49 protein-coding genes, 3 tRNA genes and 3 rRNA genes (1 of these 55 running past the window's edge) are annotated in these 56,147 nt (G+C 65.5%); 28 read left to right on the plus strand and 27 right to left on the minus strand.

All coding sequences use genetic code 11. The annotated features are described in order from the left end of the window. Positions 1 to 42 precede the first annotated feature (42 nt). From rrf to AB4851_RS15260, 6 genes are all read right to left on the minus strand, one after another. Positions 43 to 156: ribosomal RNA gene (gene rrf, locus AB4851_RS15235) — 5S ribosomal RNA — on the minus strand. A 193-nt stretch (positions 157 to 349) separates the two neighbouring features. Continuing rightward, positions 350 to 3,229 (minus strand): 23S ribosomal RNA (locus tag AB4851_RS15240). A 307-nt stretch (positions 3,230 to 3,536) separates the two neighbouring features. Then, a tRNA-Ala gene (locus AB4851_RS15245) sits at positions 3,537 to 3,612 on the minus strand. Between the two features lie 36 nt (positions 3,613 to 3,648). Continuing rightward, a tRNA-Ile gene (locus AB4851_RS15250) sits at positions 3,649 to 3,725 on the minus strand. A gap of 64 nt (positions 3,726 to 3,789) precedes the next feature. Then, a 16S ribosomal RNA gene (locus tag AB4851_RS15255) occupies positions 3,790 to 5,320 on the minus strand. The 16S, 23S and 5S rRNA genes sit together here with 2 tRNA genes alongside, the layout of an rRNA operon. 509 nt (positions 5,321 to 5,829) lie before the next feature. After that, on the minus strand, positions 5,830 to 7,110 hold the full coding sequence (locus AB4851_RS15260) for an SGNH/GDSL hydrolase family protein (protein WP_414450524.1): 1,281 nt from the start codon (positions 7,108 to 7,110) through the stop codon (positions 5,830 to 5,832). 167 nt (positions 7,111 to 7,277) lie between these two features. Here AB4851_RS15260 and paaA point away from each other — a divergent pair, with 167 nt between their 5' ends. The 8 genes from paaA (at position 7,278) to AB4851_RS15300 (ending at position 13,637) form a co-directional block, all read left to right on the plus strand. Next, on the plus strand, positions 7,278 to 8,282 hold the full coding sequence (paaA, locus tag AB4851_RS15265; protein WP_414450525.1) for a 1,2-phenylacetyl-CoA epoxidase subunit PaaA: 1,005 nt from the start codon (positions 7,278 to 7,280) through the stop codon (positions 8,280 to 8,282). A 37-nt stretch (positions 8,283 to 8,319) separates the two neighbouring features. Beyond that, the gene (paaB, locus tag AB4851_RS15270) at positions 8,320 to 8,604 is read left to right on the plus strand and encodes a 1,2-phenylacetyl-CoA epoxidase subunit PaaB (RefSeq protein ID WP_414450526.1); all 285 of its coding nucleotides are present in this window, start codon (positions 8,320 to 8,322) and stop codon (positions 8,602 to 8,604) included. Positions 8,605 to 8,609: 5 nt separating this feature from the next. Then, positions 8,610 to 9,416, plus strand: coding sequence for a 1,2-phenylacetyl-CoA epoxidase subunit PaaC (paaC, locus tag AB4851_RS15275; protein ID WP_414450527.1), 807 nt, complete (start codon positions 8,610 to 8,612; stop codon positions 9,414 to 9,416). 2 nt (positions 9,417 to 9,418) lie between these two features. Beyond that, complete coding sequence (paaD, locus tag AB4851_RS15280) at positions 9,419 to 9,982, plus strand: 1,2-phenylacetyl-CoA epoxidase subunit PaaD (RefSeq protein WP_414450528.1); 564 nt, start codon at positions 9,419 to 9,421, stop codon at positions 9,980 to 9,982. Between the two features lie 2 nt (positions 9,983 to 9,984). After that, positions 9,985 to 11,073 carry a 1,2-phenylacetyl-CoA epoxidase subunit PaaE gene (paaE, locus tag AB4851_RS15285; RefSeq protein WP_414450529.1) on the plus strand — a complete coding sequence of 363 codons (1,089 nt, stop codon included), beginning with the start codon at positions 9,985 to 9,987 and terminating at the stop codon, positions 11,071 to 11,073. 155 nt (positions 11,074 to 11,228) lie between these two features. Beyond that, positions 11,229 to 12,083 carry a DUF1835 domain-containing protein gene (locus tag AB4851_RS15290; RefSeq protein WP_414450530.1) on the plus strand — a complete coding sequence of 285 codons (855 nt, stop codon included), beginning with the start codon at positions 11,229 to 11,231 and terminating at the stop codon, positions 12,081 to 12,083. 82 nt (positions 12,084 to 12,165) lie between these two features. Continuing rightward, a complete protein-coding gene (locus AB4851_RS15295; RefSeq protein WP_414450531.1) occupies positions 12,166 to 12,771 on the plus strand; it encodes a TetR/AcrR family transcriptional regulator in 606 nt (201 codons plus the stop codon). Positions 12,772 to 12,989: 218 nt separating this feature from the next. Beyond that, positions 12,990 to 13,637 (plus strand): GNAT family N-acetyltransferase, encoded by a 648-nt coding sequence (locus AB4851_RS15300; protein ID WP_414450532.1) that lies wholly within the window; start codon positions 12,990 to 12,992, stop codon positions 13,635 to 13,637. Positions 13,638 to 13,729: 92 nt separating this feature from the next. On the opposite strand, the gene AB4851_RS15305 is transcribed toward AB4851_RS15300, so the two are convergent. Beyond that, positions 13,730 to 14,227 (minus strand): Lrp/AsnC family transcriptional regulator, encoded by a 498-nt coding sequence (locus AB4851_RS15305; protein ID WP_414443655.1) that lies wholly within the window; start codon positions 14,225 to 14,227, stop codon positions 13,730 to 13,732. Positions 14,228 to 14,387: 160 nt separating this feature from the next. Between AB4851_RS15305 and hppD the strand changes: the two genes are divergently transcribed. Further along, positions 14,388 to 15,485 carry a 4-hydroxyphenylpyruvate dioxygenase gene (gene hppD / locus AB4851_RS15310; RefSeq protein WP_414450533.1) on the plus strand — a complete coding sequence of 366 codons (1,098 nt, stop codon included), beginning with the start codon at positions 14,388 to 14,390 and terminating at the stop codon, positions 15,483 to 15,485. Between the two features lie 138 nt (positions 15,486 to 15,623). On the opposite strand, the gene AB4851_RS15315 is transcribed toward hppD, so the two are convergent. Then, complete coding sequence (locus AB4851_RS15315) at positions 15,624 to 15,821, minus strand: hypothetical protein (RefSeq protein WP_414450534.1); 198 nt, start codon at positions 15,819 to 15,821, stop codon at positions 15,624 to 15,626. Between the two features lie 313 nt (positions 15,822 to 16,134). On the opposite strand from AB4851_RS15315, the gene AB4851_RS15320 reads away from it, so the two are divergent. After that, entirely contained in the window at positions 16,135 to 19,722 is a 3,588-nt protein-coding gene (locus tag AB4851_RS15320; protein ID WP_414450535.1) for an indolepyruvate ferredoxin oxidoreductase family protein, read from the plus strand. Positions 19,723 to 19,948: 226 nt separating this feature from the next. On the opposite strand, the gene AB4851_RS15325 is transcribed toward AB4851_RS15320, so the two are convergent. Then, entirely contained in the window at positions 19,949 to 22,225 is a 2,277-nt protein-coding gene (locus tag AB4851_RS15325) for an NADP-dependent malic enzyme (protein WP_414450536.1), read from the minus strand. Positions 22,226 to 22,729: 504 nt separating this feature from the next. On the opposite strand from AB4851_RS15325, the gene AB4851_RS15330 reads away from it, so the two are divergent. The 6 genes from AB4851_RS15330 (at position 22,730) to AB4851_RS15355 (ending at position 28,465) form a co-directional block, all read left to right on the plus strand. After that, the gene (locus tag AB4851_RS15330; protein WP_206126309.1) at positions 22,730 to 23,416 is read left to right on the plus strand and encodes an orotate phosphoribosyltransferase; all 687 of its coding nucleotides are present in this window, start codon (positions 22,730 to 22,732) and stop codon (positions 23,414 to 23,416) included. 186 nt (positions 23,417 to 23,602) lie between these two features. Continuing rightward, positions 23,603 to 24,214, plus strand: coding sequence for a YbhB/YbcL family Raf kinase inhibitor-like protein (locus AB4851_RS15335; RefSeq protein ID WP_414450537.1), 612 nt, complete (start codon positions 23,603 to 23,605; stop codon positions 24,212 to 24,214). Between the two features lie 180 nt (positions 24,215 to 24,394). Next, entirely contained in the window at positions 24,395 to 25,342 is a 948-nt protein-coding gene (gene argC, locus AB4851_RS15340) for an N-acetyl-gamma-glutamyl-phosphate reductase (RefSeq protein WP_414450538.1), read from the plus strand. An 8-nt stretch (positions 25,343 to 25,350) separates the two neighbouring features. Further along, on the plus strand, positions 25,351 to 25,611 hold the full coding sequence (locus AB4851_RS15345; protein ID WP_414450539.1) for a hypothetical protein: 261 nt from the start codon (positions 25,351 to 25,353) through the stop codon (positions 25,609 to 25,611). A gap of 744 nt (positions 25,612 to 26,355) precedes the next feature. Further along, positions 26,356 to 27,612 (plus strand): DUF2957 domain-containing protein, encoded by a 1,257-nt coding sequence (locus AB4851_RS15350; RefSeq protein ID WP_414443648.1) that lies wholly within the window; start codon positions 26,356 to 26,358, stop codon positions 27,610 to 27,612. A 16-nt stretch (positions 27,613 to 27,628) separates the two neighbouring features. Beyond that, entirely contained in the window at positions 27,629 to 28,465 is an 837-nt protein-coding gene (locus AB4851_RS15355; RefSeq protein WP_414443647.1) for an OmpW/AlkL family protein, read from the plus strand. 434 nt (positions 28,466 to 28,899) lie between these two features. Here AB4851_RS15355 and AB4851_RS15360 read toward each other — a convergent pair whose 3' ends face one another. The 5 genes from AB4851_RS15360 to AB4851_RS15380 form a co-directional block, all read right to left on the minus strand. Further along, the gene (locus AB4851_RS15360) at positions 28,900 to 29,544 is read right to left on the minus strand and encodes a LysE family translocator (protein WP_414450540.1); all 645 of its coding nucleotides are present in this window, start codon (positions 29,542 to 29,544) and stop codon (positions 28,900 to 28,902) included. A gap of 98 nt (positions 29,545 to 29,642) precedes the next feature. Further along, the gene (locus AB4851_RS15365; protein ID WP_414450541.1) at positions 29,643 to 30,512 is read right to left on the minus strand and encodes an NAD(P)-dependent oxidoreductase; all 870 of its coding nucleotides are present in this window, start codon (positions 30,510 to 30,512) and stop codon (positions 29,643 to 29,645) included. Positions 30,513 to 30,660: 148 nt separating this feature from the next. After that, positions 30,661 to 30,876 (minus strand): hypothetical protein, encoded by a 216-nt coding sequence (locus AB4851_RS15370; protein ID WP_414450542.1) that lies wholly within the window; start codon positions 30,874 to 30,876, stop codon positions 30,661 to 30,663. Positions 30,877 to 31,025: 149 nt separating this feature from the next. Further along, positions 31,026 to 31,166 carry an MFS transporter small subunit gene (locus tag AB4851_RS15375; protein ID WP_414450543.1) on the minus strand — a complete coding sequence of 47 codons (141 nt, stop codon included), beginning with the start codon at positions 31,164 to 31,166 and terminating at the stop codon, positions 31,026 to 31,028. Positions 31,167 to 31,179: 13 nt separating this feature from the next. Beyond that, positions 31,180 to 32,583, minus strand: coding sequence for an OFA family MFS transporter (locus AB4851_RS15380; protein ID WP_414443642.1), 1,404 nt, complete (start codon positions 32,581 to 32,583; stop codon positions 31,180 to 31,182). 481 nt (positions 32,584 to 33,064) lie between these two features. On the opposite strand from AB4851_RS15380, the gene AB4851_RS15385 reads away from it, so the two are divergent. Together AB4851_RS15385 and AB4851_RS15390 are read left to right on the plus strand one after the other, a co-directional pair. Continuing rightward, positions 33,065 to 33,463 (plus strand): hypothetical protein, encoded by a 399-nt coding sequence (locus tag AB4851_RS15385; protein WP_414450544.1) that lies wholly within the window; start codon positions 33,065 to 33,067, stop codon positions 33,461 to 33,463. A gap of 403 nt (positions 33,464 to 33,866) precedes the next feature. Next, entirely contained in the window at positions 33,867 to 34,955 is a 1,089-nt protein-coding gene (locus AB4851_RS15390) for a diguanylate cyclase domain-containing protein (protein WP_414450545.1), read from the plus strand. Between the two features lie 220 nt (positions 34,956 to 35,175). On the opposite strand, the gene AB4851_RS15395 is transcribed toward AB4851_RS15390, so the two are convergent. Genes AB4851_RS15395 through AB4851_RS15405 form a run of 3 tightly spaced genes read right to left on the minus strand, consistent with a single transcriptional unit; the run spans position 35,176 to position 39,613 of the window. Beyond that, positions 35,176 to 36,108, minus strand: a complete 933-nt coding sequence (locus tag AB4851_RS15395; RefSeq protein ID WP_414450546.1) for a heme/hemin ABC transporter substrate-binding protein — start codon at positions 36,106 to 36,108, stop codon at positions 35,176 to 35,178. Then, on the minus strand, positions 36,105 to 37,226 hold the full coding sequence (locus tag AB4851_RS15400; RefSeq protein ID WP_414450547.1) for a hemin-degrading factor: 1,122 nt from the start codon (positions 37,224 to 37,226) through the stop codon (positions 36,105 to 36,107). Before AB4851_RS15400 ends, AB4851_RS15395 begins: the two co-directional genes overlap by 4 nt. Before the next feature lie 47 nt (positions 37,227 to 37,273). Next, positions 37,274 to 39,613 (minus strand): TonB-dependent hemoglobin/transferrin/lactoferrin family receptor, encoded by a 2,340-nt coding sequence (locus tag AB4851_RS15405; protein WP_414450548.1) that lies wholly within the window; start codon positions 39,611 to 39,613, stop codon positions 37,274 to 37,276. Positions 39,614 to 39,897: 284 nt separating this feature from the next. Here AB4851_RS15405 and AB4851_RS15410 point away from each other — a divergent pair, with 284 nt between their 5' ends. After that, positions 39,898 to 40,689, plus strand: a complete 792-nt coding sequence (locus tag AB4851_RS15410; protein WP_414450549.1) for an AraC family transcriptional regulator — start codon at positions 39,898 to 39,900, stop codon at positions 40,687 to 40,689. Between the two features lie 116 nt (positions 40,690 to 40,805). Continuing rightward, entirely contained in the window at positions 40,806 to 41,216 is a 411-nt protein-coding gene (locus tag AB4851_RS15415) for a cupin domain-containing protein (RefSeq protein WP_414450550.1), read from the plus strand. A gap of 88 nt (positions 41,217 to 41,304) precedes the next feature. On the opposite strand, the gene AB4851_RS15420 is transcribed toward AB4851_RS15415, so the two are convergent. The 5 genes from AB4851_RS15420 to AB4851_RS15440 form a co-directional block, all read right to left on the minus strand. Next, positions 41,305 to 41,380, minus strand: a tRNA-Ala gene (locus AB4851_RS15420). 63 nt (positions 41,381 to 41,443) lie between these two features. After that, on the minus strand, positions 41,444 to 41,803 hold the full coding sequence (locus AB4851_RS15425; RefSeq protein ID WP_414450551.1) for a c-type cytochrome: 360 nt from the start codon (positions 41,801 to 41,803) through the stop codon (positions 41,444 to 41,446). After that, positions 41,800 to 42,612 (minus strand): BON domain-containing protein, encoded by an 813-nt coding sequence (locus AB4851_RS15430; RefSeq protein ID WP_414450552.1) that lies wholly within the window; start codon positions 42,610 to 42,612, stop codon positions 41,800 to 41,802. Before AB4851_RS15430 ends, AB4851_RS15425 begins: the two co-directional genes overlap by 4 nt. 19 nt (positions 42,613 to 42,631) lie before the next feature. After that, the gene (locus tag AB4851_RS15435; RefSeq protein ID WP_414450553.1) at positions 42,632 to 43,216 is read right to left on the minus strand and encodes an SIS domain-containing protein; all 585 of its coding nucleotides are present in this window, start codon (positions 43,214 to 43,216) and stop codon (positions 42,632 to 42,634) included. Positions 43,217 to 43,375: 159 nt separating this feature from the next. Further along, positions 43,376 to 43,777, minus strand: coding sequence for a YraN family protein (locus tag AB4851_RS15440; protein WP_414451865.1), 402 nt, complete (start codon positions 43,775 to 43,777; stop codon positions 43,376 to 43,378). 310 nt (positions 43,778 to 44,087) lie between these two features. Here AB4851_RS15440 and rsmI point away from each other — a divergent pair, with 310 nt between their 5' ends. Then, on the plus strand, positions 44,088 to 44,966 hold the full coding sequence (rsmI, locus tag AB4851_RS15445) for a 16S rRNA (cytidine(1402)-2'-O)-methyltransferase (protein WP_414450554.1): 879 nt from the start codon (positions 44,088 to 44,090) through the stop codon (positions 44,964 to 44,966). 127 nt (positions 44,967 to 45,093) lie between these two features. Here rsmI and AB4851_RS15450 read toward each other — a convergent pair whose 3' ends face one another. Then, positions 45,094 to 45,711: a septal ring lytic transglycosylase RlpA family protein gene (locus AB4851_RS15450; protein ID WP_414450555.1), complete on the minus strand. Its 618-nt coding sequence runs from the start codon at positions 45,709 to 45,711 to the stop codon at positions 45,094 to 45,096. A 652-nt stretch (positions 45,712 to 46,363) separates the two neighbouring features. Here AB4851_RS15450 and AB4851_RS15455 point away from each other — a divergent pair. The 3 genes from AB4851_RS15455 to AB4851_RS15465 all read left to right on the plus strand — a co-directional run bounded on the left by AB4851_RS15455 (position 46,364) and on the right by AB4851_RS15465 (position 48,253). Then, entirely contained in the window at positions 46,364 to 47,011 is a 648-nt protein-coding gene (locus AB4851_RS15455) for an MBL fold metallo-hydrolase (RefSeq protein ID WP_414443629.1), read from the plus strand. Further along, positions 47,008 to 47,637 carry an exonuclease gene (locus AB4851_RS15460; RefSeq protein ID WP_414450556.1) on the plus strand — a complete coding sequence of 210 codons (630 nt, stop codon included), beginning with the start codon at positions 47,008 to 47,010 and terminating at the stop codon, positions 47,635 to 47,637. The genes AB4851_RS15455 and AB4851_RS15460 overlap by 4 nt, the downstream gene beginning before the upstream one ends. A gap of 157 nt (positions 47,638 to 47,794) precedes the next feature. Further along, positions 47,795 to 48,253, plus strand: coding sequence for an Lrp/AsnC family transcriptional regulator (locus AB4851_RS15465; protein ID WP_414443627.1), 459 nt, complete (start codon positions 47,795 to 47,797; stop codon positions 48,251 to 48,253). 56 nt (positions 48,254 to 48,309) lie between these two features. On the opposite strand, the gene AB4851_RS15470 is transcribed toward AB4851_RS15465, so the two are convergent. The 3 genes from AB4851_RS15470 to AB4851_RS15480 all read right to left on the minus strand — a co-directional run bounded on the left by AB4851_RS15470 (position 48,310) and on the right by AB4851_RS15480 (position 51,124). Continuing rightward, positions 48,310 to 49,455 (minus strand): cation diffusion facilitator family transporter, encoded by a 1,146-nt coding sequence (locus AB4851_RS15470; protein WP_414450557.1) that lies wholly within the window; start codon positions 49,453 to 49,455, stop codon positions 48,310 to 48,312. Positions 49,456 to 49,743: 288 nt separating this feature from the next. Then, a complete protein-coding gene (locus tag AB4851_RS15475) occupies positions 49,744 to 50,037 on the minus strand; it encodes an H-NS family nucleoid-associated regulatory protein (protein WP_414450558.1) in 294 nt (97 codons plus the stop codon). Positions 50,038 to 50,467: 430 nt separating this feature from the next. Further along, positions 50,468 to 51,124 (minus strand): HugZ family protein, encoded by a 657-nt coding sequence (locus tag AB4851_RS15480; protein WP_414450559.1) that lies wholly within the window; start codon positions 51,122 to 51,124, stop codon positions 50,468 to 50,470. Between the two features lie 179 nt (positions 51,125 to 51,303). Between AB4851_RS15480 and AB4851_RS15485 the strand changes: the two genes are divergently transcribed. Then, the gene (locus AB4851_RS15485) at positions 51,304 to 52,509 is read left to right on the plus strand and encodes an MFS transporter (RefSeq protein WP_414450560.1); all 1,206 of its coding nucleotides are present in this window, start codon (positions 51,304 to 51,306) and stop codon (positions 52,507 to 52,509) included. 103 nt (positions 52,510 to 52,612) lie between these two features. Here the strand turns inward: AB4851_RS15485 and AB4851_RS15490 are convergent, their stop codons facing one another. Continuing rightward, positions 52,613 to 53,755 carry a branched-chain amino acid ABC transporter substrate-binding protein gene (locus AB4851_RS15490; protein WP_414443622.1) on the minus strand — a complete coding sequence of 381 codons (1,143 nt, stop codon included), beginning with the start codon at positions 53,753 to 53,755 and terminating at the stop codon, positions 52,613 to 52,615. Between AB4851_RS15490 and AB4851_RS15495 the strand changes: the two genes are divergently transcribed. The 3 genes from AB4851_RS15495 to AB4851_RS15505 form a co-directional block, all read left to right on the plus strand. After that, positions 53,754 to 54,026: a hypothetical protein gene (locus tag AB4851_RS15495; RefSeq protein WP_414443621.1), complete on the plus strand. Its 273-nt coding sequence runs from the start codon at positions 53,754 to 53,756 to the stop codon at positions 54,024 to 54,026. The two genes, AB4851_RS15490 and AB4851_RS15495, sit on opposite strands and share 2 nt — an antisense overlap. A gap of 310 nt (positions 54,027 to 54,336) precedes the next feature. Beyond that, positions 54,337 to 55,029 carry a dienelactone hydrolase family protein gene (locus tag AB4851_RS15500; RefSeq protein ID WP_414450561.1) on the plus strand — a complete coding sequence of 231 codons (693 nt, stop codon included), beginning with the start codon at positions 54,337 to 54,339 and terminating at the stop codon, positions 55,027 to 55,029. A 197-nt stretch (positions 55,030 to 55,226) separates the two neighbouring features. Further along, a protein-coding gene (locus AB4851_RS15505) for a type II toxin-antitoxin system HipA family toxin (RefSeq protein ID WP_414450562.1) crosses the window boundary here: on the plus strand, positions 55,227 to 56,147 show its 5' portion. The gene runs 342 nt beyond the window's last position; 921 of the gene's 1,263 nt are visible here — the first part of the coding sequence; its start codon is at positions 55,227 to 55,229; its stop codon lies beyond the right edge, outside the window.

Below are 56,147 nucleotides of genomic sequence, written 5' to 3' on the forward strand. Positions count from 1 at the left end.
AAAAGACACGACTGCATTCGCAGCGGGGGTTCTGAAGGGGAAGCCTGACGATTACCTACTTTCACACGGGCAATCCGCACTATCATCGGCGTAGAGTCGTTTCACGGTCCTGTTCGGGATGGGAAGGGGTGGTACCGACTCGCTATGGTCATCAGGCTAAAGGGGTTGATGCGTCGCTGCTTGAGCGCCACATCCAATCTGGAAGAAGTAGTAATGAGTTGTGTGTATCGGCACACGAGGACTCAATGCTGTATAACTTGTCGCGCTGTTTAAGATCCTGAACCTGCGGTTCAGGACGGGATGCTCGTCAGTGCTGAAGCACAAACGATCATCGACGCAGACTTGTTATAGGATCAAGCCTTACGGGCAATTAGTATCAGTTAGCTGAACGCATTACTGCGCTTACACACCTGACCTATCAACGTCCTGGTCTCGAACGACCCTTCAAGGAGGTCAAGCCTCCAGGGATATCTCATCTTAAGGCGAGTTTCCCGCTTAGATGCTTTCAGCGGTTATCTCTTCCGAACATAGCTACCCGGCGATGCCACTGGCGTGACAACCGGTACACCAGAGGTTCGTCCACTCCGGTCCTCTCGTACTAGGAGCAGCCCCCTTCAAATATCCAACGCCCACGGCAGATAGGGACCAAACTGTCTCACGACGTTTTAAACCCAGCTCACGTACCTCTTTAAATGGCGAACAGCCATACCCTTGGGACCGGCTACAGCCCCAGGATGAGATGAGCCGACATCGAGGTGCCAAACACCGCCGTCGATATGAACTCTTGGGCGGTATCAGCCTGTTATCCCCAGAGTACCTTTTATCCGTTGAGCGATGGCCCTTCCATACAGAACCACCGGATCACTATGACCTGCTTTCGCACCTGCTCGACTTGTCGGTCTCGCAGTTAAGCACGCTTATGCCATTGCACTATCAGCACGATTTCCGACCGTACCTAGCGTACCTTCGTACTCCTCCGTTACACTTTGGGAGGAGACCGCCCCAGTCAAACTGCCTACCATGCACTGTCCCCGACCCGGATCACGGGCCAAGGTTAGAACCTCAAACAAACCAGGGTGGTATTTCAAGGACGGCTCCACCGAAACTAGCGTTCCGGTTTCATAGCCTCCCACCTATCCTACACAGATCGGTTCAAAGTCCAATGCAAAGCTACAGTAAAGGTTCATGGGGTCTTTCCGTCTAGCCGCGGGGAGATTGCATCATCACAAACACTTCAACTTCGCTGAGTCTCGGGAGGAGACAGTGTGGCCATCGTTACGCCATTCGTGCAGGTCGGAACTTACCCGACAAGGAATTTCGCTACCTTAGGACCGTTATAGTTACGGCCGCCGTTTACCGGGACTTCAATCAAGAGCTTGCACCCCATCATTTAATCTTCCGGCACCGGGCAGGCGTCACACCCTATACGTCCACTTTCGTGTTTGCAGAGTGCTGTGTTTTTATTAAACAGTCGCAGCCACCAGTTTATTGCAACCCTTTCACCCTCCTGGCGCAGGCCAGTCAAGCTACAAGGGCGTACCTTATCCCGAAGTTACGGTACCAATTTGCCGAGTTCCTTCTCCCGAGTTCTCTCAAGCGCCTTAGAATACTCATCTCGCCCACCTGTGTCGGTTTGCGGTACGGTCACTGTTAAACTGAAGCTTAGAGGCTTTTCTTGGAACCACTTCCAATTGCTTCGCTTCCTAAGAAGCTCGCGCCACACCCTTGAATTCTGCGCCCGGATTTGCCTAAGCGCCTTCTCCAATGCAGCGACCGGGACTTCCAACACCCGGACAACCTTCCGCGATCCGTCCCCCCATCGCATTTAACAATGGTGCAGGAATATTGACCTGCTTCCCATCAGCTACGCATTTCTGCCTCGCCTTAGGGGCCGACTCACCCTACGCCGATGAACGTTGCGTAGGAAACCTTGGGCTTACGGCGAGGGGGCCTTTCACCCCCTTTATCGCTACTCATGTCAGCATTCGCACTTCCGATACCTCCAGCACACTTTACAGTGCACCTTCGCAGGCTTACGGAACGCTCTCCTACCATGCACATAAATGTGCATCCGCAGCTTCGGTATATAGCTTAGCCCCGTTACATCTTCCGCGCAGGACGACTCGATCAGTGAGCTATTACGCTTTCTTTAAAGGATGGCTGCTTCTAAGCCAACCTCCTGACTGTTTTAGCCTTCCCACTTCGTTTCCCACTTAGCTATATTTGGGGACCTTAGCTGGCGGTCTGGGTTGTTTCCCTCTTGACACCGGACGTTAGCACCCGATGTCTGTCTCCCGCGATTGCACTCTTCGGTATTCGGAGTTTGCTATGGCGAGGTAATCCGCAATGGACCCCTCAACCATGACAGTGCTCTACCCCCGAAGGTGAGACGCGAGGCACTACCTAAATAGTTTTCGGAGAGAACCAGCTATTTCCAAGTTTGTTTAGCCTTTCACCCCTATCCACAGCTCATCCCCTAACTTTTCAACGTTAGTGGGTTCGGACCTCCAGTACGTGTTACCGCACCTTCATCCTGGCCATGGATAGATCACTTGGTTTCGGGTCTACGCCCAGCAACTGAACGCCCTATTCGGACTCGCTTTCGCTACGCCTGCCCTATTCGGTTAAGCTTGCTACTGAACGTAAGTCGCTGACCCATTATACAAAAGGTACGCCGTCACCCCTTACGAGGCTCCGACTGTTTGTATGCATGCGGTTTCAGGATCTATTTCACTCCCCTCCCGGGGTTCTTTTCGCCTTTCCCTCACGGTACTGGTTCACTATCGGTCGATCACGAGTATTTAGCCTTGGAGGATGGTCCCCCCATCTTCAGACAGGATTTCACGTGTCCCGCCCTACTTGTCGTACACCTAGTTCTTTCATACTGTTTTCGTCTACAGGGCTATCACCTGCTATGGCCGCACTTTCCAGAGCGTTCGACTAACAATACAAATAAAGAGTACAGGCTCTTCCCATTTCGCTCGCCACTACTTTGGGAATCTCGGTTGATTTCTTTTCCTGCGGTTACTTAGATGTTTCAGTTCACCGCGTTCGCTTCACATGACCTATGTATTCAGTCATGGATACTCCAAAAGGAGTGGGTTTCCCCATTCGGACATCTACGGATCAAAGCTTGTTTGCCAGCTCCCCGTAGCTTTTCGCAGGCTACCGCGTCCTTCATCGCCTGTGATCGCCAAGGCATCCACCACATGCACTTGTTCGCTTGACCCTATAACGAGTCTGTCTCGCTTGCGCTCGACAGTCGCTACAGGTTGAGTTCTCGCATTTGTGCCGTATTCCAATTGAGCCGAACATTTAAGTTCGAATCTTCTTGAGATACATCGATACAATCACAACCCGAATAACTTTCACGCCCATCTCAAATAGACGCTTCCGTTATTCAAATTACTACTTCTTCTAGATTGTTAAAGAACGACAGCCGATAAGTACACATGGTGTACAGATCGCTCTGACTGGCTCAATCGCCAATGACAAATCCTCAGGTCATGCTGACCTGAACGCTTGTCATTGAAGATTGGTGGAGGCAGACGGGATCGAACCGACGACCCCCTGCTTGCAAAGCAGGTGCTCTCCCAGCTGAGCTATGCCCCCATACAGAGACTTCTCAAGGATACTGTCCAGACTAAGTGGTGGGTCTGGTTGGATTCGAACCAACGACCCCCGCCTTATCAAGACGGTGCTCTAACCAACTGAGCTACAGACCCCTGAGTCTGTCTTGATTTACAGCCGATAAGCGTGAACGCTCAACTTTCGCGGTATTAGCTCGAGAAAGGAGGTGATCCAGCCGCACCTTCCGATACGGCTACCTTGTTACGACTTCACCCCAGTCATGAATCCTACCGTGGTGACCGTCCTCCTTGCGGTTAGACTAGCCACTTCTGGTAAAACCCACTCCCATGGTGTGACGGGCGGTGTGTACAAGACCCGGGAACGTATTCACCGCGGCATGCTGATCCGCGATTACTAGCGATTCCAGCTTCACGCACTCGAGTTGCAGAGTGCGATCCGGACTACGATCGGTTTTCTGGGATTAGCTCCCCCTCGCGGGTTGGCGACCCTCTGTTCCGACCATTGTATGACGTGTGAAGCCCTACCCATAAGGGCCATGAGGACTTGACGTCATCCCCACCTTCCTCCGGTTTGTCACCGGCAGTCTCCTTAGAGTGCTCTTGCGTAGCAACTAAGGACAAGGGTTGCGCTCGTTGCGGGACTTAACCCAACATCTCACGACACGAGCTGACGACAGCCATGCAGCACCTGTGTATCGGTTCTCTTTCGAGCACTCCCAGATCTCTCCAGGATTCCGACCATGTCAAGGGTAGGTAAGGTTTTTCGCGTTGCATCGAATTAATCCACATCATCCACCGCTTGTGCGGGTCCCCGTCAATTCCTTTGAGTTTTAATCTTGCGACCGTACTCCCCAGGCGGTCAACTTCACGCGTTAGCTTCGTTACTAAGGAAATGAATCCCCAACAACTAGTTGACATCGTTTAGGGCGTGGACTACCAGGGTATCTAATCCTGTTTGCTCCCCACGCTTTCGTGCATGAGCGTCAGTATTGGCCCAGGGGGCTGCCTTCGCCATCGGTATTCCTCCACATCTCTACGCATTTCACTGCTACACGTGGAATTCTACCCCCCTCTGCCATACTCTAGCTTGCCAGTCACCAATGCAGTTCCCAGGTTGAGCCCGGGGATTTCACATCGGTCTTAACAAACCGCCTGCGCACGCTTTACGCCCAGTAATTCCGATTAACGCTTGCACCCTACGTATTACCGCGGCTGCTGGCACGTAGTTAGCCGGTGCTTATTCTTCCGGTACCGTCATCCCTCGGCTTTATTAGAACCAAGGATTTCTTTCCGGACAAAAGTGCTTTACAACCCGAAGGCCTTCTTCACACACGCGGCATTGCTGGATCAGGCTTTCGCCCATTGTCCAAAATTCCCCACTGCTGCCTCCCGTAGGAGTCTGGGCCGTGTCTCAGTCCCAGTGTGGCTGGTCGTCCTCTCAGACCAGCTACTGATCGTCGCCTTGGTAGGCTTTTACCCTACCAACTAGCTAATCAGCCATCGGCCAACCCTATAGCGCGAGGCCCGAAGGTCCCCCGCTTTCATCCGTAGATCGTATGCGGTATTAATCCGGCTTTCGCCGGGCTATCCCCCACTACAGGACATGTTCCGATGTATTACTCACCCGTTCGCCACTCGCCACCAGACCGAAGTCCGTGCTGCCGTTCGACTTGCATGTGTAAGGCATGCCGCCAGCGTTCAATCTGAGCCAGGATCAAACTCTTCAGTTCAATACCTGTTACTGTTTTTCGGTTCTTTCGAACCGGTCGCTCACTCAAAGCTGACAGGATTACGAATTACTTCATAAACCTGACTTACTTTTGTGTGAGACTCTTGATACTTTTGCTGACCTGATCCTAAGATCAGGACCGCTTCCATCAAGCGTCCACACTTATCGGCTGTAGATTGTTAAAGAGCGTTTCCGAGAGAAGCTTGGCTTCGTTTCGGTGCTGCGTTTTCAGCAGCAGAGAAGCGAGATTATGAAGAACATTTTGAAGCGCGTCAACTACTTTTTCAGCGCTTCGATCAACAGATTGCATCGATCAAGTTCTTCACCAGTTCAAAGAAGCAGCCTAAATTCCGGCGCTCTCCTTGTCCTGCCTGGCTTCTCCTCCCGTTCTGCGTTTCCGTCATCGCGAGAGAGGCCGAATTCTAAGCAAGCTTTAGCAGGCGTGCAAGTCTTTTTTAAGAACCCTGCAAAAAAATTCGGGCACGATGAAAAACGGCACCCGAATGTCGTTCAACGCCGCTTCGCGGCAGCCAACAGGCGGTCGATCGGCACCGCGTCGGCCATCGCCGCATAGCCCGCATCGCTCGGGTGCACATCGTCGCCACTGTTATAGCGGCGCAGCAGCACTTGCGGATGGGCCGGGTCGCGCAGCGCGGCATCGAAATCCACCACGCCGTCGAACGCACCCGAGGTGCGAATCCAATGATTGACCTCGGTGCGGATCGCTTCACGCTCGGGCGGCAGCGCGGCCGGCGTCAATGTCGCGCCGAACAGTGCGATGCCGCGCGCATGCGCACTGGCGATCAGGCGGCGGTAGCCGTCGATCAGCATCCTCGCATCCACCTTGGTATGCGGCGCATCACAATCGAGCACCTTGCGCGGCGGCATCGCCTGGAAGTTGATGTCGTTGATGCCGACCAGCAGCACCGCCGCCTTCGCGCCGGAGCGCGCGAGCACGTCGCGCTCGAAACGCCGCTCGAGCGCCACGCCATAGCAGGCGGAATCGCTGAGCAGCCGGTTGCCGCTGATCCCCAGATTGACGACACCCCACTCGCCCGCACCCGCCGTGCCGAGCCGGCGCACGAAATCGTCCGGCCAGCGCTGGTTGCGATTGAGGCTGGAGCGCATGCCGTCGGTGATGGAATCGCCCACGGCGACGATCGTGCCCTTCGCCGCCGGGTTGCCCAGGACCGCCAGCTCCGACACCCAGGCCGATTGCGTCAGATGAACCTTGAACGCGTCGCCGCTGCCATCGGCAGTGTGATCCCCAGGCACGGACACATAGTTGATCTGGTTAGAGATGCGATGCCAGGCCGTCATCTTCTGCTCGCCGCGCGTGTAGAGGCTGATCGCGTACGGCGCGCCGGCCTCGACGCTCAACGAAACAGGATCGCTGTCGCGCTCCTCGCCCGGCGCCAGCACCAGATCGCGCCGGCCGCCGAAACTCAGCTCGGCCGACATCGCCTCGCGCACCGCCGCGCCGCCCGCCGAGCGCGCGATCCGTGCCGCGCCGAGCGCCAGCGGCGTGCGCCCATAGGCATTGCTGATCCGCACCCGCACCTGATTGCCGCTCACGCTCGGATAGACGATCTCGCGCAACGTGCGATCCGCGAGGTCGGGGGTCTTGTAGAGCGGCGGCGGCGATGCGAGATCGGGAATCGGCTGCAAGGCGCTGGCCCAGGCCGCCACCCAAGGCTCGCCCGCCGCGTTGGCCGCGCCGGCCCATCCCAACACAAGACCGACAGCCGCGGCCGACACACAACGCCCCACCCCACTGCGACGAAAACTCATGATTCGATCAGGCCCGACAGGAAAGATGCCGATTGTGCCCGATAACGCCGCCGCCACACGCAAGCCGCCTACCGGCCCGTGCCATCCCTTCTCCCGAAAAAATTAATTAACCGACCGGACGGTTGATTTATACTTCGCCTACCTTGTCCCTGCGCGAGACGCTTGCCATGTATACGCAATCCCTCGACCTCCCCGGCCAGCCCGCATCGGGCGACACCCCCGCCGACGCCGTCACGCTGGAACAGGCCCGCTTCGACGCGGTCATGTCCGCCGACGGCAAGATCGAGCCGCAAGACTGGATGCCCGACGCCTACCGCAAGACGCTGGTGCGCCAGATCTCGCAACACGCGCACTCCGAGATCGTCGGGATGTTGCCGGAGGGCAACTGGATCACGCGCGCGCCAAGCCTCAAGCGCAAGGCGATCCTGCTGGCGAAGGTTCAGGACGAAGCGGGCCACGGCCTCTATCTATATAGCGCGGCCGAAACGCTGGGCGTCTCGCGCGACGCGCTGGTCGACGCGCTGCATGCGGGCAAGGCCAAATATTCGAGCATCTTCAATTACCCCACGCCGAGCTGGGCCGACGTCGGCGTGATCGGCTGGCTGGTCGACGGCGCAGCGATCATGAACCAGATCCCGCTGTGCCGCTGCACCTACGGCCCCTACGCGCGCGCCATGATCCGCATCTGCAAGGAGGAGTCGTTCCATCAGCGCCAGGGCTTCGACGCCCTGCTCGCGATGATGGCCGGCACCGACGCGCAACGCGAGATGGTGCAGCAAGCCGTGAACCGCTGGTGGTGGCCCGTGTTGATGATGTTCGGCCCGAGCGACGCCGATTCGGTGCACAGCAGCCAGTCGGCGAAATGGGGGATCAAGCGGATCTCGAACGACGACCTGCGCCAGAAGTTCGTCGACGCCGCGGTCGAGCAGGCGCGCGTGCTCGGCGTGAGCTTTCCCGATCCCGACCTCCGATGGAACGCCGAGCGCGGCCATCACGATTACGGCGCGATCGACTGGGATGCGTTCTGGCGCGTCGTCAACGGCGACGGCCCCTGCAACCGCGAACGCCTCGCCACGCGCGTGAAGGTGCACGAAGACGGCGCATGGGTACGCGAAGCGGCGATGGCGCACGCCGAGAAGGTCGCGCGGCGCGCCGAACGGCAAGCGGCCTGATCCGCCCCCAACCGAATTCAGCAACGAGGAGACAGACATGCAAGCCGAATGGCCGATCTGGGAAGTGTTCGTGCGCAGCAAGCAGGGCCTCGACCACAAGCATTGCGGCAGCCTGCACGCGGCCGACGCGCCGATGGCGCTGCGCATGGCGCGCGACGTCTACACGCGCCGGCAGGAAGGCGTGAGCATCTGGGTGGTGCCGTCGGCCGCGATCACGGCGTCCGATCCGAGCCAGAAGGCGGAGCTGTTCGAGCCGGCCGGCGACAAGATCTATCGCCATCCGACGTTCTACACGCTGCCCGACGAAGTCGACCACATGTAATGGCCATGACGACCCACCCGGCTTCCCACCTTGCCTACGTGCTGCGCCTCGCCGACAGCGCGCTGATCCTCGGCCAGCGCAACGCCGAATGGTGCGGGCACGGCCCGATCCTCGAAGAGGACATCGCACTGACCAATATGAGCCTCGACCTGATCGGCCAGGCGCGGCTGCTCTACGCGCATGCGGCCGATCTCGAACGAGCGCTGAACGGCACGAACCGGACCGAGGACGATTACGCGTTTTTCCGCGCCGAACGCGAATTCACGAACCTGACGCTGGTGGAGTTGCCGCACTACGGCCCGCTGGCCGGCACCGCGCACGCCGTCAACGATTACGCGGTGACGATCGTACGCAACTTCCTGTATGCAACGCTGATGCTGCACCTGTGGACCGCGCTGGAAGGCTCGGCCGATCCGCAACTGGCCGCGATCGCGGCGAAGTCGGTCAAGGAAACGCGCTATCACGAGCATCACGCGCGCGAATGGCTGATCCGGTTCGGCGACGGCACCGACGAATCGCACCGCCGCGCGCAGGCCGCGCTCGACTACCTGTTGCCCTACACGCACGAGTGCTTCGCGGCCGATCCGGTCGAGCACGACGTGGCCGCAGCCGGCATCGCACCGTCGGCCGATACGCTCGAAGCCGCCTGGCGCGCCGACGTGGACGCCGCGCTGGCCGAAGCCACGCTGGTCGCGCCGCCGCCGGTGGCGCACGTCACCACCGGCAAGTTCGGCGAGCACTCCGAACACATGGGCTTCCTGCTCGCGCAGATGCAGAGCCTTGCGCGCCAGCATCCGGGCGCGAGCTGGTAACGATGGCCACCGCGACTTCCCCGACGATCGACGCGGGTCTCGCCGCGATCCGCGCCGCGCTCGACACCGTGCCCGACCCGGAGATCCCGGTGGTATCGATCCGAGAACTCGGCATCCTGCGCGACGTGCGCCGCGCGACGGACGGCGTGCTCGAGATCGTCATCACGCCGACCTATTCCGGCTGCCCGGCGATGTCGCAGATCGCCGAGGATATCGGCGTGGCGCTCGATGCGATCGGCGCGCCGCCGCACCGCATCGTCACGGTGCTGTCGCCGGCCTGGACCACCGACTGGATCACCGCCGAAGCGCGCGACAAGTTGCGCGCCTACGGCATCGCGCCGCCGGCCGGCGCCAACACCAGCGCCGGCTTCGGCTCCGGCAAGCCCGGCAGCCCACCCGCCGCGCGCGTGATCCGCTTCTCGCCGAAGCCCGCAGCGCCGCCCGCCTGCCCCCGCTGCGGCTCGCCGCGCACTGCCCGCCTCGCGCAATTCGGCTCCACGGCCTGCAAGGCGTTGTATCGCTGCCTCGATTGCCGCGAACCCTTCGACTACTTCAAGCCCTATTGAACATGGCGACTCCGCAATTCCATCCGCTGCGCATCCGCGACGTGCAGCCCGAGACGGCCGACGCGCTCACCGTTGCGTTCGAGGTGCCGCCCGAGCTGCGCGAGCACTACCGCTTCACGCAGGGCCAGTTCGTCACGCTGAAGGCGCAGGTCGACGGCGAGGAAACGCGCCGCTCGTATTCGATCTGCGTCGGCACCACCGATTACGAGCGCGACGGCGAGCTGCGCATCGGCATCAAGCGCGTGCGCGGCGGGCGTTTCTCGAATTTCGCGTTCGACACGCTGAAGCCGGGCCACACCCTCGACGTGATGACGCCCGACGGCCGCTTCTTCACGCATCTGAACGCCGAACAGCGCCGGCATTACCTGGCGTTCGCGGGCGGCTCGGGCATCACGCCGGTGCTGGCGATCATCGGCACGACGCTCGAACTGGAGCCGCGCAGCCGCTTCACGCTGATCTACGGCAACCGCAGCGCCGATTCGATCATGTTCGCGGAGGCGCTGGAAGACCTGAAGAACCGCTTCATGGCGCGCTTCGCGCTGCATCACGTGCTGTCCGACGAGCAGCAGGACGTCGAGCTGTTCCACGGCGTGCTCGATCAGGCCCGATGCGCGGCGTTCCTCGATACGCTGGTGCCGGCCGCGTCGATCGACGAGGCGTTCATTTGCGGCCCGGCGCCGATGATGGACGCAGCCGAGGCGGCGCTCGGCGCGGCCGGCGTGGCCCGCGAGCGGATTCACGTGGAGCGCTTCGGCACGCCCTTGCCGCAAGCGGGCGCGCCGGCCGTCGAGATCACCGACGCCACGCCGGCCGCCGCGCTCGAGATCGTGATCGACGGCAAGACCCGCAAGCTGCGCCTGCCCTACGCGGGCGCGAGCCTGCTGGACGTGGGCCTGCGCGCCGGCCTCGCGCTGCCGTATGCCTGCAAGGGCGGCGTCTGCTGCACCTGTCGCGCGCGCGTGATCGAGGGCGAGGTGCGGATGGACAAGAACTACACGCTGGAGGAACACGAGGTGCGCGACGGTTTCGTGCTGACGTGCCAGTGCCACCCCGTCAGCGACAAGGTGGTGGTCAGCTTCGACGAACGCTGACGCCGGCTGCGCGAACGCAGCCTGGGAACCGGCCGCAATACCGTACGCGGCGCGGTATCTCGCGACATGGCATCTCGCTTACACTAGGGGCCGCTTTTCGTGACGGGTCGACGAACCCGCTCCGGAAGCGGCCCTTTTTCGTTGATCACACGCAGATGAGCCCTCTCCACGTCACCATCGGCGGTTCCGCCGCCGACTCGCTGCGCGCCGCGCTGGCGGCCGCCGGCCGCGACGATACCGTCGTCGAACTGCTCGACGATCTGGCCGTCGGCCCGCTGCGCGGCATCGACGATGCCCCCGAAACACGCGCCGCGTTCTGGGAAGCGCTGCTGCCCGGCCCGGCATTCGACTGGCCCGTGCTGCTGGCAGGCGAACTGACCAAGCTGTCGGAACTCGCGGCCGGCGCCGGGCAGGTGGTGGTCTGGCACGCGCAGAGCGCCGCCGATCAATTGATGCTGCGCCGCGTGGCCTACCATCTGCGCAACGCGCCGCAGCGCCTGAACGAAGTGCGACTCAGCGCCGACGACCTCCCGCCGCCGGCCCATCCGCGCGGCCCCGAAGCCGCCGTGTCGACCGGCCTGTTCCCGGCCGAGGCGCTCGGCGCCAGGCTGCCCGAGGCCGCGCCGATCTCGGTGCTGCGCATCAGCCGGCTCGCGCTCGAATGGCAGGAAGCCAAGCAGGCCAACGCCGAATTGCGCTACTGGATCGACAACACGTTCAAAAGCGGCCTTTTCAGCGACATCGACGCGCTGGTGTTCGATCACGCCACCGAGCACTGGCAGCCGGCCGCACGCGTGGTGGGCGCGGTGATCGGCCATGCCGACCGCGGCCATCTGGCCGTCAGCGACAGCGTCGCGTTCTGGCGTTGCCGCGAACTGGCCGCCGCCGGGCGCATCGAGCTGGGCGACCTGGCGGGCGACGCCGCGACCGACGCCCCGCAGGTCGATCGCCTCGCCTCGTTTTCGCTGCGCGCCACCGCGCCCGCCGCGCCCGCCGCGCTGACGCGCTGAGGGCCGCCCGCGAGCCGCGCGCCAGTCCCGCCACGCGCTCGCCCGGCCGACTCCGATTCACGCAGATTCTCCGACCGACCTCATGGCCCGCACCCGAGCGCCCGACCACGAATCCCAACGCGAGCAGATCCTCGATCTCGCAGCCGAAAAGTTCGCGCAAACGAGCTACCCGAGCACCTCGATGACCGATCTCGCCACCGCGAGCGGCACCTCGAAGGCGCGCCTGTATCACTACTACGAGAGCAAGGAAGCGATCCTGTTCGATCTGCTCGACCGCTACACGAAGCGGCTGATGCTGATCATCGCGGAGGTGGAAGGCGCGAGCCAGCGCCGGGGGCTGACCGAGCGCGAGACGTTCGCCGAGCTGATCCACGCGTTCCTGGCCGAGTACGAAACCTCGCACAGCCGCCACGTCGCGCTGCTCAACGACGTCAAATACCTCGAAATCACGCAGCGGCAAATCGTGCTCGACCGGCAGCGCGACATCGTCGCCGCGTTCACGCGCCAGATCGAGCGCGCCTACCCGGGCCGCGTCTCGAAGGACAACCAGACGCCGGTGACGATGATGGTGTTCGGCATGATCAACTGGACCTTCACGTGGCTTAAGCCCGGCGGCCGCCTCGGCTACCGCGATTTCGCCGCGCAGGCGATCGACCTGATCGAGCACGGGCTCGGCGGCGAAGTCTGAGCACGCGGTGTTGCACCCCGGTCACATGTGCCAATTCGGCGCATAGATGATCGGGTCATATCGTTATCGCTTCAAAATCAAACACTTTGCGTGATTGTTGAGGATTTTTAGAAGTCACCCTCGGCGGAGATACGGGTTTTCCCTTAATCGATATGTACCGTTCGGTTAGAATGCTGTTGCATTGCACAACCGGCTGTATGGTCTCTGAGGAACCCACGATGAATACGCTCCCTCTCCGCCCCGCCGCCCCGATCGGCAAGGTCGGGCAGGCTCCGGTTCTCGTCCGGGAACTGGCTTCTACCGATCGTGAGCAAATGCTCACGCACTTCAAGTCGCTCGACGGCGACGATCGCCTGCTGCGTTTCGGCCAGATCGTGCCGGATCACGTGCTCGAAAACTACGTGCGCACCATCGATTTCGGCCGCGACACCGTGTTCGGCGTGTTCGATCAAACGCTGGCGCTGGTCGGCGTCGGTCATCTGGCCTATCTGCCCGATGAAGGCGGCAAGCGCACCGCCGAGTTCGGCGTGTCGGTGCTCGAATCGGCGCGCGGCCGGGGCGTCGGCACCAAGCTGTTCGAGCGCGCCTCGATCCGCAGCCGCAACACGCACGTATCCACGCTCTACATGCACTGTTTGTCGCGCAACGCGACGATGATGCATATCGCGAAGAAGTCGGGCATGCGCATCGAATATGCGTATGGCGAAGCCGATGCCTATCTGTCGCTGCCGCCGGCCGATCACTCGACGATCATCGCCGAGATGCTCCAGGAGCAGGCCGCCGTGTTCGATTACGCGATGAAGCGTCAGGCCCGCCGTGCGACGCAAATCTTCGAATCGATGCTGCCGGCCGGGATCGCCGCCTGAACCTCGCAGCAGCGTCCGCTCGCATCGCCTCATGAAAACGGGCGGCCCCATTGCCGGGGCCGCCCGTTTCGCTTGGCGCCGCCGGCGCGCAATCAACGGATCGGCAGCGCCGTCGTCTCCTTGAAGCTCTCCAGCGCGAAGCTCGTCTTCACGTCGATCACCGACGGATGGTGCAGCAACTGCTCCTGCACGAAGCGCGAGAAATGCGCCATGTCCTCCACCTGCACGCGCAGCAGATAGTCGAGATCGCCCGTCATCGCGTGGCAGGCCACCACCTCCGGCCACACCTGTACCGCCGCGCGGAAACGATCCGCATGGGTGGCGGCGCCATCGCCGGCCGCGGCCACGCCGCCGCGCTTTTCGAGCCGCACGCTGACGTAGGCGAGCAGATCGAGGCCGAGCCGCTTCGGATCGAGCAAGGCCACGTAGCCGGTGATCACGCCGCTTTCCTCCAGCCGGCGAATGCGCCGCAGGCACGGGCTCGGCGACAGGTTCACGCGCTCGGCGATCTCCTGGTTCGATAGCCGGCCGTTCTCCTGCAGGATCGCCAGGATGCGCCGATCGATGGCATCCAGTTCGACACGCGCCATTTCATGCCTCCATTTCGGCATGGATTGCCGGAAAGTTGCGCCATCGTAGCCACACGCGATTTGTTTCGCAAGCAACTGCCCGCCGTGCTTGCCTACACTGGTTTGCATGCGGCGTCCTGCCGCGCCCCACGATCGACGCGATCCGCCATCAGGAGACACCGTGCAAATCCAAACCTGGGAGAACCCCGTCGGCACCGACGGCTTCGAATTCATCGAGTACACCGCCCCAGATCCGAAGGCGCTCGGCGAGCTGTTCGAGCGGATGGGCTTCACGGCGGTGGCGCGCCATCGCCACAAGGACGTGACGCTGTACCGCCAGGGCGAGATCAACTTCATCGTCAACGCCGAACCCGATTCGTTCGCGCAGCGCTTCGCGCGGCTGCACGGGCCGTCGATCTGCGCAATCGCGTTCCGCGTGCAGGACGCCGCACAGGCTTACCGCCGCGCGCTCGACCTCGGCGCCTGGGGCTTCGACAACAAGACCGGGCCGATGGAGCTGAACATTCCGGCGATCAAGGGCGTTGGCGATTCGCTGATCTATTTCGTCGATCGCTGGCGCGGCAAGAATGGCGCAACGCCGGGCAGCATCGGCGATATCGGCATCTACGACGTCGATTTCGAGCCGATCGCCGGTGCGGAGCCGAACCCGCCCGGCCACGGCCTGACCTATATCGATCACCTGACGCATAACGTGCATCGCGGCCGCATGGCCGAATGGGCGGAATTCTACGAACGCCTGTTCAACTTCCGCGAAGTGCGCTACTTCGACATCGAAGGGAAGGTAACGGGCGTCAAATCGAAGGCGATGACCTCGCCGTGCGGCAAGATCCGCATTCCGATCAACGAGGAAGGCTCGGACACGCCGGGGCAGATCCAGGAATATCTCGACGCGTATCGCGGGGAAGGGATTCAGCACATCGCGCTCGGCACCAGCGACATCTACGGCACGGTGGACGCGCTGCGCGGCCGCCAGGTCACGCTGCTCGACACGATCGATACGTACTACGAGCTGGTCAACCGCCGCGTGCCGGATCATGGCGAGCCGCTCGACGAACTGCGCCGGCGCAAGATCCTGATCGACGGCGCGCACGACGACCTGCTGCTGCAGATCTTCACCGAGAACCAGATCGGCCCGATCTTCTTCGAGATCATCCAGCGCAAGGGCAATCAGGGCTTCGGGGAAGGCAACTTCAAGGCGCTGTTCGAATCGATCGAGCTCGATCAGATTCGCCGCGGCGTGGTGAAGGACAAGGCGTGATCGCGCGCAAGAAGGCGACGACATGACGAAAAAAGGGCGGAAATCGTGTGATTTCCGCCCTTTTTCATGGCTGGATGGCTGCCCGGTGCACCTTGCCGAACAAGCGCTCAGGCCGCGCGCCGGTGCGCCATCGCTCTCTCAGGCCTTCGGCGCGCCGGTCACCTGCGTCGTCCCCGTCACGCCGGCTGGCGCGATCGCGTCGCCCGCGGGCGTGATTTGCAGCATCTGGGTGCCTGCCGCAGCCAACGCACTTGCACCCTGCGAGCGCACCGGCCCCGTCATGGCGAAGAACGCGGTGGACACCATCAGAAAATTCTGGATATGTCGCGTGTTCATTGAACCTCCTTGTTCATCGTCGGCTGGCTCTCTCCATTCCAGGGCGATCGTTCGCGCCCGACCATTGCCGACAGCGCAAGAGACTAAACGCAAAGGCCGGTCGTGCCCCGCTTCTTTACATGCTTTTACATGATGTAACGCGCACGAGCGGCGCTTTCTGCCGTGTGTTTATAACAGTTCACGCAACAAACGGCGGGTTTCCACCAGTGCTACCATCATCGGAAACCCGCCAATATGGCGCCCCGGCAAGCGCGTTCACAAGACGCCGATGCCGACAAGTTTTGGTGATCCCAAACGGGTGGAGGAGACAAATATGAATGCCCCGCTAGACGCAGGCCAACGCGCGACGCTCGAAGCCGCGCTCCAATCGGTCACGCTCGACGACAAATACACGCTCGAACGTGGCCGCGCCTATATGAGCGGCATCCAGGCGCTCGTCCGGCTGCCGATGCTGCAGCAGGAACGCGACCGCGCCGCCGGTCTCAACACCGCCGGCTTCATTTCCGGCTATCGCGGCTCGCCGCTCGGCGGCCTCGATCAATCGCTCTGGAAAGCCCAGAAGCACCTGGCCGCCCATCGCATCGTCTTCCAGCCCGGCCTCAACGAAGATCTCGCCGCCACCGCCGTATGGGGCTCGCAGCAAGTCAACCTGTATCCCGGCGCGAAATACGACGGCGTGTTCGGCATGTGGTACGGCAAAGGCCCCGGCGTCGACCGCTCGGGCGACGTGCTCAAGCACGCCAATTCGGCCGGCTCCGCCCCGCACGGCGGCGTGCTGGTGCTGGCCGGCGACGATCACGCGGCCAAATCCTCCACCCTCGCGCACCAATCGGAACACTTGCTGAAGGCCTGCGGGCTGCCGGTGCTGTTCCCCTCGAACGTCCAGGAATATCTCGATTTCGGCCTGCACGGCTGGGCGATGAGCCGCTATTCGGGGCTGTGGGTGTCGCTGAAATGCGTGACCGACGTGGTGGAATCGTCGGCCTCGGTCGATATCGATCCGCATCGCGCGCGCATCGTGCTGCCCGACGATTTCGCCATGCCCGACGGCGGCCTCAACATCCGCTGGCCCGATCCGCCGCTGGTGCAGGAAGCGCGGATGATCGACTACAAGTGGTACGCGGCGCTTGCCTACGTGCGCGCCAACCGGCTCGACCGCATCGAGATCGAATCGCCGCAGGCGCGCTTCGGCATCATGACCGCCGGCAAGGCTTACCTGGACGTGCGCCAGGCGCTGACCGACCTCGGCCTCGACGACGCGACCTGCGCGCGGATCGGCATCCGCCTCTACAAGGTCGGCTGCGTCTGGCCGCTCGAAGCGCAGGGCGTGCAGCAGTTCGCGCAGGGCCTCGACGAAATCCTGGTGGTCGAGGAAAAGCGCCAGATCCTCGAATACCAGATCAAGGAAGAGCTGTACAACTGGCCGGACAGCCGGCGCCCGCGCATCTTCGGCAAGTTCGACGAGAAGGACGGCGCGGGCGGCGAATGGTCGGTGCCGATGGGCAACTGGCTGCTGCCGGCGCATTACGAACTGTCGCCGGCCATCATCGCGAAGGCGATCGCCACGCGGCTCGACAAGTTCGAGCTGCCGTCCGACGTGCGTGCGCGCATCGCCGCCCGCATCGCCGTGATCCAGGCCAAGGAGGCCGCGCTGGCCCGCCCGCACGTCACCACCGAGCGCAAGCCGTGGTTCTGCTCGGGCTGCCCGCACAACACCTCGACGGTGGTGCCCGAAGGCTCGCGCGCGATCGCCGGCATCGGCTGCCACTACATGACGGTCTGGATGGACCGCAACACCAGCACCTTCAGCCAGATGGGCGGCGAAGGCGTGCCGTGGGTTGGCCAGGCGCCGTTCACCGAGGAAAAGCACGTGTTCGCCAACCTCGGCGACGGCACCTACTTCCACTCGGGCCTGCTCGCGGTGCGCGCAGCGATCTCGTCGAAGGCGAACATCACCTACAAGATCCTCTACAACGACGCGGTGGCGATGACCGGCGGCCAGCCCGTGGACGGCACGCTGACGGTGCCGCAGATCACCCATCAGGTCGCGGCGGAAGGCGCGTCGAAGATCGTCATCGTCACCGACGAGCCCGAAAAATACGACGGCAAGACCTCGCTGCTCGCGCCCGGCGTGACGATCCATCACCGTGACCAGCTCGACGCCGTGCAGCGCGAACTGCGCGAGATCGCCGGCACCTCGATCCTGATCTACGACCAGACCTGCGCCACCGAGAAGCGCCGCCGCCGCAAGCGCGGCGCGTATCCCGATCCGGCCAAGCGGGTGGTGATCAACGAAGCCGTGTGCGAAGGCTGCGGCGATTGCTCGGTGCAGTCGAACTGCCTGTCGGTCGAGCCGCTCGACACCGAATTCGGCACCAAGCGGCAGATCAACCAATCCACCTGCAACAAGGATTTCTCGTGCACCAAGGGCTTCTGCCCGAGCTTCGTGACGGTCGAGGGCGCGCAGTTGAAGAAGCCGAAGGCCGTGACGGTGGACGCCGACGCACTGCCGCCGGTGCCGGAACCGGCGCTGCCCGGCATCGAGCGCGCCTGGGGCGTGCTGGTGACCGGCGTGGGCGGCACCGGCGTGGTGACGATCGGCGCGCTGATCGGCATGGCCGCGCACCTGGAGAACAAGGGCGTGACGGTGCTCGACGTGACCGGCCTCGCGCAGAAGGGCGGCGCCGTGATGAGCCATGTGCAGATCGCGCACGCGCCCGGCGACATCCACGCCACGCGGATCGCGATGGGCGAAGCCGATCTGGTGATCGGCGGCGACGCGCTCGTCACGGCCAGCGACGAATGCACGTCGCGCATGCGTCACGGCACGACGCGCGTGGTCGTCAACAGTGCGAAGACGCCGACCGCCGATTTCATCAAGAATCCGAAATGGGCGTTCCCGGGCGCGAGCGCGGAGCAGGACATTCGTGCTGCCGCCGGCGACGGCGTCGATCTGGTCGATGCCGACCAATTCGCGGCGGCGCTGCTCGGCGACACGATCTACACCAACCCGTTCGTGCTCGGCTACGCATGGCAACGCGGCGGCCTGCCGCTGACGCTGGCGTCGCTCACGCGCGCCATCGAACTGAACGGCGTGCAGGTCGAGAAGAACCTCGCCGCGTTCGACTGGGGCCGCCGCGCCGCGCATGACCTGGCCAGCGTGCGCCAGGCCGCGGCCGGCTCGCGCGCCGGCGCGCCGAACGGCGCGACGGTGATCGCGCTGCACACGAAGAAGGCCGTCGATACGCTGATCGCGACGCGCGTGGAACAACTGAGCGCCTATCAGAACGCGGCGTATGCGGCGCGTTATACGGCGGTGGTCGAACGCGTGCGTGCAGCCGAACGCGCGCTCGACGGCAGCGCGTCGGGCCAGGAACCGCTGACCGAGGCGGTCGCGCGCAACCTCTACAAGCTGATGGCGTACAAGGATGAGTACGAGGTCGCGCGGCTGCAATCGGACCCGGCGTTCCTCGCCCGGCTGGCCGCGCAGTTCGACGGTGCGATGACGCTGCGCTACCACCTCGCGCCGCCGATCCTCGCCAAGCGCGACGCGCACGGCCACCTCGTGAAGCGCACGTTCGGCCCGTGGATGCTGTCGGCGTTCCGCCTGCTGGCCAAGTGCAAGGGCCTGCGCGGCACCGCGTTCGATCCGTTCGGCCGCACCGAGGAGCGCCGCACCGAGCGCGCGCTGATCGGCGAGTACGTCACGCTGATCGACGTGGTGCTGGCGAAGCTGACGGCCGAGCGGCTGCCGCTCGCGCTCGACCTGGCGAACCTGCCGGACGGGATTCGCGGCTACGGCCACGTGAAGGAGCACAACCTGGCCGCCGTGCGCAGCAAGTGGCTGGCGCTGGTCGCGCAGTGGAACGGGCCGGAGGCGGTGACGCGGCACGTCGCCTGAGCGGCGATCGGAAGCCGGCCTGAACGGCGGCGGGCATAAAAAACGCCACGGTGCCTTGCGGCCCGTGGCGTTTTTCATGGCGTTTGCCGCCCCTGCGGGCGGCGAACGCATCAGGCCGAAGCCGATACGCGCTGCTGCTCACGTTGGCCGCAGCCACCGCCGCCGTGGCGTTTTTTCATCGTGCTTGCCGCCCTTGCAGGCGGCAAGCACATCAGTCAGACACCGCTCAACGCGCGACGCTGTTCACGTTGGCCGCAGCCACCGCCGTCATGTTGACGATGCGGCGCACCGTGGCGGCCGGCGTCAGGATGTGCACCGGCTTGGCCGCGCCGAGCAGGAACGGGCCGACCGTCACGCCGTCGCCGCCGATCATCTTCAGCAGGTTGTAGGCGATGTTGGCGGCTTCCACGTTCGGCATGATCAGCAGGTTCGCTTCGCCCGTCAGCGTGGTGCCGGGGAACGCGGCCTTGCGGATCACTTCCGACAGCGCGGCGTCGCCGTGCATTTCGCCGTCCACTTCCAGTTGCGGCGCGCGCTCGGCGATCAGTTGACGCGCTTCGGCCATGCGGCGCGACGAGGCCGACGGGGCGCTGCCGAAGTTCGAGCTCGACAGCAGCGCGGCCTTCGGCGTGATGCCGAAGCGCTCGATCTCGGCGGCGGCCTGGATCGTCATGTCGGCCAGTTGCTCGGCGCTCGGCAGCTCGTTGACGTAGGTATCGCACAGGAACAGGTTGCGGCCCGGCAGCATCAGCAGGTTCATCGCGGCCAGATGCGCGCTGCCCGGCGCACGACCCAGCACCTGATCGACGTACTTCAGGTGGCTGTGGTACGTGTCGATCATGCCGCAGATCATGCCGTCGGCGTCGCCGAGGTGCACGAGGATCGCGCCGATCAGCGTGTTCGCCTTGCGCAGCGCGGCCTTCGCGAGCTCCGGCGTGACGCCTTCGCGCGCGCACAGCTCGTGATAGGCCTGCCAGCACTGCTGGTAGCGCGGGTCGTCCTCGGGATCGACGATCTCGAAATCGGTGCCGGCGCGCAGCTTCGAGCCGATCTTCTTCAGGCGCATTTCCACCACGGCCGGACGGCCGATGATGATCGGCGTGGCGATCCTTTCCTGCAGCACCACCTGCGCGGCGCGCAGCACGCGCTCGTCCTCGCCCTCGGCGAACACGATGCGGGCCTGCTTGGCCTTGGCCGCCGTGAACACCGGGCGCATGACCATGCCGGTGCGGTAGACGGTGGCGCCCAGTTCCTCGCGGTAGGCATCCATGTCGGCGATCGGGCGCGTGGCCACGCCCGAATCCATCGCGGCCTGCGCGACGGCCGGCGCGATCTTGATGATCAGGCGCGGGTCGAACGGCTTCGGAATCAGGTAGTCCGGACCGAATTCGAGCGAGTGGCCTTCATAGGCCTTGGCGACTTCCTCGCTTTGATCGGTTTCCTGCGCCAGGTCGGCGATCGCGCGCACGCAGGCCAGCTTCATCTCTTCCGTGATGGTGGTGGCGCCGACGTCGAGCGCGCCGCGGAAGATGAACGGGAAGCACAGCACGTTGTTGACCTGGTTCGGATAATCCGAACGGCCGGTCGCGACGATGGCATCGGGACGCACGGCCTTGGCCGCTTCCGGGCGGATTTCCGGCTCCGGGTTGGCCAGCGCCAAGATCAGCGGCTGGCTGCCCATGGTCTGCACCATTTCCGGCTTCAGCACGCCGGCGCTGGAGCAGCCTAGGAACACGTCGGCGCCGTCGATGGCGTCGGCCAGCGTGCGGGCCTCGGTGGTGGCGGCGTAGCGCTGCTTGGACGGATCGAGCTGGCCACGGCCTTCGTAGATCACGCCCTTCGAATCGGTCACCAGCACGTTGGCCTTGCTCAGGCCGAGGTGCACCAGCAGATCCAGGCAGGCGATCGCCGCCGCACCGGCACCCGAACACACCAGCTTGACGCTCGCCAGATCCTTGCCGACCACCTTCAGGCCGTTCAGGATCGCGGCCGAGGCGATGATCGCGGTGCCGTGCTGGTCGTCGTGGAACACCGGGATCTTCATGCGCTCGCGCAGCTTCTGCTCGATGTAGAAGCACTCGGGCGCCTTGATGTCCTCGAGGTTGATGCCGCCGAGCGTGGGCTCGAGCATCGCGATGGCCTCGACGAGCTTGTCCGGATCGGTTTCGGCCAGTTCGATGTCGAACACGTCGATGCCGGCGAATTTCTTGAACAGGCAGCCCTTGCCTTCCATCACCGGCTTGGACGCCAGCGGGCCGATGTTGCCGAGGCCCAGCACGGCGGTGCCGTTGGTGACCACGCCGACGAGGTTGCCGCGCGAGGTGTACTTCTGCGCGTCGAGCGGATCGGCGTGGATCGCCATGCAGGCGGCCGCGACGCCCGGCGAATACGCCAGCGACAGGTCGTACTGGTTCGACAGCGGCTTGGTCGGCGTGACCGAGATCTTGCCGGGCTTGGGATTCTGGTGATACGCGAGCGCGCTCTGCTTCAGTTGTTCATCCATGATGGGTCGTCTGATGTGCGAGAAAGGCGGAACGGTTGAGGATGGGAAGTGCGAAACGTTGCGCCGGCACCCGGCAGCAGGCATGCGCCGGGATGGAACGATCGAGGGGGATGGTCGATGGCGTCAGCGGTCGCGCGCCGGATCGGCGCGCCGTGGAACCTGCTGTTTGCGGGATGGGCAAGGAGACCAAGGTGCCGGCAAATTCTGGTGGGCGCTAAGTGTACACCTGGCCCGACACGCGTGTGGCTGCCCCCCGGGATACTCCTCATAGCGCGACGCACGGCCGCAGCAAGGCGCGGCGGCAGGTTGGCGAGCACGTCGGCGGGCGCCCGCCTCGGCCCCCCGTTCGGGCCGTCCGGCGGCCCGCCGATTCGGGTAAAATAGCGGCCCACGCGCGCAGCGAAATTCCGCCGCCTGCCGGTTCTCCGGCTCGGCCCGGCCGGACCCGTCGCCGCGCCACGGTGCCCCGCGCCCGCCCTCCCGCTCAACACCCAAGGAATGCCCATGACAGGCTTCGATCGTCAAACGATCTCCGACACGACCGCCAAAATCCTGCTCGAAGTGCAGGCGGTGCACTTCAACGCCGAAAAGCCGTTCATCTTCACGTCCGGCTGGGCGAGCCCCGTCTACATCGACTGCCGCAAGCTGATCTCGTATCCGCGCGTGCGCCGTGGCCTGATGGAGATGGCGGAAGCGACGATCCTGCGCGACGTCGGCTTCGAGCAGATCGACGCGGTCGCGGGCGGTGAAACCGCCGGCATTCCGTTCGCCGCCTGGATCGCCGACCGCATGATGCTGCCGATGCAGTACGTGCGCAAAAAGCCGAAGGGTTTCGGCCGCAACGCGCAGATCGAAGGCCATCTCGAGGAAGGCTCCCGCGTCCTGCTGGTGGAAGACCTGACCACCGACAGCCGCAGCAAGATCAACTTCATCAACGCGCTGCGCACCGCCGGCGCCGAAGTGAACCATTGCTTCGTGCTGTTCCACTACAACATCTTCAAGGAAAGCGTCTCGGTCCTGAAAGACATCGACGTCGACCTGCACGCGCTCGCCACCTGGTGGGACGTGCTGCGCGTCGCGAAGAACTCGGGCTACTTCGAAACCAAGACGCTCGACGAGGTCGAGAAATTCCTGCACGCGCCGGCCGAATGGTCGGCCGCGCACGGCGGCGCCACCTCGCCGAAGGACTGAGCGAACGCGCCGCACGCACGGCGCGCCTCGCCCCCGGAAACGCCCGTCACGCTAGCCCGTGACGGGCGTTTTTTCATGCGCACGCGGGCGGCCGCGAGGTAGACTCCCTCTCATCCTTGACACAGGGTCGCAACACCAATACGTGCCGGCGCACGCCGCCGGCCGACGTGAGGGGAGGATCGCGGCATGCTCGACGCTCGGCAGCATCAGCGCCTGGAACAACGGCAGAAGCGGCACCGGCGGCAGCGCCACGCGCTGCGCGCGCTGGCAGTGGCGGCCGCCGCGCTGGCCTGCAGTGCACAACCCGGCGCGCAACTTCCGTTCACGGTGTCGAGCACCGATCTGCGCGACGGCGGCCGGGTCGGCGCCGCGCAGCGCTACGCCAAGGGCGCCTGCCACGGCGAGAACCGCTCCCCCGAACTCAGTTGGCAGAACCCGCCGCCCGGCACCCGCACCTACGCCATCACCGTCTTCGATCCCGACGCGCCAGGCCGCGGCTGGTGGCACTGGGCGGTAATCGGCATCCCCGCCTCGATCACGAGCCTGCCCGCCAACGCCAGCGCCTCCGGCGCACTGCGCCGGCTCGGCGCGGCCGAAGCCCGCAACGACTACGGCAACGACGGCTACGACGGCCCCTGCCCGCCGCCCGGCAAGCCGCACCGCTACGTGATCACCGTCTACGCGCTCGACACCGACCGCCTGCGCACCGTGCAGGGCCGCCCCGCGCAACTGTTCGACCACGAGATCGGCGTCTCCACGCTCGGCTGGGCGCGGCTCACCGTCACCGACGAGCGCTGAAGCCGGCCGTTCGGGCCAGGGCCCGATCATCGAACACCGCCGTCAACAATCCGTCACGCCGCGCAGGCACGATGAACGCCGCCGCTTTTTTCGGCGCAACCGGTTACGGCCCTGTCCGTGAAGTCTTAAAATGGCGGCTTTCCGGCGTTCGCGCCGGCCGCCCCATTCCGTGAGAGCAAGATGACCACGAAAGTTTTTGTCGACGGCCAGGAAGGCACGACCGGCCTGAAGATCTTCGAATACCTGTCCGCCCGCGGCGACATCGACATCCTTCGCATCGACGATGCGAAACGCAAGGATGTGGAGGAGCGCCGGCGCCTGATCAACGCCTCGGACGTCACGTTCCTGTGCCTGCCCGACGTCGCCTCGCGCGAATCGGCCTCGCTGGTCGACAACGACCGCACGGTGCTGATCGACGCCAGCACGGCGTTTCGCACCAGCGCCGACTGGGCCTATGGCCTGCCCGAGCTGACCCGCGCCCAGCGCGAGCGGATTCGCGGCGCGAAGCGCATCGCGGTGCCGGGCTGCCATGCTTCGGCGTTCGTGCTGGCGATGCGCCCGCTGGTCGAGGCCGGCGTGGTGGCGGCCGATTTCGCGGCGCACAGCTATTCGATCACCGGCTACAGCGGCGGCGGCAAGAAGATGATCGCCGACTACGAGGCCGGCGGTAACGACCGCCTGGCCAGCCCGCGCGCCTACGCGCTGGCGCTCGGCCACAAGCATCTGCCGGAAATGGCCGCCCACACGGGCCTGGCCGACGCGCCGATCTTCACGCCGATCGTCGGCCCGTTCTTCAAGGGCCTGGCCGTCACCACCTACTTCACGCCGAGCCAGTTGGCCAAGCGCGTGGGCCCGCAGGACGTGCAGCGGATCTTCGCCGAGTACTACGCGGGCGAGGCGTTCGTGCGCGTCGCGCCGTACGATGCGGCCGAGAACCTCGACGACGGCTTCTTCGACGTGCAGGCGAACAACGACACCAACCGCGTCGATCTGTTCGTGTTCGGCAACGCCGAGCGCTTCGTCACGGTCGCGCGCCTCGACAACCTCGGCAAGGGCGCATCGGGCGCGGCGATCCAGTGCATGAACCTGGCCATCGGCACCGCCGAGGATGCCGGCCTGAACCACTGACGCACTCCTTGCCCGAAGGCAATGCGGCGATTTCCGCCGCATTTCGACAAACCGGCCCGCGCGGCCGGTTTTTCTTGTCCGCGATTTTCTCGCATGCGGCGGATATCGCGGATTGCATTCCCGAATCGCGCGCTGCCGCTATTCACGAGAATTCACATTCTTTCGAAACACTGAAAAATCGGCCGATTTTCCGCTGCTTCCCAATCATGAATATCCCGAATAGGGATACTCCCGAGTTCGCGCGCGCGAGCCTTGTGCCGCAAGCCTGACGACGTATCGCCGCGATCGGCGAATGCGCCATTTCGCGCACTCTGGAGGGAGTTTTCAAACGCCATTTACGTTTTAATTTCTCTCGACATGCCTGGTTTTACTGGCGATTTTGGCATGCGTCCCGTTTCAATCGCCTTTTTTAGACGATTCCATCAATTGACAGCCGAAGGTGGCGCGGCGAAATTACATCGCACAATTACACCGGAGACGCAGGCATGTCACACGCCTTGTGGAAGGGGACGGCCATGGCCATCGTGCCGGCCCCTTTGGCGGCCGCCATGGGCGCGACGATCGACCGATCGTCGGCCTCGGCCGGCGCACGGCACCCGATCGCGGGTGACGGCGCGTCACGTGCGCGAGCCTGCCTCGCGCCGCGCCAATGCGCACGCGCACACCGCCGCGCCGGCATCGCGTCGCTCCGCTTCGGGCGCCGGCCGGCTGACCACGCCGCCCTGTCTCGCCTCTCCCGCTTCCCGACGACGCACCTTCGCGCGAGATCCGCGCCCCGTCGCCTCGACGCACCCATCACGCCGGTGCAAGCCGGCACGCCGACCGCCGATTGCACGGCGGCGGCTCACCACGCATGCCGGCCCCAAGGGCCGGCTGCGACACACAGGATCAACGGGGGCGTGACGCCATCGGCCGACCCACGGCCAGGGGGCAACACGCACGGGTAGGGCAAGCAAAGAAGCGGCCGACAGGGAGCTGGCCGCCACCAAACAAGACAATCCTGGAGGAGCAACATGAAGCGGAATATCGTACTGGCCGCGGCCCTTGCCGTGCCTTTGCTGTTGTCGGCCTGCGGGGGCGGGGACGAACAGCCGCCCGCCGCGCTCGCCGCGACCGAGCCGGGCCTGTGCCCGTCGACGCTCGACTACAGCACCGTCTACACGGGCGGCGGCGGCGACGGCGAGCTCGTCAAGCTGCAACTCGATACGACCAAGAAGACCTGGCAGATCACCTATGTCGAATCGCCGATTCCGGTGACCACCGGCACCGTCACGCCGACCCGCGCGGGCAGCACCGCCACCGGCACGCTGACCCAGGAAACCGGCCTGCCGACCCAGAAGCTCAACAACTGCGCGTTCCAGTTGAACGGCGCGACGCTCGATCCGACGCGTCCGGCCCGCGTGTTCGTGGGCTTCGGCGTGGCGGGCGGCACGATTCCCGGCGCGCGCATCTCGTACGCCGGCGTGATCGGCGTGGGCGCGGTGCCGGATACGACGTTCCCGTACTATCCGTTCATCGGCTTCTCGGCGATCGAAACCAATCTCGCGAACCTGGCCGGCACCTACAGCCAGCTCGGCTACGGGCAAGTGCCGTCGCAGAACTTCGCGCCGACCACCATCGACGCCAAGGTGACGATCAACGCCGACGGCACCTGGACCCGCTGCGACACCACCGGCCAGTTCGCCGGCACCTGCCGTCAGCCGGGCGGCAACCTGACGGCCGCGCCGGACGGCTCGGGCGCGTTCGTGACCAGCAACTACCAGGGGCAGGTGAAGCCGACGCTGGCGCCGTCCGGCCCGCAGGCGAAGGGCTACATCATCGTCGGCAAGCTGCGCAACCAGCTCGTGCCGATCATGATCCGCACCGGCGTGGCGAACCCGAACCCGCTGCCCGACGCGAACGGCATCCCGGGCCTGACCGCCGACGACGAATCGGGCATCTCGATCATGTCGCCGCAGTCGAACATCGTGCTCGGCTCGCAGAACGGCGAATACATCGGCGTGGACAGCCAGTTCAACTACCGCACCACCGCGCTGATCAACGCCCAGGCCACGCTGCTCGATCCGTTCAACGCCTCGCAGGCCTCGCTCGCAACGGCGCTGAACCTGAACTTCGGCCAGGCCACGCCGGGCACGGTCACCTCGGTGCACACGGACGCCACCAGCACCACGGCCACCGGCAAGTTCATCTTCACGGGCGGCGTGTTCGGCTTCCTCGACAACAACAACCCGACGACGCCGTATTTCACGATCGGCGCATTCGTCCAATAACCGAGGGGACCCAGCCGTGAAAAAGACTTTCCTTTGCGCGGCGGCCGCGAGCGCCGCCGCGCTGGGGCCGTGCGCGGCCCATGCGCAGAGCGCCGGCAGCAACGTGATCGGGCTGGGCTGGTTTCATGTCCAGCCGGTCCAGAGCAGCACGTCGCTGAACACCAGCGTCGCGCCGACACCGATCAACACGCCGCTGCGGCTGCCGTCGCAATTCGATTCGCCGGGCACCGGGCTGCGCACCAGCACCGCGGACACGGTCGGCCTGACGATCAGCCACTTCCTGACCGATCACATCGCGGTGACCTCGGTGGCCGGCGTGCCGCCGGTGTTCAAGGTGCGCGGCAACGGCACCATCACGCCGCCCGGGCCGGCCGGCGCGCTCGGCACGCAGAACATCGGGCTCGGCGCGGTGAACCCGATCGTCAAGAGCGTGCGGCAGTGGAGCCCGGCCGTGATTCTTCAGTACTACTTCGCGAATGCGAATGCGAAGGTCCGGCCGTTCCTCGGCGTGGGCGTGTCGTACAACTGGTTCAGCGATCTGCAACTGAGCAACAACTTCATCAAGCAGACGCAGGACAACCTCGGCGCGGTTCTCGCCGCGGGCGCGGGCAAGCCGGGCACCACGCAGGTATCGGCCAAGGCGTCGTCGTCGTGGCAGCCGGTGTTCAACGCGGGCGTGACCTATGCGATCAACGACCACTGGGGGCTCATCGCATCGGTCACCTACATCCCGTTGAAGACGACCTCGACGGTCACGATCAAGGCGGCCGACGGCTCCACGCTGGCGGAATCGAAGAGCGACCTGAAGGCCAATCCGATCATCAGCTACCTGGCGGTGTCGTACAAGTTCTGATCGCCGGCCGGATCGAAGGGAAGCCGGGAAGAAGCAGGGCGTCGGAGGCAGCGGGCCGCCGTGGCGAATCGTATGGACGAAAAAAAGCCCGCCTAAGAGGCGGGCTGAATCCATATCAGAGGAGACATGGAGGAGACAGTTCCGACTATACCCGAGCGGATGTCGCATCGCAACATTTCCCTTCGGAAAATAAGGACTTTCCCTTGCGGGTTGTTGCGGAGTCGCGACAGGCGCTCCGCCCGGCGCGCGGCGCGGTTCGAGGCAGTTTCCGATGCGGCTCGATGCCTCGAAATGCACGCCCGGCAAGACATGCAAGAAAAAACCCCGGCTTGCGACACACGCCGGGGTTGTTGCTTTTACGGTGAGCCCGAAGGCGGGACGCCGCCGGATGGGTCACGCAGTGCGGCAGACTGCCGCGCACCGCACCGGCCTCGTCAGTGACGCACCAACGCCATCGCCGCACCAAAGCCGACAAACACGCCGCCCGTCAGCCGGTTGAAGATCCGCACCACGCGTGCGCTGCGCAGCGACGCGCCGATTCGCGTGCCGAACGCGCAATAAACGACATACCAGCCCACCTCGCACACCGCCAGCGTGACCACCAGCACCGCGAACTGCGGCAGCTTCGGCGCGGCCGGATCGATGAACTGCGGCGTCAGCGCCACCGCGAACAGCAGCGCCTTCGGATTGCTGCCCGACACCAGAAAACCGTTGCGAAACAGCGCGGCCGGCGTGGCGGCCACGCCGATCGTGAGCGGCGCCGCCTCGGCGGCCGGATCGTTCGCGGCGTCTTCCACGCGCGCGCGCCAGGCCTTGATGCCGAGCCAGATCAGATAGCCCGCGCCGATCAGGCGCAACGCATCGAACATGCGCGGCCACGCCGTCAGGAACACACCGAGCCCGGCCGCCGAGACGAGGAACATCAGCACCAGCGCGAGCAGCGCGCCGGCCATCGTCGCCGTCGTGCGGCGCATGCCGTGGCGCGCGCCGTGCGACATCACCAGCATCATGTTCGGGCCGGGAATCGCCGACACCACGAACATCGTCGCCAGGAACAACTCCCACGTATGCCAATTCATCGTTGCCTCGATCCAAAACGCCTGAAGGAAAACCGGCCAGCATTATGCCGGGGTTTTCGGATGCGGCGAACCGGATCGAGCGGTGGCGTTCAGGGCGTTCAGCGGCCCGCGCGACGCGCCGCGACTTCGCCGAGCACCGCGAAATCGCGCTCGCCGTCGCCGTGCGCGACCACGTCGAGCAGGTTGTCGCGCAGCACGCTGGCCACCGGCATCGGCACCGACACGCCCTCCGCCGCCTCGATCACCAGCCGCACGTCCTTCAGGCCGAGCCGGGCCTTGAACAGCGCCGGCTCGTAGCGGCGCTCGGCGATCATCGCGCCGTAGCCCTGGTAGATCGGCCCCGGCAGGATGCTGTTGGTGATCACGTCGAGGTAGTCGCTGAACGCCACGCCGTGCCCCGTCAGCAGCGCCGCGGCCTCGCCCATCGTCTCGATCGCCGAGGCCAGCGCGAAATTGGCGGCCAGCTTCACGGCGTTGGCCTGCTGCGGCAGCGAACCGAGCCGCCAGGTCTTCTTGCCGATCACGTCGAACGCCGGCTGCACGCGATCGATCGCCTCGGCGGGGCCGGCGGCCACGATGGTCAGTTGCCCGAGCGCCGCGACGTTCGGGCGGCCGAGCACCGGCGCGGCCACGTAATGCAGGCCGCGCTCGGCGTGCGCATGCGCCAGCGTTTCGGCCAGCGCCACCGAGATGGTGGCCATGTTGACGTGCACCAGGCCGCGCGGCGCGTGTTCGAGCAGGCTCGCCTCGAACACGCCGCGCACGGCCGCGTCGTCGGCCAGCATCGAGAACACGGCGTCGCCCTGAAACGCCTCCGCGACCGAGCCGGCGTGTTCGGCGCCCGCCTCGACCAGCGGCGCGACTTTCTCCGGCGAACGGTTCCAGACGCGTACGCGATGCCCCGCCTTCAACAGGTTCAGCGCGATCGCGCCGCCCATCTCGCCGAGACCGACAAATCCGATATCCATGCTTCGCTCCTTGGTGGCTGGAGCGTCGAAGTAAAGCACAGCCGCGCGATCCTTGCCGGCGCCGAAAATGAAACAGTCCCGGCCGCGCGAACGGACGGGACTGCCTGTGAGAAGAACCACCGCCGCGCTGCGCGCGCGGCGCGAGCGCTTACTGCTGCGCGCCCTTGTCGTTGGTGCCGGCGCTCGCGGCGGCAGCGGCCTTCGCCTTGCCCTTCGCGCTGCCGTGCTTCTTCAGCGTGTGCTTCGGCTTGCTCTTGTCGTGCTTGGCCGGTGCGGCCGCCGGGGCCGATGCGTCCTGCGCGAACACCGATGCCGAACCGAAGGCGAGCGTGGCGGCGGCCAGCGAAACGAGAAGCTTCTTCATGGTTCTACCCCTGCGTGAGTGAATGGAAACGAACGGCGCGGATCGCATCCGAAACCTCGCCGTCGCTGTCTGTTCAACGTGCGCGCGGCACGCCGCGTTGACTGTCGAAAACCCTGATTCGGCAGCCGTCGTTTCCGTTCATGCAGGCGTCAGTGGAACAGCTTCATCGCCTGCGCCAGCGTGTTGACGACGCCCCACACGAGCGGCACCAGCACGTACAGCCAGAACACCACGAGCAGCCCCTTGTTGGTGGCATGCGCGGTGTCGTTGCGGGTCGAGAGATCGGTCATCGTGGGTCTTCCGTTATTTGCCGCCCGCGAGCTGCGCGTCGGTCATGTAGTGGTGATCGGCGACGCGGCGCACGAGCAGGTTGCAGAAGAAGCCGACGATCAGCAGGATCGCCATCAGGTGCACCGTCATCGTGTAGGCGTCGGCCTTGGCGACGCCATGGCCCACCTGGTACGCGCGGATGTAGTTGACCAGCACCGGGCCGGCCACGCCGGCCGCGGCCCAGGCCGTCAGCAGGCGGCCGTGGATGCCGCCCACGAACGCCGTGCCGAACATGTCGGCCAGATAGGCCGGAACGGTCGAGAAGCCGCCGCCGTACATCGACAGGATCACGCCATACGCCAGCACGAACAGGGCGATGTTGCCGCTCGCCGCGAAACGCGGCACGCAGTAGTACAGCACCGCACCGAGCACGAAGAAGATGAAGTAGGTGTTCTTGCGGCCGACCCAGTCGGAGGCCGACGCCCACACGAACCGCCCGCCCATGTTGAACAGCGACAGCAGGCCGACGAAGCCCGCGGCAGCCGCGGCCGTCACGGTGTCCTTGAAGCTTTCCTGGATCATCACCGAGGCCTGGCCGAGAATGCCGATGCCGGCCGTCACGTTCAGGAACAGCACCAGCCAGATCAGGTAGAACTGCGGCGTCTTCAGGGCCTGGTCGATGTGGACGTGACGCGTGGTGATCATCTTGTTGGTCGACTGCGCGGGCGGCTCCCAGCCGGCCGGCTTCCAGCCTGCCGGCGGGATGCGGATCGCGAAGGCGCCGATCGTCATCGAGATGAAGTACGCGATGCCAAGCACCACGAACGTTTCGGCCACGCCGATGCTCGTTGCGCTCTTGAAGTGGTTCATCAGCGCCACCGACAGCGGCGCGGCGATCATCGCGCCGCCGCCGAAGCCCATGATCGCCATGCCGGTCGCCATGCCGCGGCGGTCCGGGAACCAGCGGATCAGCGTCGACACCGGCGACACGTAGCCGAGGCCCAGGCCGATCCCGCCGATCACGCCGTAGCCGAGGTAGAGCATCCAGATCTGGTGGGTCCACACGCCGATCGCCGAGACGATGAAGCCGCCGCCGAAGCAGCAGGCCGCCGTCAGCATGGTGCGGCGCGGGCCGACGCGCTCGAGCCACTTGCCGGCAAAGGCCGCCGACAGGCCGAGGAACACGATCGCCAGCGAGAAGATCCAGCCGAGGGTGGTCAGCGTCCAGTCGCCCGGACCCGATGCCGTGATGCCGATCACCTTGGTGAGCGGCCCGTTGAACACGGAAAAGGCGTACGCCTGCCCGATGCAGAGGTGTACCGCGAGTGCCGCGGGCGGCACCATCCATCGCGAAAATCCGGGGCGAGCGATGGTCGCCTCCTTCGACATGAACGACGGGGCACCCGTGCGGCCAGCCGGCTCAATCACACTGCTCATGATGACTTGTCTCCGTTGCAAATCTTGTTGTGGCCTGCGCTGAACACGCGCCGGAGCCATCGCGGCATAGGAACCGCCGGTTCATATAATCTGTTGTCCAGAATGATTTTCCCCGAATCCGGCTCTGCCACACCGAACGATAGGCACGACGAAACACATGCGCAATATGAGATAAGTACGCATAAGGGAATGCCAAGACGTAAAAGATGTGAACAATTCGTCAAGACGCGCCGCCGCGCTCCCCGCCGCCGCCCGCCTTGCCTTGCTGCACCGGCCCCGCCGTCGCTCCGGGCCGCTCGCAGGAGCTTACGGCCAGCCGACAAAAGCCGCGCATCGTACGCGAGACGGCCGCGAAAAACAATTTTTAACACCCATGCCCCGTCACGCTTGTTAGCCTGCCTCGACATCGCCGGCCGGCGCCCGCGCGTGCCATCGGCCGGCGATACTCCGACTTCCCCCGCTTGAGAGAACGATCGAATCGATGAAAGTACAGAACAAGATGGCGGCGTGCGCGCTGCTCGCCGGCGCGGCGCTGTCGCTGGCCGGCTGCGGCAGCAGCAGCGGGCCGCGTCCGCTCGCCCAATCCCAGGCCGCCGCGGTGGGCGCGCCGCCGGGCGCGATGATCTACGTGTCGTCCGGCCTGCAGGCCCCGCAGATCGAGCGCTGCCTGTCGAGCCGGATGTCGCGCTCGCGCGTCGAACGGCAGGGCCGCGTCTCGACGATGCTGGTCGGCCCCCGTTCGACCGACGAGGACTGGCGCATCACGCTCGAACAGAACGCGGCGGCCGGCACCACGATCGCCGTCTATCCGCCCGCGAGCGGCGACGGCGAGCCGGACGAAGCCTCGTTGCGCTTCCACATCGCGCGCTGCGCGGTCTGACGAATCGGGCGCGGGCGCACAGCACTTTTCCCCAGGCGGCTGTGGACGACCGCTGTGCGACACGCCGCCCGATGCGCACTGCGTCCGCAACGGGCCTACAATTCGCGGCGGAACTGCCGTAAAAGCCTTTGCTTATATAGGTAAGGTTGGTTGACAATTGCGACGCGCGCCTGTGGACAACCTGCCTTTGTCCCGCGCAATCCAAGCGGTAGCGGTTTTTGCCCCGGCCATCGCAGCACGACAGCGCCAGTGCCGGCGCGCGTCGTGCCGCCACGGACAACCGGCCCGCCAACCCGGTGCAGCGCCCGAATCCGCCCGTACGCGGCGCACGCAGACGGCAATGCATCCGTGCAACCCCGGCCGCATTGCCGGCAGCCTATCTCGTAAATCGGAAGGAACTCGCATGGAATTCGAACCGGCCGGCGTGCCGCCCCATCGGCCCGCTCCACCGGAATCGGCCGGCGCGGACGCCGCGCTCGAAGCCGCGCGGCGCGCGATCCCGGCGACCTCGTCGGCCGAAGGCACTGCCATCGTGCTGCTGGTCGACGATCAGCCGATCGTGCGCGAAGCGGTGCGCCAGGCGCTGGCCGGCGAGACCGGCATCGAGCTGCGCTACTGCCAGCACGCCACGCAGGCGCTGGACGTGGCGCGCCAGACGCGTCCCACCCTGATCCTGCAGGACCTGGTGATGCCCGAGGTGGACGGCCTGACGCTGGTGCAGCACTACCGGCGCACGCCGGAGCTGCGCGACGTGCCGATCATCGTGCTGTCCGCCAAGGAAGAGCCGCGCATCAAGCAGGCCGCGTTCGAGGCCGGCGCGAACGACTACCTGATCAAGCTGCCGGATCGCGTCGAACTGGTCGCGCGCATCCGCTACCACTCGCGCGCCTACGTCAACCTGCTGCAGTTGAACACCGCCTACCGCGCGCTGCGCCAGTCGCAGGAAGAGCTGCTGGCCGCCAATCGCGAGCTGGAGCGGCTGTCGCAATCGGACGGCCTGACCTCGCTGCCGAACCGCCGTTATCTCGACGCCTACCTCGACGGCGAGTGGCGCAAGAGCCTGCGCGAAGGCAACGAGCTGTCGATGCTGATGATCGACGTCGATCGCTTCAAGCAATACAACGACACCTACGGCCACGTGGCCGGCGACGACGTGCTGCGCCAGGTCGGCGCGACGCTGCAACGCTGCATGAGCCGCCCCGGCGACCTGGCCGCGCGCTTCGGCGGCGAGGAATTCGCCGTGGTGCTGCCGGGCACGCCGGCCAGCGGCGCGCGGCTGGTAGCCGAAAAGATCCGCCTCGAAGTGGCCGCGCTGAAGGTGCCGCACACGGGCGGCGCCGACGGCGGGATCGTCACCGTCAGCATTGGTGGCGCCTGCACCGTGGCCTCGCAACTGAGCGGCATCACGGCGCTGATCGAAGCCGCCGACGCCGCGCTTTATCAGGCCAAGCGCGACGGGCGCAATCGCGCGGTGATCGCCACCGGCGATTGAACGCCACGGGGGCGGCGGCCTTGAAGCGAGGGCGTCGATGCCCGGGTGAGCGCGTTCCTGCGTGATGCCGAGCGTCACCCGGCGATCATGAGCGCCACGGGGCCGCGGGGCGAGCTTGCAGCGAGGGCGTCGACGCCCGTGTGGCGCGTTCCTGCGTGATGCCGAATGTCACCCGGTGATCATTCCGGGCCACCGCCACCGCTTGCCTCGCCTCTCCGCTTCAGGCTGCCGCCACCGCGCGGCGCAGCGCCACCACCGCCTCCGGCAGGCGCGGCCCGAAACCGAGCAGGAACAGCGCATCGAGCGATGCCACGCGCGACGCGCGCCCGGCCGGCGTCAACGAGAAACCGGCCGAGGCCAGCAGCCGCTGCGCGCCGCCGGCCGCGCGCAGCGTGTCGTCGGTGGTCAGCACCACATCCGGCTGCGCCGCGACCAGCGCCTCCGAATTCATCACCTTGTAGCCGTCCACGCCCTCGATCGCATTGGCGAACCCCGCGTAGCGCAGCATCGCGTCGGCGGCGGTGCGCTGCCCGGCGATCATCGGCTGACGCCCGGCCGGGTCCATCACGAACAGCACGCGCCGCGCCGCCGGCTTCGGCGCCGACGCGGCCTGCGCCCAGCCGCGATCGAACTGCACGAGGCGCGCCCGCCCGGCGTCCTGCGCGCCGAGCGCGGCCGCCACGCCGGCAATCTTCTCGCGCACCGACGCCACGTCGTGCCGCTCGGCGAACAGGTCGATCTCGATGCCGATGCGGCGCACCTGATCGAGCGCGGTGGCCGGCCCTGCCTCGGCCGACGCCAGCACCAGGTCGGGCCGCAGCGCCAGCAGGCTTTCGGCCGACAGCGCGCGCTGATAGCCGATCTTCGGCAGCGCGAGCGCCTGGGCCGGGAACGTGCAGGTGGTGTCCGAGCCGACCAGGCGATCCGCGCGGCCCAGTGCGTAGACGATCTCGGCCAGCGCGCCGCCGATCACCACGACGCGCCGCGGGCCGCCCGGCGCGCCGGCATCCTGCTTCGCGTCTTGCGCTGCTCCCGGCCCCGCCACGGCGCCCCACGCGCCGGCCGCCGCAGCCGCACCGCTCGCGCCGAGCGCCAGCCCGCCCGCGTGGCGCAGCCAGCGGCGGCGGCCCGCATCATGCAGCGCGCCGCTCATGTCCGCACCGCGTCGTGGGCCTGCCCGAGCCGCGCCACCGTCTCGCGCCAGCCGGCCAGCTCCGGCGCGCCCGGCTTGCGCGCGCCGAACAGCATCGCGATCGTCTCGCCCTGCGCGTCGAACAGTTCGACCGAGGTGACCACGCCATCGCGGGTCGGCTTGCGCACGAGCCACGCGCTGTCGATCAGATCGGTACGCAAGTGCAGGTTGAAATCGGGGTCCATCACGTTGAGCCACGGCCCCATCGGCACGACGTTGCGCACCGGGCCGGTATGGATCTGGATCATGCCGGCATTGCCGACGAACACCATGATCGGCAACCCGCTCGCGGCAACGTCGTCGAGCAGCGCGGCCACCGCGCCGTGCGCGAGCGGCGCGGCGCGCTCGCCGCCGGCCAGCCGCAGCGCCTGCAGGCGGTCCACGCCGAACTTGCGCAGCATGCCGAAGAATTCATGGGTGTCCTGCATCGCGTCCCACGCGGCGCGGAAGCCCGCCACATCGATCTCGCCGTCGGCGCGCGGCGCGGCGGGCGCGGGTGCCTCGGCCACCGTCAGCCCGGCCACCTGCGGGTTCGCCACATGACGCGCGACGAGCGCGTCGTACGCCGCGCGATCGCTGTCGGCGCGCAGGTAGAGCTTGGTGACCGCCACGCCCTGCGCATCGAAGAACTGCAGGCTGTGGCGTTCGCCGCTCTCGCCCGGCTCGCGCACCGCGAACGCCGAGGCCCATTTCGAGTAAAAGATCCGCAGGTCGATCGCGCTGCCGAGCGCCAGCCCGACCGGGCCGTCGTGGCTGATCTTCTCGAACGCGCCGATCTTCTCGTGCACCGCGGCCTCGTTGCGCGTGAGCGTCATCACGTTGCCGAGCAGCGGCATCGCTTCGTACAACTCGATAAACCGCGCATCGAGCCGCCTCACGTGCTCACCGACGAACGCGGCCAGCGCCTCGCCCTCGCTGATGCCGAGCGTGGCCGCCGCATCGCGGTGGCGAAGCCGGCGCTCGGTGCGCAACGCGGTGAAATCGCGGCGCAGCGCGGCCAGCGAGGCCGCGTCCTGCGTGTACGGCGCTGGCGAAGCGCGCGCCGTGTCGATGGAAGAAACGATGGAAGGAGCCGTCATCTGATGTGCCTCGCTGGGTTCGGTTGAGTTCGGTGCATGCCGGCCGATCAGAAATCGATCTTCATGCCGACGTTGAAATTGCGTCCCGGGGCCGTCAGCGCCGCGATCTTCGCGTCGCCGTCGCTGTCCTTCAGCCCGCGCACGTCGTTCCAGATCCAGTATTTGCGGTCGAACAGGTTGTCGATGCCGGCCGTCACGCTGACGTGCTTCGTGAAGTGGTAGCCCGCATGCAGATCGACGATCGTGAACGACGGCGTCGAATAGAACGTCGGGTCCGACATCGACGACTTGCTCTTGCGCGAGTTGTAGGTCACGTCGGCGCCGGCGAACCAGCGCTCGCCGCCCGTGTAGCGCAGGCCGAGCACCACCGCGAGCGGCGGCACCGTGTCCAGCCCGGTGGTCACGCCGTCCTTGGTTTCGGTGCCGCGAATCCAGGCGAAGCCGCCCTTCAGTTCCAGGTTGTCGTTGACGAGCCAGTCGGCCTTCGCCTCGATGCCGTGGATCGACGCCTGCGAGTAGTTCACGTACTGCACCGTGTACGGGTTGCTCGCCGACGTGACGCTGCCGCCCACCACCTTGGTGTCGATGAAATCGTTGTAGCGGCCCGTGAAGCCCGCGACGCTGTAGTTGACCTGGCCCGTGCCCGCGCCGAACTTGCCGCGCATGCCCAGCTCGAACGTGTTGCTGGTTTCGGGCTTCAGGTTCGGGTTGCCGACCTGCTGATAGAACAGGCCGTAGGAGCCGGCCGGGTTGTAGTAGCTGTTGACCTGATACGCGGACGGCGCGCGGAAACCGCGTGCGTATTGCACGTACGGCACGAACGCCGGCGTGATCTCGTAGAGCAGCGCGAGGCGCGGCGAGACGGCGTTGTCGGTCAGGCCGGTGGTCGGCTTGGTCGAGGTGGCCGCCGCCGTGGTGTAGGTGGCGTCGGCGTGCGGCGTCATGCGGAACCAGTCGAAGCGCACGCCCGGCACGATGCTCAGGCGATCCCAGCGCATGTCGTCCTGCAGGTAGGCGCCGAACGTCGTCTGGGTGGTCTTCGGGAACACTTCCGGATAGCCGTCGCCGCCCGGCACCCACTCGCCTGCCGCCGAACTCGACGTGCTGTAGTGCGACACGCTCACGTCGAAGCCGTAGGTCAGTTGATGCTTGAGCACGCCGGTGACGAACTTGCTGTCGGCCACCACGTTGCCGCCGACGATGTTGTCGCGGTAATCGTTGATGCGCGAGCGGTTGGCCGTCGCACCCGTGGCGCTCACACCGCCGATGTCGAGCGTCTGGTGGGTCTGCGCATTTCGGTAGTACACCGAAGCATGAAGCTGCTGAAAATACGGGTTCGATTCGTCGCGATGATCGTAGTCGAGCTGCACGCGGTTGCTCTGCACGTCGTTGCCCGTCACGTAGCGGTTCGCCGTATAGCTGCGCGTGCCGCCGGTCCAGCGATAGGCGCCGCCCAACTGGGACAGCCCGTCGCTCAGGTTCGTGTTGTTCAGCGTTTCGGCCGTGAGCTTCAGCGTGTCGGCGTGGGTCAGCTTGAACACCACCTTGCCGAGCGCGCTGCGGTTGTTGTAGGTCAGCGGGTCCGGCTTCGAGCGCTGCGCGCCGAGGCCGCCCGTGTCGCCCTGGCTGTCGGTTTCGTGGCCGTGGCGGCCGCTCAACACCAGCATGCCCTGCACGCGCTCGCCGCCGAACGCGGCGGTGGCGGTCGAGCCCCAGCTGCGGTCGGTCGAATCGTAGCCGCCCTTCAGCGAGAAATAGGTCGGCTTGCCGTAGATCGACAGCAGATCCTTCGGGTCTTTCGTCACGAAGTTGACCGCGCCCGTCAGACCGTCGCTGCCGTACAGCACCGAGGTCGGCCCGCGCAGCACTTCGATGCGTTCGTACAGGTCCGTATTCAGGTAATCGCCGCGCCCCGTCGCGCCCGAGCCGAACGCGAACGACTGCGGCAACGGCACGCCGTCTTCCAGCATCAGCACGCGGTTGCCCTCGAGCCCGCGAATATTGATGCCCTCGTTGCCGCCACGGCCCGCCGCACCGCTGATGCCCGACGGGCGATACGCCTGGCGGCGCACCTCGACGCCCGGCTCGTACTTGAGCGCGTCCTTGATGTCGCGCGCGTTGTTGTCGTCGATATCGTCGCTCGTGATGACCGACACCGATGCGGCAGTGCGATTCAGGCGGGTGGTCCCCACGCGGTTGGCCGTGACCGACACGGCCTTCAGTTCCTGCTCGCGGCGCAGCACCGACGGTGCGCCATTGGCGGCTTCCGGTTGCGGCGCCGATACGGCCGGGCGCTCGGCCGCGGGCGTGTCCGCCATCGCGACGGCGCAGGTCTTCGCGAGCATCGCCGGCACGACGATCCGGACGAAACGACGTTTGAACTGCATCTGCTACTCCCCGTATGAGTGGTTTTTCGATCGGCGGCCCGGTGGATGTCGGGCGACGAGTGCGGCCGATTGTATCGTAAACGCGAATCATTACCATTTGCATTTGAAAGACTGAGATGAGAGGGGCGGCGTGACGGTTCGGCGGGATTAGGGCTGGCGGGTCGGGTTCTTGCGCCGCAGGCAGACACACCCGACGCGGCAGGCGCGTGCGACAATCGTCGCGCCATCTTTCCGCAACGTCTTCGATCGTGCCCCCGAAATCGCCTTCCCCCTCGTCAGACTGGATGCTGCGCGCGAGTCCCGCGCACGGGATCGAGCGCGTCGAGGCGTGGTTTCGGGGCAAGGCCTACGGCATGCATCGGCACGACACCTATGCGATCGGCCGCACGCTCGCCGGCGTGCAGAGCTTCCAGTACCGGCGCAGCCGCCGCGACAGCCTGCCTGGCAACACGCTGGTGCTGCATCCCGACGAGGCGCACGACGGCCAGGCCGGCACGGACGAGGGCTTTCGCTATCGGATCGTCTATGTCGAGCCGTCGCTGTTCCAGGAGGTGCTCGGCGGCCGTGCGCTGCCGTTCGTCGAAGGCGGCGTGACGACCGACCCGCGGCTGGCGGCCGCCACCGGCACGCTGCTGCAATCGGTCGGCCAGGCGCTCGATCCGCTCGAACAGGCCGGCGCGATCGCCGAGCTGGCCCATGCGCTGGCCGCCGTGGCCGGCCTGCCCGACGCGCGCGGCACGGCCGATTACGCCGCCGCCCGGCGCGCCCGCGACTATCTGCGCGAGAACTGCACGCGCGCGCTCAGGCTCGAGGAAGTGGAAGCGGCCACCGGGCGCGATCGCTGGAGCCTGTCGCACGATTTCCGTACGTTCTACGGCACCAGCCCCTACCGCTACCTGACCATGCGCCGGCTCGACGTGGCGCGCCGCCTGCTGATGGCCGGCGAGACGCTGTCGAGCGCCGCCATCGACGCCGGGTTCGCCGATCAGGCCCACATGACGCGCCAGTTCGCCCAGGCGTTCGGCATCACGCCGGGCCGCTGGCGGCAGATGAGCGCCGCCCGGCCGGGCGGCTGAACGCGCGGCGGCGTCACATCTTCACGCCGTCACGCGCCCACGATCGTTCAATACGCCGCGCGAGCGGCTTCGTATGCTCGCGGCTCCCTCACCTTTCCCTGCGGACGGAGCACACCATGACCACCCCCACCCCGGCATTGCGAGGCCAGTGCCAGACCATCGATCTGGCCGACAAGCTCGCGCGCGTCGAAGGCTACTGGCAGCAGCGCGTCGTCGCCGAAATGAACGACTACCAGTTCAAGGTCGCGCGACTCGACGGCGAATTCGTCTGGCACACCCACGACGACACCGACGAAACCTTCATCGTCCTCGAAGGCGAACTGCAGATCGAGATGCGCAGCGGCCCGGCCGGCGAGCACACCATCGTGCTGCGCGCGGGCCAGATGGCGGTCGTGCCGAAGGGCGTCGAGCACCGTCCGCACGCGCTCGGCGAGGTGAAGCTGCTGCTGGTCGAGCCGCGTGGGGTGGTGAATACCGGCGATGGGGCGCGCAACGAGCGCACCGTGGCGAATGATCTGTGGGTTTGATGCCGGGGCGCGAGCTGGCGCTCCAGACGGACGAAGCGGCGGCGGAAAAGCAGAAAGCCGGCGCAAGGCCGGCTTTCTGGACATTCGTTGGTGGAGAGGAGGAGGATCGAACTCCCGACCTTCGCATTGCGAACGCGACGCTCTCCCAGCTGAGCTACCCCCCCAACATTCGATCGATCATACACAAGCCGATCCGGGGATGGCAAGCCCGCCGCGAACCGTTTCGATCAGTTCGACGGCGCGCCGGCCAGCACCCATTTGACGACGGCCTTCACGTCGGCGTCGCTCATGCCGGGATGCGCCGGCATCGGGATCACGCCCCACACACCGGAGCCGCCGTCGCGCACCTTCTTCTCGAGCTTGGCCGACGCGGCCGGATCGTTCTTGTAGCGCGCGGCGATGTCCTTGAACGACGGCCCGACGAGCTTGCGGTCGACCGCGTGGCAGCCCATGCAGGCGTTGCCGCGCGCGACGCGCAGGCCATCGTCGGCAGCCTGCGCAGCGGGCGCGGCCAACAGGCCCGCGCCCAGCGCGAGCGTGGTGACGGCCCATGCCGCCGCGTGGCGAACGGTGCGGCGAACGCTCATTGCTTCACCGCCTTCGCGTTGCCCGGATGCACGTTCGGCGAGCTCGTCACCGGTGCGGGCGCCTGCGACTGCAGCGGCGTGGCGCTGACGCTCGAATCGGGCACCGCGCCCACGGTCGGGCCGACATCGACGGCCGCCGGCGGGATCTGCGTCACGCCGGGGTCGCTGGCGGGTGCGCTCGACGAGGTCAGGGCCGGCGAGTCGGCCGGCTTGATGTACTGGAACACCTTCACCACCTGCAGGACGCCCGGCACGCGGCTGGCCGCGTCGGCGCCGATGTTGCCTTCGTCGACGGTCACGAGGCCCATCAGGTAGACGTTGCCGCGCTCGCACACCACCTTGAAGTTGTTCGCCGAAATGCCCTTCTCGCCCACCAGCGCCGACTTCACGCGGCCTTCGAGATACGAATCGTTGGTGCGGTCGGACAGCGACGTGGCCGGTTGCAGCGCCAGCTCGTTGACGATCGCGTTGACGTTGTTGATGGCGCGGACGATTTCCTCGGCGCGCTGCTTCGACGCATTGTTCGACACCTCGCCGGTCAGCAGCACGCGGCGGTTGAACACCGTCACGGCGACGTGTGCGTCGTCGGGCAGGCCGCTGCGCAACTGCGAGGCCGCCTTGAGCTGGATCTCGCGATCTTCCGTCTGCGTGCCGAGCGTGCGGCGGTCGGTTGCGATCAACGCGCCGCCGCTGGCTGCGGCGCCCACCACGGCCAGCACGCACCCCTGCAGCGAAACGGCCAGGCCGGCCGACAACGCGATCATCAACGTGGTTCTCACAAGCGTCTGTCCAACGCGGCGGGTAATCATCGACAAGCTCTCCTTCGAATCAGTCTTCGCCCAGCAGCATCGCGTCGATGCCGTCGCACAGGCAGTGGATGGTCAGCAGATGGACTTCCTGGATGCGCAGCGCCCGGTCGGACGGCACGCCGATATAGATATCCGTGTCGGACAGCGCGGCGGCCAGCGCGCCGTCGCGGCCGGCCAGCGCGATCACGGTGATTTCGCGTTCGCCCGCCTCGGCGGCGGCGGCAAGAATGCGCGGCGAATCGCCGGCCGGATCGATGACCACCAGCACGTCGCCGGTCTGGCCGAGCGCGCGCACCTGCTGCGCAAAGATCTGGTCGGCAGCGTCACCGCTCGTGAACGGGCCGGCGCGGCTCGCATCGGTGGCAAGCGCGAGGCCCGGCAGGCTGGGCCGTTCGCGCTCGAAGCCGCCGACCAGCGCGTTGGCAAGCCGTTCCGCCGCAGCGGCCGAGGGGCCGTCGCCGCAGACGAGAATCTTGTTGCCGTTCGCGAGCGCCATGAACATCGCGTCGACGGCGGCTGCGATCGGCAGCGACAGCGCATCGAGCACCTCGAGCGCGAGCGCCGCGTTGTCGCGGATATGTTGCTGAATACGTTCGACTGACATCGTCCTATCGCGTGTAGCGTGAAACCCGGGAAGAAGCGCGCGGCAAGCCGCGCGGTAGCGTGGGTGCGGCGAGTTTACCGCACTCCAGGGCCGCCACCGCCGCGTCCTTTACAACTCGACACAAGAACCGGGCACGAAACACGCAGGGCGCACGGCCGGCTAGGTGTCGTCGGCGCGAAACGCGTCGCGCAGCCAGATCAGTTGCCCGGCCTCGAACGCCACCACGTCGAAGCGGCACGCGCTGCTTCCTCCGAAGCGCGCCCACACCGCGCGCGCCGCCGCCACGAGACGCCGCCGCTTGTGCGGCCCGATGCTGGCGAGCGCGCCGCCATGCCGGCCATGACGGCGCGCGCGTACCTCGACGAACACCAGCGTGCCGTCGCGCTCGCGCATCACGAGATCGAGTTCACCGCCGCGCACCACCAGGTTCGCCGCGACGAAAACCAATTGCCGACGTTCGAGAAAGCGCCGCGCCTGCCATTCGAACCGGGCGCCGACGCGCTTCGAACCGGGGTGTCCGGACGTGTCCTCGGCCACCGCGTCGATCACGTTGTCAGCCATTGCGCCGGCCTTCGGTATGCGGCCCTCCGCATACGCCACCTCGCCCGCACCATCAGCCATTTCGCCGACCTTCGGCCTGCCGCCCTTCACATTCGCCACCTCGCCAAAATCCTCAACCGTTTCGCCGACCTCCGGCCTGCCGCCCCTCGCATTCGCCACCTCGCCAAAATCCTCAGCCATTTCGCCGACCTCCGGCCTGCCGCCCCGCGCATTCCCCGCCTCGTCCGAGTCCCCGCACGGTTGCGCCGCGCCCGCGTGGCACAATGCGTGGCTTGTCCCGCCCGCCGCGCGTTTGCGCATCCGTTCCGCCATGACTTCCCTCCTCGATCTCGCCCAATCGCAGCACTTCCCGACCGGTGCGCTCTACGTGGTCGCGACGCCGATCGGCAATACCGCCGACATCACCGTGCGCGCGCTGCATGTGCTCGGGCTCGTGGATCGCATCGCGGCCGAGGACACGCGCAACACCGGCCAGTTGCTCGCGCGCTACGACATCTCGAAGCCGCTCCTGGCCGTGCACCAGCACAACGAGCGCGAGGCCGCCGGCCGCGTGGTCGAACTGCTGCGCGCGGGCGAGCGCATCGCCTACGTGTCGGACGCCGGCACGCCCGGCATTTCCGACCCGGGCGCGAAGCTGGTGGACGCGGTGCGCGCCGCGGCGCTGCCAGTGGTGCCGCTGCCCGGCGCGAACGCAGCGGCGGCCGCCGTCAGCATCGCCGGCGACTGGGCCGGCCCGTTCACCTTCGCGGGCTTCCTGCCGCCCAAGCCGAAGCAGCGCGCCACCGCGCTCGAACCGCTGAAAGCGCACCCCTACGCGCTGGTGTTCTACGAAGCGCCGCACCGCATCGTCGAAACGGTCGAGGCGCTGGCGCAGGCGTTCGGCGGCGAGCGCCAGCTGTTGATCGGCCGTGAGCTGACCAAATTACATGAGGACGTGTTCGTCGGCACCCTGGCCGAAGGGCCAGCGTGGCTGGCCGCCGATGCGAATCGCCAGCGCGGCGAATTCGTGCTGGTCGTGCAGGGCGCGCCCGTGCAGACGGACGACGACGATCCGCACGCGCACGATGCGCTGCTCAAGCTGCTGCTGTCGGAAGTGCCGGTGAAAAGTGCGGCAAAGCTGGCGGCCGCGATGACGGGCGCATCGCGCAACACGCTCTATGCGCGAGCGCTGGAACTGAAGGAAGACTGAGGGAAACCGGACGCAGCGCGAACGCGCGGCGCATCACATCTCTCGGCGTGACCGATGTCACGCCGTATCTGGAAACTGCCTGGAATGCATGGGCCAAGCGGCGCCGGGAAGCGGGCTCGCCTGACGCTCAGTGCGTGGTGATGTTAGACGCCACCATCTCGTCACGCGCAACGCGCGCCTGTTCCGGCGACAAACCGACGATCTTCACGCGCGCCGTGCCGGCCTTCACCACGCCGATCAACTTGGCTGCCGCATACGACAGATCGAGCACGCGGCCCCGCGCGAACGGGCCGCGATCGTTGATCTTCACGACCACCGATTTGCCGTTCGACTGATTGATGACCTTCACGTACGACGACAGCGGCAGCGTGCGATGCGCCGCGGTCAATTCGTTCATGTCGAAGCGCTCGCCGTTCGCGGTGCGCTTGCCGTGGAAGGCGCGGCCGTACCACGAGGCCCGGCCCGTCTGACGGAAGTCGGAGGCATCGGCCGCGTCGATCGGCTTTGCATCGGCCAGCGATGCGCGCTTGGCGTCGTCGGTGTCGGTGGCCGGCATGGTGGCCAGCGCCGAATCGAAATTCGCCTGCTTGTTGTCGTCGTCGGCTGCTGCGGCGGAAGCCGTGCGCAGCGCATCCTTCGGGTTGCCGTTGCTGGACGCCTGATCGGCGGTCGGCGGCATGGCACACCCGGTGAGCGCTGCCACCATCACTACTGAACCGAGTTGCCTCGGCAATCGAAATTTCATCGACGTGTCGCCTATGGGTGCGGGCCGCGCAACTGCTGATGAGGCGGCCCGGACGGATATGCGCGCACGCGCCTGCTCCTTGCGAGCAAGCGGCTTGCACTGGTGCGGCTGTCGTACTTGCCGCGACCGTCCTGATTAGCTTTCACGTCTGGCGCAGCCTATCCCCGGCAGCCTGGCCAGACCCCAAATGCCGCCATCGAACATGACAGGCAGTTCGCACGCGTCGCGGTAAACCCAACGCGCAGGAACGGCGGCATAGGCCTCATCCGGCATGCGGCAGCATGGCCGCGGCGGGTATTCGTAACACCCGGCCGGACAAGACGTGAGCACCGATTGATCGGTACTGAGATGCGCCGCCGAAACAGCCGGCGGCTAGTGCATTGACGGCGCGACGGCCCGTTTTGCGGTGCCTTGACGCCTGCTTGAACACGTGGATGAACCACGCACAATGGACGGCATTATACATAAATGAAATTAGTCACCCGGAAATCGGCCTGGCCCCTTGATTGATTCTCACTATGATGCAATCCCGGGCACACCCGCCGTGGCGGCCCGCTGCGCCTGTTCGGCCTTGCCCGTTCGGCCAGCGCACGGCACGCGCGGGCGGACGAGCCAGTACAATCGAGCCTTTCCCGCCTTACGTACCAACCCCATGAAAGTCACGTTGATACCGGTCACGCCGTTCCAGCAGAACTGCTCGCTGATCGTCTGCGAAAAGACGGGCCGCGCCGCCGTCGTCGATCCGGGCGGCGATCTCGACGTGATCCGCGGCGAGGTCGAGCGGCAAAACGCCCAGGTCGAGAAGGTGCTCGTCACGCACGGCCACATCGATCACTGCGCCGGCGCGAAGGCGCTCGCCGAGCATTACGGCGTGCCGATCGAAGGCCCGCAGGAAGATGAACGTTTCTGGATCGAGCAGTTGCCCGCGCAAGGGCAGCGCTTCGGCTTCAGCGGCGATGCCCAGGTGTTCGAGCCGAACCGCTGGCTGGTCGACGGCGACACGCTCACGGTCGGCGAAGAAACGCTCGAGGTCTATCACTGCCCCGGCCACACGCCGGGCCACGTGGTGTTCTTCAGCCGCGAACATCGGCTGGCGATCGTCGGCGACGTGCTGTTCGCCGGCTCGATCGGCCGCACCGATTTCCCGCGCGGCAATCATGAAGATCTGCTGCGCTCGATCCGCGAAAAGCTCTGGCCGCTCGGCGACGACGTCACGTTCGTGCCGGGCCACGGCCCGGTGTCGACGTTCGGCCAGGAGCGCGAAACCAATCCGTTCGTGTCGGACCGGAGGTTCGGATGAGCGGCGAGATCTACGTCAGCACCGACGTCGAGGCCGATGGCCCGATCCCCGGCCCGCACTCGATGCTGAGTTTCGCCTCGGCGGCATTCACCGAAGACAAGCAGTTGATCGCCACGTTCTCGGCGAATCTCGACACGCTGCCCGGCGCGACCGCGCATCCGGTGCAGGAAGCCTGGTGGAAGACCCAGCCCGAAGCCTGGGCCGCCTGCCGGAAGGATTTGCAGGCGCCCGAGGCGGCGCTGATCGCCTATGTCGAATGGGTCGAGGCGCTGCCCGGCAAGCCGGTGTTCGTGGCGATGCCGGCCGGCTTCGATTTCACGTACATGTTCTGGTACATGATGCGGTTCGCGGGGCGCTGCCCGTTCTCGTGGTCCGCGCTCGACATCAAGACGCTGGCCTTCGCGCTGACCGGCCTGCCCTATCGCAAGGCGATCAAGCCGCGCTTCCCGAAGCACTGGTTCGACGATCACCCGCACACGCACGTCGCGCTCGACGATGCGATCGAACAGGGCGCGCTGTTCTGCAACATGCTGGCCGACCTGCGCGTGCGGCAAGCGGCGTTCGACCAGGCCGCGGGCGCCGGCACGAATGCCCCGGCTGCCTCAGCCGGCCCGGCCGCTAAATAAAACGCGCGCCATGCGCGATCCGATGCGGCGGAGCGGTGAAAATCACCCGTTCCGCCGGCATCACGAAGCAAAATTCCCTCGCATCCGCGACATCCATTGCACGAGTTTTCTTGCACCACTACCATGAGGCGTTCCAGCCGCCCTCCGGGAGACGCAGGTGATACTCGATTCGTTTTCGCAAAAAATCCTTCGCCTGTTGCAGCTCGACGCGCGGCGTTCGGTGCAGGAAATCTCGGATCAAGTGGGCCTGTCGAGCACGCCGTGCTGGCGCCGCATCAAGGACATGGAGCAGGCGGGGGTGATCCAGCGCTACACGGCGCTGCTCGATCGCGAAAAGCTCGGCCTGCACGTGTGCGCACTCGCGCATGTGCACCTGACGCGCCACAACGAGGGCGGCGTCGAGCAGTTCGAGCGCGAGATCGCGACCTGCCCCGAAGTGACCGAGTGCTACAGCACCACCGGCGAGGCCGACTACATCCTCAAGATCGTCGCGCCCGACATCAAGGCCTACGACGTCTTCCTGCACGAACGGATCTTCAAAATTCCGGCCGTTTCACAGGTCCGCACGAGCGTCGTGCTGCGCGAAATCAAATTCGATACGCAACTGCCGCTTTGACGGCGATCGGGCCGAGATAGCCGATCGCACACGGAACGCGGCCTCCTCCGTCGCGGTCATGAGCGGCGTGGGTCGCCGGCCAGCACCCGCGCAATGTCGAGTCGCCGCGCGCCGAGCCGCTCGCGCAACGCGGCGGCATCGATCGATGCCGGATCGCTCGCCACCGTCAGGTCGATCTCGAGGCCGGTGCTCAGGTAATGCAGTTGTATCGACGTCGCATGCACGCCGAGTTCGCGCAGCGCGGCATGAATCCGCGCTTCCACCTCGGCGCGCGCCGGCAAGGCCAGCGCCGGGCGGCGCCAGACCGTATCGTTCTCCGGGTCGACGTGAATCAGCGCATCGAGCACGCGCGGGTCGTCGAGCACGCGAGCGCGCGCCGTCTCCGCGATCCAATGCCCTTCCGACACCGAAATCATCGGGTCGACCAGGATGTGCGCATCCACCAGCGCCGCATCGCCCATCTTGCGAGTGCGCAATTCGTGGACGTCGCGCACGCCGGGCGTCGCCACCAGCAGCGCGCGAATCTCGTCGGCGGCCTTGGCGTCGAGCGCGCGATCCGAGAGATCCTGCAAGGCGTCCCAGCCGAACGTCCAGCCCATGCGCGCAACCATGAAGCCGACGATGGCCGCCGCGATCGGGTCGAGCAGCCTGACGCCGGCCAGGCTGCCGACGATGCCGATCGCCACCACCAGCGACGACGCCGCGTCGGAGCGCGCATGCCACGCATTCGCAACCAGCAGCGCCGAACGCACGCGCCGCGCCTCGCGCAACATGTAGCGGAACAACGCTTCCTTCGATACCACTACCAACGCGGCGACCGCGAGCGCCACCGCATGCACGGGCGGAATCGCATCGAGATTCACCAAGCGCTCGCCGGCACGCAACAGCATGCCGATACCGACGGCAATCAGAATGCCGCCGAGTAATAAGGAAGCGACGGTTTCGTATCGGCTGTGGCCGTAATTGTGATCGGCGTCGGGCTTGGCGCCGCTATGCCGATTGGCGAACAGCACGATGAAATCCGAGATCAGGTCGGACAGGGAATGCACGCCGTCGGCAATCAAGGCCTGCGAATGGCCGATTACCCCGACCGCGATCTGCAATGCGGCCAGCACCACATTGAGCGCAATGCTGACGCCGGTGCTCTTGCGCGCCACCGCATGCTTTTCTTCATCGGACACATCAGCGGTAAATATGGCCATGATTACCAATGCAATCAGTAATTCTTAGATTTCATCAAGCAGGCCGTGTCCGTCTGCTGACGCACTTAGGAAAAACCCGGCAAATCAGGTGCTTATGGATCGCCTCGAAAGAGCGATGCGCCACACCGTGCGATTAGCCCCGCGATCATGCAGCCAATTGGCTAGTCATGATGCATCCCCATTTTGTTCAATAGCGCAACAAAAAGGCCATGCACTCCTTTGACGGAGTGAATGGCCCTTGCTTTTCTTAAGACAGACTTAAGCCGTCTTAACGTGCTGCATCGACACTCAGATCGCGAATTGCTCGCGATCCTTACCGGCGATCCAACGCGGCGGCTTACCACGACCCGACCAGGTCGAACCCGATTCGGGATCGCGGTATTTCGCTGCAACACCGGCGCGCACGCGGCCAGCCTTGACTGCCTTGGTGCGGCTGAGGCCCAGGTCGGCCAGCGAGAAACCGTAATCGGAGATCTTCTGCTTCACATCATTGAGGACCTCGGTATATTCGCTCGCCTTGGCTTCCTCGATCTGCTTCTCCAGCTTTTCTCGCTGCGCGAGAAGGTCCTTGTAAGAAGACATATATTTCCTTTTCTCTGACTAAACGGAGCCGGTCTGTGCCGGCTAACCCATTTTCATGTATTGATGCCTCGGATTATGGAGCCAGAGGTTAGCACAAAAATCAAACGTGGGAATCGCCGTGTACGCAAATATGTGTGCAAGATTGTGATTAATCGCGAACGCGCCAACCGCCTGCTCGGCAATTCAATTACCGCTTAAATGATTGACACAATCGATTAGGTGGGAATGGTTCATATATTCATACTTTCAGGCCACGCAACGGGCACGACTTTCTCGTTTGAAAGTTGTCATCGAGCGAGAGGTTAGCTAAAAACCATGCGCTATTGGATGCACCGAAAAAGTGCGAAAGCTTGCTGAATACTTACTTCGGCCCCGCTAAGGCTACACAAAAAGATACGCCGACGTTTTTCAGAAATGTCGCAATTCGCTTTCAGGACAAGCTCAATCCGGCCGCCGCGGTATGCAGAGAAGCCGCCAATTGATCGAAATCGGTGGCCGCATCGGCAAACGGCGTGCGCTGCACACGGCCCGCCATTCGCCAGTCGGCGCCATAACGATCCACGCCGGCCAATTCGAATTCGCTGACTTTATTCGGATATAACGCCCAGGCGGCCTGTTCCTCGTCAAACGACAGCGGCGGCAACGCGTCGAGTTGCCGGCCGTCGAGCCAGCCCATCCGGCCAAAGCCGCCAATGAAACGCAGGCGCTCGCAATCGAGTGCCCAAAACGAAAAATCGCCGAGATCGAGATAACGCGCCGCATCGGGGTGATAACGCACATAGCGCGCGGCCAGATGCGGATCACCGTCGACGCGTGCGCAGCGCCCCACCAGCGTCATGCGCTCGGCTTCGAGCACCGCGGCGTCAGCCGCGTCGGCCACCAGCAAGCCCGCGCGGGCATCGTCGACAAGGTTGCGGGTGTGCTCGGCCAGCGCGCTGATCAGCACCACCGGGCGGTGCCGCGCATCGGTCGCATAGGGCACGGCGGTCGGATAAGGAAAGCCGGCCGGCTCGCGCGCCTGCGTCGCGAGCGTGGCGATCTGACGGCGATGCAACAGATGAATCGGCAATTCGACGGAAATATTCATGCAGCTCCCTGGACCGGACGCGCCGAGCGAGGTCGCGCAACCGCCACGACGCTCCGCTAGAATCAAACGCTTGCGCGCATTGTCGCCCATCGCCCTGGCCGGGCGCATCCGCGCCATTCAAAACAACCATCCGTGCGAGCCGGCCGCCCTGCGCCGCATCGCACGTTGCCGAGCTCACCGTGTCCGACCATTCCTCCCGGCTTCCCCCGCTGCCCGCCGCCCATCGCGATCTGTCCGATTCCGCCCGCCGCCGAGCGCGCGCGGCCACCATGGCGCTGTTCTTCATCGCCGGCATGATGTACGCGTCGTGGGGGGTGCACGTGCCGACCGTGCGCGACCGCTTCGCCCTGAGCCCGGCGCTGCTGTCGCTGGCGCTGCTCGCCGTGGCGATCGGCTCGATCGTCGCGATGACGACCAATGCGAAATGGATCGCGCGCGTCGGCACCCGCAGCGCCTGCCTGGCCGGCGGGATCGGCATGTGCGTGTTCGGCGCGCTGATCCTGCTCGCGCCGAGCTATCCGCTGCTGGTGCTGGTGCTGATGCTGTTCGGCTTTTCGATGGCCACGCTCGACGTGGCGATGAACGCCGAGGCGAGCGCCGTCGAAATCGCGTTCGGCCGGCCGATCATCTCGATGCTGCACGGCATGTTCAGCATCGGCGGGATGGCCGGCGCGTTGCTCGGCGGCGCGGCGCTGTCGGCCGGCATGACGCCGGCCGTGCATCTGGCGCTGGCCTCGGCCGTGTGCGCGGTGGTGCTGGTGATCGCCTGCCCGGCCGTGCTGCCGCACGTGCCGCACGAGGAAGCCGCGCACGGCAAATCGGCGAACCGCTGGCGCTCGTCGGCGCTCTGGATGCTCGGCGCGATCGCGCTGGTGTCGCTGATCGCCGAAGGCGCGATGTACGACTGGGCCACCGTATACATGCGCGACGTGGTGGCCGCCACGCCGGCCTTTGCCAGCGCGGCCTACGCGGCGTTCTCGGGCGGCATGGCCACCGGGCGCTTCGCCGGCGATGTGGTGCGCGCGCGCTTCGGCTCGCCGCAACTGGTGTTCGCGAGCGCGAGCCTGGCCTGCGCGGGAATGGTCGGCGCGCTGCTGCTGCCGTATCCCGCGCCCGCGCTGATCGGCTTCATGGTGATGGGCCTCGGCCTCGCCAACATGATGCCGCTGCTGTTCGCCGCCGCCGCGCGCGTCGCCGGCATCTCGCCGGCCGAGGGCCTGGCCCACGTCGCGAGCCTCGCGTATTTCGGCCTGATGTTCGGGCCGGTGGTGATCGGTGGTGTGGCGCAGGCGGCCGGCCTCACGGTCGGCCTGTGGATCGTGGCGCTCTGCGCGGCGATCGTCGCCGTGACCGCACCGAAGGTGATGCGCAAGCTCAACGTCTGACGCAGCCGATCAGATGCCGCGCGGCATGTCGCGGTGTCTTCCGCGCCAAATAAAAAGGGCGCCCGTCTTGCGACGGGCGCCCTTTACCCCCTGTGACCGCAGCTTACATCTTGACTTGGTCGAGGAACGTCTTCTTGCCGCCCTTGTAGTCGTACAGCGAGATCACGCCGTGCTTCAGGTCGCCCTTCGAGTCGAACACGGTTTCACCGATCACGCCCTTGTAGTCCGTCGTCGGCATTTGCGCGAGGATCTTCGCGGCATCGGTCGAGTTCGCACGCTTCATCGCGTCGACGATGATGTACACGGCGTCATACGTGAACGGCGAGTAGATCTGGATCGGCTGGCCGAAACGCTTTTGGTACTTGGCTTGGAATTCCGCGCCGCCCGGCATCTTTTCGAGTGCCGCGCCAGCTTGCGAGCAGACCACGTTCACCGCTGCATCGCCAGCCAGGTCCGACAGCTGTTCCGTACACACGCCGTCGCCGGCCAGGATCTTCGCGCGCAGGCCGAGCTGCTTCGCTTGCTTGGCGAACGGGCCGCCGGTGGCGTCCATGCCGCCGTACATGATCGCGTCCGGATTCTCACCCTTGATCTTGGTCAGAATTGCGCGGAAGTCGACAGCCTTGTCGTTGGTTGCGTCGTGCGAGAGAACCTTCAGGCCGAGCGACTTGGCCTTCTTCTCGAACTCGTTGGCCAGACCCTGACCGTAGGCGGTCGAATCGTCGACCACGGCCACCGACTTGAAGCCCTTCGACTGTGCGTAGTTCGCCAGTGCCGGACCTTGTTGCGCATCGGTCGCGACGACGCGGTACGCCGTCTTGAAGCCTTGCTGCGTGTAGGCCGGGTTGGTTGCCGACGGCGAGATCTGGACGATGCCTGCATCGCTGTAGATCTTCGACGCGGGGATCGTGGTGCCCGAGTTCAGGTGACCGACGACCGCGACGACCTTGTCGTCGACGAGCTTCTGCGCAACCTGCGTGGCGGTACGCGGGTCGGCCGCGTCATCCTGTGCATCGAGCTGGAGGGTGATCTTCTGGCCGCCGACCGTGAGGCCCTTCGCGTTGATTTCTTCAACCGCGAGGCGGGCGCCGTTTTCGTTGTCCTTGCCGAGGTGGGCGATGCCGCCCGTCAACGGTGCGACGTGGCCGATCTTGACGACCTGGTCAGCCGATGCGTTCGTCGCGAACGCCGCAAACACCATCGCCGCCGCGCTGATCGGCAACAGCTTTTGCATCTTGATAGTCATGGAAGTCTCCAGTTTCGATCCAAAAAATGCCATCGCCGGTTCCCCGCTCCATCCCCGGTGTATCCACCATTGGAGTGTCGCCGGCCGCATCTGTCATGCACGTGGCTGCAAGCACGCGAGGTGGACGCTTTTAACGGCCGCACCGCAGTACTTGCGCGCAAGTGTAGGTGATCAAATTAAATTGTGGGATCTTTTTGAAGTAGTGGGAACTCTACCGATGTCGGATGCCCGCGACAGCCTGTATGCCTTCGTGAAAAGCCTTGATGGTTAAGGGTTTCCGCTAATTCATTCCGGACCACGAACGGTTGATTTATTCACCTGTTCAACACCTCGGATAATGTGGAGGATCAATGACTTCCGGCGAAAACAATTCAACCGCATGCCCTCCGGCGCGCCGCTTCGCATAGCACGCGATCGCTTCGCATCGATGTCATGCGGGCACGCCGGATGCGCCCGTCGCACGCTGTTGTTGACCGTGCGCTGACGCGCTGCAACGAAGCCTGAACGATGGCACACTGACGCCGCCCTTTTTCATCGCGGGCGCGCCACCTCCCGCGCGCGTCCCTTGTCTGGAGACCAGCATGACCTCGCAATGGATCGACATTCCCACCGGTAACGAAACGTTCGGCGGCTACCTTGCACTGCCGAAGGGGGGCAAGGGCCCGGCCGTCGTGATCATTCAGGAGATCTTCGGCGTCAACAGCCATATCCGCTCGGTGGCCGATCAATATGCCGCGGCCGGCTACGTGGCGCTCGCGCCGGACGTGTTCTGGCGCACCCAGCCGCGCGTCGAGCTCGGCTACGAAGGCGCCGATCGCGACAAGGGCATCGAGCTGCTGCAAAAGACCGACGTGCATCAGGCCGCGGCCGACATCACCGCTGCCGCCGCCGCGCTGCGCGCACGACCTGAAGTGGACGGCAACGTGGCCGGCATCGGCTACTGCTTCGGCGGCCGGCTCGCCTATCTGGCCGCCGCCTCGGGCGCGTTCGACGTGGCCGTGGCGTATTACGGCGGCGGCATCCAGAATCACCTCGACGTGGCCAACCACGTGACGCAGCCGATCCTGTTCCACTACGCCGGCCTCGATCACGGCATTACGCCGGAACACGTCTCGCAGGTGCAGGCCGCGTTCGCGGGCCGGCCGCATGCCGATTTCCATCTGTATCCGGACGCCGACCACGGCTTCAACTGCAACGTGCGCGCGTCGTACAACCAGCGCGCGGCCGCCCTGGCGCATGGGCGCACGCTGCAGTTCCTGGCCGAGCATCTGTAAACAGAAGGCGTCCTGGCCGGAGCGTCGGCCGGATGACGAGAAGCCCGAGGCACATTGCCTCGGGTTTTTTTATGCGGGCGCGAAACCGAGGGGGGGTCCGGGTTTCGCGTTCATTGCGAATAAAGCTTCTTATAAGATGCCAGATAGCCCGCCATTGACGTTTTATGCTACATTTATGAAGCATAAGGAGCTGATCGATGGATTGCACACTACAAATATGCCTGGCTGGTGATTGGGTCGATTGCGCGGAAATCGAATTCGACGGCGGCCTTTGCCAATGGAACTACGACGTCGGCTACGCGATCGAGCACATGCACGCGCCGATTTCGCTGGCCGCACCCGTCGAGCTCGATATCCACTCGAATCCAACCCTGCCCGCATTCCTCTACGACGTGGTGCCGCAAGGCGCGGGCCGTCGCTTCCTGCTCAGTGAACTGGTGCTCGCCGATGGGCCGGCCGCTGACTTTCCGCTGTTACGCGCGGGCGCCTTCAATCCGATCGGTCGGATTCGCGTGGCCGAAGCCGTTGCGTACTTCGACGCGCACGTCGCGCGGCACCCGGACACGCGCGGCTTGCCGGGCCTGACGATCGACGACGTGGCTGCTCGCGGCGAGGAATTCAAGGAAAGGATGTTCCTGCACGGCATGCTCGGCTCCGGTACGACAGGCATTCAGGGCGCCGCGCCGAAGTATCTGCTGACGCGCGACGAGGCCGGCTTGCTGCATGGCGATGCCGTCCTGGCCGACGCCGATGCGCGCCATCACTTCATCGTCAAGCTCGCACGAGGCAGCAGCGCGGCAGACCGCAAGGTGCTGCACAACGAGGCGGCCTACATGCGCGTGGCCGCAACCCTCGGCATTCGCACGCATGCCGAGCTGCCGGCCCTGCATGGCGACGTGCTGTTCATCCCGCGTTTCGACCGGCGAGTGCGCGACGGCAAGGTCGAACGGCTTCACCAGGAAAGCATCGCGTCGCTGCTCGGGCTTGCCGGCTTCGATGGTCGTCCGAGCCTCTTCGACGTGGTGGCCGGCATCCGCCAGGTCGTCACCGATCCGGCCGCCGAAACACTCGAGTTCATCAAGCGCGACGTGCTCAATCTGGCGATGCGCAACACCGAC

This window comes from Burkholderia sp. 22PA0099 (genome assembly GCF_047497165.1).
Classification (GTDB): Bacteria; Pseudomonadota; Gammaproteobacteria; order Burkholderiales; family Burkholderiaceae; genus Burkholderia.

What these genes read in the sequence shown, in the direction of transcription:
- paaB (WP_414450526.1), top strand. Translation starts at nt 8,320, where the DNA reads ATGCAAGCCGAATGGCCGATCTGGGAAGTGTTCGTGCGCAGCAAGCAG.
- AB4851_RS15330 (WP_206126309.1), top strand. Translation starts at nt 22,730, where the DNA reads ATGACAGGCTTCGATCGTCAAACGATCTCCGACACGACCGCCAAAATC.
- AB4851_RS15405 (WP_414450548.1), bottom strand. Translation starts at nt 39,613, where the DNA reads ATGCAGTTCAAACGTCGTTTCGTCCGGATCGTCGTGCCGGCGATGCTC.
- AB4851_RS15370 (WP_414450542.1), bottom strand. Translation starts at nt 30,876, where the DNA reads ATGAAGAAGCTTCTCGTTTCGCTGGCCGCCGCCACGCTCGCCTTCGGT.
- paaD (WP_414450528.1), top strand. Translation starts at nt 9,419, where the DNA reads ATGGCCACCGCGACTTCCCCGACGATCGACGCGGGTCTCGCCGCGATC.
- AB4851_RS15325 (WP_414450536.1), bottom strand. Translation starts at nt 22,225, where the DNA reads ATGGATGAACAACTGAAGCAGAGCGCGCTCGCGTATCACCAGAATCCC.
- AB4851_RS15440 (WP_414451865.1), bottom strand. Translation starts at nt 43,777, where the DNA reads ATGGCTGACAACGTGATCGACGCGGTGGCCGAGGACACGTCCGGACAC.
- AB4851_RS15450 (WP_414450555.1), bottom strand. Translation starts at nt 45,711, where the DNA reads ATGAAATTTCGATTGCCGAGGCAACTCGGTTCAGTAGTGATGGTGGCA.
- AB4851_RS15495 (WP_414443621.1), top strand. Translation starts at nt 53,754, where the DNA reads ATGGAAGTCTCCAGTTTCGATCCAAAAAATGCCATCGCCGGTTCCCCG.
- AB4851_RS15475 (WP_414450558.1), bottom strand. Translation starts at nt 50,037, where the DNA reads ATGTCTTCTTACAAGGACCTTCTCGCGCAGCGAGAAAAGCTGGAGAAG.
- AB4851_RS15415 (WP_414450550.1), top strand. Translation starts at nt 40,806, where the DNA reads ATGACCACCCCCACCCCGGCATTGCGAGGCCAGTGCCAGACCATCGAT.
- AB4851_RS15360 (WP_414450540.1), bottom strand. Translation starts at nt 29,544, where the DNA reads ATGAATTGGCATACGTGGGAGTTGTTCCTGGCGACGATGTTCGTGGTG.
- AB4851_RS15490 (WP_414443622.1), bottom strand. Translation starts at nt 53,755, where the DNA reads ATGACTATCAAGATGCAAAAGCTGTTGCCGATCAGCGCGGCGGCGATG.
- rsmI (WP_414450554.1), top strand. Translation starts at nt 44,088, where the DNA reads ATGACTTCCCTCCTCGATCTCGCCCAATCGCAGCACTTCCCGACCGGT.
- AB4851_RS15315 (WP_414450534.1), bottom strand. Translation starts at nt 15,821, where the DNA reads ATGAACACGCGACATATCCAGAATTTTCTGATGGTGTCCACCGCGTTC.
- AB4851_RS15410 (WP_414450549.1), top strand. Translation starts at nt 39,898, where the DNA reads ATGCTGCGCGCGAGTCCCGCGCACGGGATCGAGCGCGTCGAGGCGTGG.
- AB4851_RS15295 (WP_414450531.1), top strand. Translation starts at nt 12,166, where the DNA reads ATGGCCCGCACCCGAGCGCCCGACCACGAATCCCAACGCGAGCAGATC.
- AB4851_RS15390 (WP_414450545.1), top strand. Translation starts at nt 33,867, where the DNA reads ATGGAATTCGAACCGGCCGGCGTGCCGCCCCATCGGCCCGCTCCACCG.
- AB4851_RS15380 (WP_414443642.1), bottom strand. Translation starts at nt 32,583, where the DNA reads ATGAGCAGTGTGATTGAGCCGGCTGGCCGCACGGGTGCCCCGTCGTTC.
- AB4851_RS15395 (WP_414450546.1), bottom strand. Translation starts at nt 36,108, where the DNA reads ATGAGCGGCGCGCTGCATGATGCGGGCCGCCGCCGCTGGCTGCGCCAC.
- AB4851_RS15300 (WP_414450532.1), top strand. Translation starts at nt 12,990, where the DNA reads ATGAATACGCTCCCTCTCCGCCCCGCCGCCCCGATCGGCAAGGTCGGG.
- paaC (WP_414450527.1), top strand. Translation starts at nt 8,610, where the DNA reads ATGACGACCCACCCGGCTTCCCACCTTGCCTACGTGCTGCGCCTCGCC.
- AB4851_RS15320 (WP_414450535.1), top strand. Translation starts at nt 16,135, where the DNA reads ATGAATGCCCCGCTAGACGCAGGCCAACGCGCGACGCTCGAAGCCGCG.
- AB4851_RS15365 (WP_414450541.1), bottom strand. Translation starts at nt 30,512, where the DNA reads ATGGATATCGGATTTGTCGGTCTCGGCGAGATGGGCGGCGCGATCGCG.
- AB4851_RS15460 (WP_414450556.1), top strand. Translation starts at nt 47,008, where the DNA reads ATGAGCGGCGAGATCTACGTCAGCACCGACGTCGAGGCCGATGGCCCG.
- AB4851_RS15425 (WP_414450551.1), bottom strand. Translation starts at nt 41,803, where the DNA reads ATGAGCGTTCGCCGCACCGTTCGCCACGCGGCGGCATGGGCCGTCACC.
- AB4851_RS15350 (WP_414443648.1), top strand. Translation starts at nt 26,356, where the DNA reads ATGAAGCGGAATATCGTACTGGCCGCGGCCCTTGCCGTGCCTTTGCTG.
- paaA (WP_414450525.1), top strand. Translation starts at nt 7,278, where the DNA reads ATGTATACGCAATCCCTCGACCTCCCCGGCCAGCCCGCATCGGGCGAC.
- AB4851_RS15455 (WP_414443629.1), top strand. Translation starts at nt 46,364, where the DNA reads ATGAAAGTCACGTTGATACCGGTCACGCCGTTCCAGCAGAACTGCTCG.
- AB4851_RS15480 (WP_414450559.1), bottom strand. Translation starts at nt 51,124, where the DNA reads ATGAATATTTCCGTCGAATTGCCGATTCATCTGTTGCATCGCCGTCAG.
- AB4851_RS15260 (WP_414450524.1), bottom strand. Translation starts at nt 7,110, where the DNA reads ATGAGTTTTCGTCGCAGTGGGGTGGGGCGTTGTGTGTCGGCCGCGGCT.
- AB4851_RS15400 (WP_414450547.1), bottom strand. Translation starts at nt 37,226, where the DNA reads ATGACGGCTCCTTCCATCGTTTCTTCCATCGACACGGCGCGCGCTTCG.
- AB4851_RS15430 (WP_414450552.1), bottom strand. Translation starts at nt 42,612, where the DNA reads ATGATTACCCGCCGCGTTGGACAGACGCTTGTGAGAACCACGTTGATG.
- AB4851_RS15335 (WP_414450537.1), top strand. Translation starts at nt 23,603, where the DNA reads ATGCTCGACGCTCGGCAGCATCAGCGCCTGGAACAACGGCAGAAGCGG.
- argC (WP_414450538.1), top strand. Translation starts at nt 24,395, where the DNA reads ATGACCACGAAAGTTTTTGTCGACGGCCAGGAAGGCACGACCGGCCTG.
- AB4851_RS15305 (WP_414443655.1), bottom strand. Translation starts at nt 14,227, where the DNA reads ATGGCGCGTGTCGAACTGGATGCCATCGATCGGCGCATCCTGGCGATC.
- AB4851_RS15385 (WP_414450544.1), top strand. Translation starts at nt 33,065, where the DNA reads ATGAAAGTACAGAACAAGATGGCGGCGTGCGCGCTGCTCGCCGGCGCG.
- paaE (WP_414450529.1), top strand. Translation starts at nt 9,985, where the DNA reads ATGGCGACTCCGCAATTCCATCCGCTGCGCATCCGCGACGTGCAGCCC.
- AB4851_RS15290 (WP_414450530.1), top strand. Translation starts at nt 11,229, where the DNA reads ATGAGCCCTCTCCACGTCACCATCGGCGGTTCCGCCGCCGACTCGCTG.
- AB4851_RS15375 (WP_414450543.1), bottom strand. Translation starts at nt 31,166, where the DNA reads ATGACCGATCTCTCGACCCGCAACGACACCGCGCATGCCACCAACAAG.
- AB4851_RS15500 (WP_414450561.1), top strand. Translation starts at nt 54,337, where the DNA reads ATGACCTCGCAATGGATCGACATTCCCACCGGTAACGAAACGTTCGGC.
- AB4851_RS15435 (WP_414450553.1), bottom strand. Translation starts at nt 43,216, where the DNA reads ATGTCAGTCGAACGTATTCAGCAACATATCCGCGACAACGCGGCGCTC.
- AB4851_RS15470 (WP_414450557.1), bottom strand. Translation starts at nt 49,455, where the DNA reads ATGGCCATATTTACCGCTGATGTGTCCGATGAAGAAAAGCATGCGGTG.